Below are 57,671 nucleotides of genomic sequence, written 5' to 3' on the forward strand. Positions count from 1 at the left end.
AGATCGATTCATCTTCAATCACCTTTTCTTTAACCAGCTGACAACGGAATTGAACGAAACACTGACGTAGTAATTCTTGGACTTCATGGTGTACCCTAAAACGGTTGATCGTACGGTAGCTTGGTTCATACCCTTGCGCCAGCCACATCATCCGAACACTGTCTTTCAAAAGCTCCTCAATTTTTCTCCCAGAGAAGACAGATTGTGTATAGGCGCAAAGGATGATCTTCATCATCATTCTGGGATGATAGGCCGGACAGCCCGTTGTACGTAAAAATCCACTGAATGCCTCATCGGGGATGGCTTCTACCATATCATTCACGGCAAAAGCGATATCATTTTCCTGAAGTTTATAGGCTAAATCCATCGGCAAAATGATTTGATTCATGTTATAATCTTTATACATAAGGATACCTCCGATTCTGTTTTTGTGTGGATACTTTAACTTTATCAGAAGGTATCCTTTTTGTGTATACGTATAAACTAGACGGACTTATCCAAGTTGATTGTCAAAATCACGAGACGCCTGCGGGAAAAGCAAGAGCTGAAGATCCATCGGGGCGATTTTACCCCGATTAGCTGAAGCCTTGCCCGCGGCAAGCGAGTGTTTTTTGAAACAATCAACCCAAAATATAATATGAATAACTGAAAAAGAAGAAATGGCACTCACCGACGGTGAGTGCCACTCTTATTAACTGGGTTTTGTCCCAGCCCCATAGTTACTTACATAGTTTATTTAAAAAATAGAGTTGTAAAATGGTTAGAACGTATATAATAGAATTATAGATAAAAACGTTCGTTTGGTTTTGGGTGGAGCAGAACCTCGGTGTGAGGATAGTACTCCGCAGACACAATCGTTTCGAAGACCATTAAAGAGACAGCAATAACCCGTAAATATTATGGTAGAACTACTAATGTAGATACAATTAGTCGGAGGTGTTTTCTTGAAGGTAGAACAATTATAAATACAAATAGATTGGAGTGGATATGTTGGGTAAAACGGCGCCATTTAATATGAAAAACATATGGGTGAGAATTTTAGTTGTATTGATAATAGGTATCATTATATGGAACTTCATAACCTATCTTAGTGATATATTTATAGGGGAAGAATATATTCGATTTAATCACTTCTTAATTGCTGTACTTACTACTATATTAACCTTTATTCTCATACAAGTGGCACTTAAAATTGACAATATTCCGTGGCATCAACTCGGACAAGGAACTTTTAAAAAGAATATCATTTCTTTTTTTCTAGGTTTTTTTCTTTGGACGATTCCCGCATCTGTTGGTTTATTTATTTGTGTTATGCTTGGGTGGGTTGAAATCAAAGTTCATACAGATTTGAATGATCTATTACTGAGTATGTTGATTTTATTCATAACTGTATTGTTGATAGAAGCATTACCTGAAGAATTCATTTTTAGAGGATATATATATCGGTACTTAAATGTATTATTCCCTCATTGGGGCACAATACTTTTACAATCACTGCTGTTCTCATTATTTGCTTATTTTATAGGGGCAATGTATTCTGTAGAACAGCTTCAATTTATTCCTGGCTTTGCAATCATTTTAGGTGTGTTTAGGGCGATATCAGGAAGTGTGTGGACATCAATCGGATTTCATGCTGCAATTATGACTGCAACACAAATTTTAGGACCCATTCACGGACATTTTGATGTGAGCGAAATTTTCACACTGCGATTTGTTGCATTTATTTTACTACCAAGTGTTGTTGGAGCAACTGTATTGTCTTTCATTTATTACAACCACAATTGGCGTAAAACAGACCCATTGATGTAATTCTGTACAAACAAAAAGTTAATCAAAACAGGGGCAACTCTTAAAGTAACAGGTGCGTTAAGAGAAAACAAATCGGACCACAACATTTTAAATGTGTCTTAAATGTTGCGGTCCTTTTAATATCATAGGTTACACATATCTAACCAAAAGATAAAAATGAAAAAAATATGTTATGTCCTATAATTTATTTACCTTTTTTATTTAGGTCTTGAGAACATTAGCCACTCTACTTTTTTAAGTTAATCATCCATCGTTGATAAATCACCGGTAGGTTCATTTAATTCCCAAGCTTTTAAAACACGCCTCATAATTTTACCACTTCTCGTTTTCGGAAGTTTTTCTTTATATTCAATTTCTCGTGGAACAGCGTGTGCAGAAAGTTCTTTCTTTATAAAAGTTTTTATTTCTTCCTTTAATTCATCTGTATATTCATAACCATCTCGTAACGAAATAAATGCCTTAATAATGTGTCCTCTTATATCATCTGGCTTACCTATTACACCTGCTTCAGCAACAGCAGGATGTTCGACGAGCTTACTTTCAATTTCAAATGGACCGACTCTTTCACCTGAAGTCATGATGACATCATCATTACGCCCTTGGAACCAAAAGTAGCCGTCTTCATCTTTGTACGCTGTGTCACCAGAAACGTACCAACCAGAAATGGCGAAGTACTCATTGTACTTTGTTTCATTGTTCCAAATTTTCCTCATCATTGACGGCCAACCTTTTTTTATTGCTAAGTTCCCCATTTTATATGGTGGTAGTTCTTCACCATGTTCATTAATAATTGCAGCTTCAATTCCTGGTAACGGCTTTCCCATAGAACCGGGTTTAATAGACTCCGATAAATAATTACATATAAGCATAGCTCCCGTTTCAGTCATCCACCAAGTATCATGGATTCTATGATTAAATACTTCGACGCCCCAACGGACTACTTCTGGATTTAAAGGTTCGCCGACGCTTAATATATGACGTAGAGAGCTTAAATCATGATTTTCTATCGTTTCCTTCGGTGCAGCCATAAGCATACGGAAGGCTGTTGGTGCACTATACCAAACAGTTACTTTGTATTTATCGATCGTTGAATACCAGTCATCTGGTGAGAACCTTCCACCTCGGACAACATTCGTTACACCATTTAACCAAGGGCCAAAAATCCCATATGATGTTCCTGTTACCCAGCCAGGATCTGCAGTACACCAATAAACATCATCTTCTTTTAAATCGAGGACCCATTTTGCGGACTGATAATGTTGAAGCATTGCATTGTGAACATGGTAAACTCCTTTAGGCTTACCAGTTGAACCGGATGTGTAATGAAGGATTAATCCATCCTCTAAATCAACCCATTCTAACGCAGAATCATCAGCAGGTGCTATTTTTATTTCATCAAAATACGAGATAAACCTCTCATTATTAGGTATATCTTCACCAACAAGTATGATTCTTTCAAGTGAAGGTAATTGATCATACGGAACTCGCTGTAATAACTCAGGTGTTGTGACGAGAATCTTCGCTTCACTGTCTTCGATCCTGCTTTTAACTGCTTCTTTCATAAATGCTTCAAATAAAGGTCCAACAACAGCACCGACTTTAATAGCTCCTAATAACGCAACATATAATTCAGGGCTTCGCGGCATAAATATAAACACACGGTCACCTTTTTCTACGTTGCAATTTTTGAACATATGTGCGGATTTGTTTGATTGTTCTTTTAAATCATTAAACGTTAAAGTAACTTCACGAGACGAATCGGAATAAAGCAATGCTGGCTTGTTACCTTTTCCTTCATCTACATGCTTATCAATTGCTTCGTATGCCAGGTTTACTTTGCCAGTTTTGGACCATGAAAAATGGTTCTTTACTTCATCCCAGTTAAATTTTTTGCGAACGCTCTCATAATCATTTAAATTGAATGTTCCTTCATTTGGTTTTAATACTTTTTCCATGCCGACACCTCCGCATAAGAATATTACATAAATAAACTACGTCTATCATATACCCAAAATTCAGAAATTTCAATTTTAATATTATGTGTAATTGTATGGTTTTTCGGTGACAGTCTGCTAAATAAACGTTAAAATAATGATAATGTTTGATTAAAGGAGTAATAAACATGGATATTTTAACATGGATTATTGTCATTGTTATTGGCTTAATTTTATTAAAAGTAGTAGGTAAAATATTAAAGTTTGCGATAGGTATAGGCTTAGTCCTATTAATTTTATATGTTTTATCGTCTGTCTTAACGAACGGTACAATTTCTCTTTAGAATCGTTTTATGAGTAGTAAACGAGGGAATGTTATGGAAGAAAGCGTTGTATAAGGAGGAAAGAGAATGAAACATCGTACGGAAAAAGATACATTAGGAGAAGTGCAAGTACCAGCAGATAAATGGTGGGGAGCACAAACACAGCGGAGTCTTGATAATTTTAAAATCGGTAAAGAAAAGATGCCGTTAGAAGTTGTAGAAGCTTTTACAATATTGAAAGAAGCATGTGCTGTTGCGAATAAGAGATTAGGTAACCTCGAATCAGAAAAAAGTAAAATGATTGAACGAGTTTGTCAGGAGCTCAGAGAAGATGGTAAATATGAACATTTCCCTTTAGTCGTATGGCAAACTGGCAGTGGGACACAATCAAATATGAATATGAATGAAGTAGTAGCGTACCGTGCTAACGAATATTTCAAGGAACAAAATAGTGAAATCCGAATTCACCCGAACGATGACGTAAACAGATCACAAAGTTCAAACGATACGTTCCCAACATCAATGCACATTACAGCATTAAAAGAAGTACAGGATAGATTAATTCCTTCTTTACAAAGACTTAAAAAGGTCATTGATCAAAAACAAAAGGATTTTGATCATATAATTAAGATTGGCCGCACGCATTTACAAGACGCAACACCGTTAACATTAGGTCAAGAATTGAGCGGTTGGTCATATATGTTAGAACGAAGTGAGCAAATGATAAAAGAGTCTTCCGAACACCTGAAATATTTAGCGATTGGTGGTACTGCTGTCGGAACAGGAATAAATGCGCATTCAAAGTTTGGAGACTACACTGCAGAAGAAATAAGTCGAATTACCGGCATTACGTTTTACTCATCACCTAATAAATTCCATGCGCTAACAAGTCACGATGAAATTACTTATGCCCATGGTGCATTAAAGGCATTGGCAGCAGATTTAATGAAAATCGCAAATGATGTACGGTGGTTAGCTAGTGGTCCACGTTCAGGGATCGGTGAAATCACGATACCAGCTAATGAGCCCGGAAGTTCAATCATGCCCGGTAAAGTTAATCCGACTCAAAGCGAAGCATTGACAATGGCGGTTTCTCAAGTTTTTGGAAATGATGCGACAATTGGGTTTGCAGCAAGTCAAGGGAACTTTGAGCTGAACGTATTTAAACCAGTCATCATTTATAACTTTTTGCAGTCAGTACGCCTCTTAAGTGACGCAATGGACTCATTTAATAACAAGTGTATGACTGGAATTGAAGCAAACGAAGGGGTTATTTCTGAGCATGTGAAAAATTCCTTAATGCTCGTAACTGCTTTAAATCCTCATATCGGTTATGAAAAAGCTGCAGAAATTGCTAAAAAAGCTTATCGTGAAGATCGTACTTTGAAAGAAGCAGCTCTGCAATTAGGTTATTTAACAGAAGAAGAATTCGAGCAATATGTAAACCCAGAAAAGATGATCAAACCAAATGAATAAAGGATTGTCAGCGGCGTTGCTGCTCTGTCTAGATTGATAAGAAAAGAGATGTCTCATAAAAAGCTTTACAATGCGACATCTTTTTTTTTAGGTTATTACCACATAGAATTGTTGGTTTATTGACTGTTTGAAGAATTGAAATACGACGACTTAGCCCACAAAGGAATTTCGAATTTTGCAAAAAATATATTATAATTATCATTTAATAGTAACTAACAGTAAATGGGGGAGACAAATGAAGGTTTTTGATTTACATTGCGATGTACTATTGAGATTATGGGAAGATCGAACACGAGTTTTTAAAGATTCCTCATCACTAGAGGCTAATTTAAAAAGACTTATAGCTGGTAACGTTCGACTGCAATTATTTGCTGTATTTATTGAACCTGATCTTCCGTCTGATTTAAAGTTCCAGATAGCCCTGGAACAGATTGATTTATTCCATAAAGAAGTTGTTGAAAAACATGAAAATGTCATCAAAATTGTCAGTTGGGATGACATAAGAAACTTAAAAGAGAATGAAATCGGCGCTATGCTTACTCTTGAAGGGGCAGATTCTTTCGGAAATGATTTGATGAAATTACGAACATTATATCAATTAGGTGTCAAATCAATTGGGCTTACTTGGAACAATGCTAATTTATGTGCAGACGGTGCGGGAGAACCGAGAGGCGGGGGACTTACCAAACTAGGCTTTGAAGTTGTCAAACTGAATAATGAACAAAAAGTTTTAACGGATGTCTCCCACTTATCTCAAGCAGGATTTTGGGATGTCATCACTATTTCTGACTTTCCAATTGCAACACATTCAAATTCTATGACTATCTGTGAACACCGGAGAAATTTAACTGATGAACAAGCTGAAGCAATGTTTTCGAAAAACGGGCTCATTGGGGTTGTATTTAATCCGCCATTTATAAATGGTGGCGAAAGTGCATCTATCGATGAATTATTAAGGCATATTGATCATTTTTGTTCTTTAGGAGGAAAAAATCATCTAGCATTTGGATCCGATTTTGATGGTATTAGCTATTATGTACAAAACCTTGAACATTCGGGTAAATATGAGAACTTAATCGAAGAGCTATTAAAACGTTATAAGGAGGATGAGGTTAAAGGCTTTGCTTATAACAATTTTCTCCGCTTTATTCCATAATCAATAAAAGGAACTGCAGCTATTGTGAATCATTTATGTTTTTCTGTTTAACATACCAATATGAAATCATTGTGTCATAATTGAAGGGATGAAACGATCTATATTTGTTTTATTTGACTTTCATAATGAACGAAATGCAAAATGGACGTTGTAAAATGTATTAGCTATCAAGTATTGATAATAAAACTTCAAAGGGGAGGGATAGGAATGGATGATAACGAGCTTAAAAAGGCTACTTTTGCCGGGGGATGCTTTTGGTGTATGGTATCACCTTTCGATCAACAACCGGGCATTCACCAAGTGGTTTCAGGATATACTGGAGGAGATATTGAAAATCCAACATATGAACAAGTGTGTTCAAATAAAACAGGTCATCTAGAAGCTGTACAAATTACGTATGACCCAGCAGTTTTTTCATATGATCACTTACTGAATATATTTTGGTCGCAGATTGACCCTACCGATCCAGGTGGACAATTCCATGACCGTGGTGAGTCATATCAAACGGCTATATTCTATCATGATGAAGAGCAGAGGGAGAAAGCTTTGTTATCGAAGAAAGAGCTTGAAACGTGCGGGAAGTTTTCAAAACCGATCGTAACAGAAATTCGTAAAGCGAAACCATTTTATCCTGCAGAAGAATACCATCAAGATTACTATAAAAAAAATCCGCTTCATTATAAAATCTATCGTAAAGGAAGTGGCAGAGCAGATTTTATTACACAACATTGGGGTGACAAAAATGAATAAAAAAGAGTTAAAGGAAAAACTAACAGATATTCAATACAAAGTAACACAGGAAGATGGCACAGAAGCTCCTTTTAACAACGAATATTGGAAGCATTTTGAAGAGGGAATATATGTTGATATCGTTTCCGGGGAACCTTTATTTAGTTCTTTGGATAAATTTGATTCTAACTGTGGTTGGCCAAGCTTTTCAAAACCGGTAGATAAAGATCGTATCATAGAAAAATCGGATTTTTCTCATTTTATGGTAAGGACAGAAGTGAGAAGCAAAGAAGGGGATTCGCACCTTGGCCATGTATTTAATGATGGGCCAAAGCCTACCGGACATCGTTATTGCATTAATTCTGCTGCACTTCGCTTTATCCCGAAAGAGGACCTCGAAAAAGAGGGGTACGGGTCCTATAAGAAGCTTTTTGAAAATGATTAGTAGACTAAGCTGACAATTCATCTGCATGTATGAATGTCAGCTTATTTTTTTCTTATTGATGGTCAAAAGACTAGACGCCAGCCAAGCATTTTCACCATGAGCTTTCTTACGGATGGGGTGACTTCGGCATTCCAGCAGGACACGGAGATTTTAGCAGAAGATCTGATCTAGCGAGTTGCTTCGCCACGGACAGAACGTCCTAATGCCGGACATGCAATAGGACGAGGCGTTTTGGCCGGTTGACTCAGGTAGATATAAGCAATACTAGAAGAGATTGAAACAGAAAAAGCAAGAGGTGAAGATCAATCGGGGCACTTTCCCCCGATTAGCTGAAGTCTTGCCTACACAAAGAAGACACTAGGATGCAAAAGAAGTGAAGCACGAGTAGATGTCGCACTTGTGCTCTAGTGTGCAAGCGAGTGCATCTTGATAAATCAACCCTAATCTCTTAATATCAAAAGAATCCCTTTAATTGAGTGTTATATAGAATATCGGATCCGATTAATCGCTGCATAAATTTCTTGTTTTCTCGGCATCGCTAAATCACCAGGATGCTCATTTTTATGCGATGATAAAAAATCTATTCCATTGTTCATTAGATCTGCATAGGTACTCTCGACAACATCAGTAATCGAACATGCAGAACTAGAATGCTTTATCAATTGCTTTAGTATATTAGCAATTGCTCTCGTTTGGCTAGGGTCAATTAATTGTTCTACATATTGAAGATCAATGACGGTTTTACCTAAAACGATCGAATGTAATTCTTTCGCAATAACTTTTTCTTTACGATCTAACAGTGCTGTTATTTTTTCTTTTTGAAAAGAACGAATTTTTTTATGATAAAAAGAATTTTCTGTTTCTTTTTTTCTCCCACTATTAAATTGTTTAGCAATTTGTTTCGCTTCCATTGTCCGGTCATAAGGAACGTAAGTGTCCATCATCATAATATTATCAGCAACATCAAAATAATCTCCCGAACCTCCGATGACGAGGATCGTTGAAATCCCCTTTTCTTGAAATAACTGGTTAACATTATCTATAAATGGACGGATCGGTTCTTTGTCTTTATTTACAAGTTGTTGCATTCGTGCATCTCGAATCATAAAATTTGTTGCACTAGTGTCTTCGTCAATTAATAATAATGTAGATTTCATTTCAAGGGCTTCCATAATATTAGCTGCTTGTGATGTACTGCCGCTAGCGTTAGTAGAATGAAATGAAGTCGTACTTTTTGCAAACGGCAAATCTGAGATAAATGGTGAAATATCGACGTCATAAATCGATCTTCCATCCTCTGAACGAATTTTCATCGCCGTTTCTTCTGTAAGAACATACTCTCTACCATCATTTAATTCGTGATTATAAACTCCGCGTTCGATTGCATTTAATAATGTACTTTTCCCGTGGTATCCACCTCCAACAATCATCGTAATTCCTAATGGAACCCCCATCCCTGAAATTGATCTATTTTCGGATAAAGGTATAGTAATTTCATACTTTTTCGGTGATTGAAAAGGAATCATATTTGGACTTTTTAATGGCTTATTATTCACACCACTTTCTCGAGGAAGTATAGCCCCGTTAGCGATAAATGCCGTAAAGTTGTTTTTATGCAAGTATTCCCTGATTGCTCTTTGTTCATTTGCCAACACTAAATGCTTTTTTAATGTCCCTTTGTTATAGTTTGATAATGTATTTTCAATTATTGTAGGTAATATAGAGCATAGTAACTTTGCACATTCACGACCTAATACTTTCCTTCCTCTCGCAGGTAATCCGACAGTAAGGCGAAACTCTATCCCTTTATTCGTTAGTTTAACAGCGGTTCTTTCAATCATTTCTTGACCAGGAGCATCAATATAAATCAAACCACTCTTTCCACTTCCGTGAATGTTATGGTCGATTCTTATAATGTTCTTTTTGACTTCTTTCGCAAAAAAGTGAGTAAAAGCGATCTTTTCTTCTTTCGTTTTGTATGTATAGAGATGGAAATTTGTTTTATCAAATGGTACGAATATACGAATACGTGACGGAGAAGCGAATGGATCACCTTGAACATAATCAATGTATAGTGTGTAATCTATTCCTTCGTAGCTTCCTTGAATCGATTTTAATGCTTTATAACCTTTTCCATCCAATTGTTTACATTTTTTAACTAAGTTTTGCATGGATTTCGCCCCCTATAAGTGAACGTGTCCGATATTACAGCGTTTTTATACGAATAGCAACTGAGAAATTGGTAAGGCTATCAATGTAAAAATTTACTTAAGAGAAGGAGAATCATAAAAATGAAAAAATGGGTGTTCAGTATCCTTACAATCGCAATGTTATTTCTTACTATTTCTGGAGAAATTTCATCACAACAGCAAAGCGATACTAAGTTTCGAGCCTTAAATGCATCCCCGGATGTCCCAGCTATTGACATATACACTAATGATGATCTTATCTTAAATGAGTTAAACTTTAAAGAACTAAGCAGCTATCAGTCAACGTCTCCTGGAGAATATACAATTAAAGTATTTCCGGAAGGAGCCGATCCTAAAAATGAGGATCCGCTATTAGAAGAAGTTATAAAATTAAATAATGAAAAAGCTCATACAATCGTTGCAAGCGGGAAAAAAGATGATTTAAAGTTACAAGTATTTGGAGATGACCTTTCATCAAATGAAAATGCTAAAGTACGACTAGTACACCTAGCACCTGGAGCTCCATCAGTTGATATTATTGCAAATGATAAACCTATTTTTGAAGAAATATCGTATCGTGAGGGTAGTGAATATATAGAAGTACCAGCAGGAACATACAACGTTTCTGTACTTCCTTCAGGACAAGAAAAATCTGTTTTTGATATACCGAATGTTACTTTACATGAAGGAACAAATTATAGTGCTTTTGCTATAGGGATCCTTGATGGAGAACCAATGCTGGACATCCTTTTAACGATAGATGAATAATCATGATGGACGACATCCCCCTTTATAGAAATTCACAACGATAAACCCAAGCAATATAGGGGGATGTTATTTAGAAAAATATCTTTGAATTATTTTTGTAATCAAATTGTTATAAAAAACACCTTGTCTTCAAATTACTGTAGTGTTTATCATAAAAGTAAATATGTATTATTAGGTGATAAAATGAGCAAATTTCAGTATAAATACAGCTTTCTACTTAGTTCTCTATCGATTTTTTTTGCTCTCATGTTTATGAATATTCCTGTATTTGCGGATTCAGATGTCAATTTAAACTATGATAGCGATGCAGTGGTACTAATGGATGCACAGACGAATGAAATATTATATGAAAAAAATTCAACAAAACAAATGTACCCAGCAAGTATTACTAAAATACTAACTGCTATCATCGCTATAGAAACAGTTGATCTACAAGAAACAGTAAAAGTTAGTGAGGAAGCAATAAGAGCAATAGGCACGAGAGTTTATTTGCTTGAAGATGAAGAAATTACCGTTGAGCAATTGCTATACGGTTTAATGGTGAGCTCTGGTAATGATGCAGCTATTGCAATTGCTGAACATATCGATGGATCTGTTGAAGAATTCTCAGAACGAATGAATCGGTTTGCGAAATTACGAGTAGGCGTCCAAGATTCATCTTTCACAAACCCGCATGGCTTATTTGAAGAAGATCATTATACGACTGCGAATGATATGGCGTTAATAAGTTCATATGCAATGAAAAATGAAACTTTTCGTGATTTGGTTAGTACAGAGTATTTTGACTGGCTTGCCGAAGGATGGGAAACCCGGTTGTACAATCACCATCCTTTGCTAAGGCAAAATGACGAAGTAATAGGTATAAAGAATGGCTATGTGAGTAAAGCAGGCTATACTTTATCTACTGCAGCGAAGAATGATGAAACTGAATTAATTACAGTTACATTGAACGCTTCATCAAGGTATACTGCCCAGGAAGATACATTAGAATTATTAGAATTTGGCTTTGAGCATTTTGAAACACAAAAAATCTCCTTAGAAAATGAAGAACCAATAGTTGATTATGTCATGCCTAATAAAGTTCCTGTAACGACAAAAAAGGATGAAGAGTTATCATATGACATAGCAGAAAACGGAGTTATGACCGTTTTAGGAGAAGAGGATCGGGTAGTTTCAAAAATTAAATTTGACGAGCGTGAAAAACTTGAACTTCCATGGTTCCGGACAGATATTCATGTAGACCATCCGCTAGCAAACATGAATCAAAATGATCAGCCGTGGTACAAGTGGCTATTAGTAACTGGATTTTACTTCTTTTTAAGTTAACATTTTTATAAAATTGGGGCTTTTCTTTAAATACTCATTCCAGCTGGCGCAGACGGTAGTGAGATTTATTGAAAAGCCCTTTTTAGGTTCACTTATTCCCGTCGATAAAGTAATAAATTATTTATTAGCTTTTCAAATTCCTCTTCAGAGGTAAATAAATCAGGCGACCAATTCTTATGCACCCATTCAATAAGTTGTTCTGCATCATTAAATACTTCTCCAGATGTGTCTGATTTTCGAATCGTATAAACCCCATTATCATCATCAATCGTTACTTCACAAGGAATAGCACCATCTTTTGCCTGAATTAAATAATCCACACACAACCACCACCTATTTAAATGTTTATGCCAATAATTTCTCTAATTTTCCTTCGTTTATTCGTTACACGAAGATCTTTCATAGTTAGCGATTAAAAACTTTATATAATCCTGAATATAATTTTGATTGAGCCAAATAAAATGGTAAAATCACAACAAATATCTTTAAATGTTTTTTCATTTATTAAATGTGGTATTGGATGATAATTGGTAATGATTAAGTACGATTAGATAAGAATGCTCACTTTATGATGGAAACTTGAATGGAGAGGGGACGAAATCGTGTATGAAATGGGCCAAAGTCATTTTCAAAAACGTGTTTTTACTAGGCTCAATATTGTTTGCTTCCCTTCTAATTTTAATAGCTGTCTCCGTGTATATTTGGCAATCAACAGATGAAGGAAGACTACCTGCGAAAACTGCTGTTATCCTTCATGCTATAAATAACAATCTTGTCTCTTTAGATATTAATATACGTCCGCCGCAAATTGTTACCGGTGGTAGAGGAGGAGGAACTCCTTTACTTCGAGAAGATATATATATTCCTGTTCAAGGAGATGTCCAAATTCCTGTTCGAATATATCGTCCACAAGGTGATGGACCATTTCCGATCACAATGTATTATCATGGTGGCGCGTTTATGGAAGGGTATGGAAATATTGATACTCATGACAATATTATCCGATCTCTTGCAGCTAGGACTGAAAGTGTGGTCATTGCTGTCGGATATCGCTTAGCTCCTGAAAATATCTTTCCAACAGCAGTGGAAGATAGTTATACGTCTATTTTGTGGGCTGTGGACAATGCCGACACGTTTAATGGAGATGCCGATCGTATCAGTGTTGTAGGAGATAGTGCAGGGGGAAACATAGCAACGGTCATGACATTAATGGCACGAGATCGTGATGGACCTGAAATATCTTCCCAAGTTTTATTGTATCCACTTACTACTTTCAAAGATATTCCTTTAGAATCACGTGAAATATATGACAGCGGATATTATTTGTTATCAAGGCAAGTCATGTACCGAGCACGAGATACGTATGCACCAGATGAATTGATGTGGTCAAATCCATATACATCTCCGTTACATGCAGAGGATTTAAGTGACTTACCACCAACATTAATTATTACAGCTGAATTTGACCCATTAAGAGATGAAGGTGAAGCATATGCTGAAAGGTTAGCAGAATTTAATGTTGATGTGAGAGCAACTAGGTATCGTGGTGTTATGCACGGGTTTGTATCGTTTTATGAAGTGATGCAAAGCGGCCAATACGGGCTGCAAGAGGTGTCAAGCTTTTTAAGGCATGCAAACAATGACACATTACATGTAGCAACACCTTACCACTTGCAAGTGAGGCAATCACCGCAAGGCTTTGACCGCGTTCGTGATCAAACTGAAGCATTTGCAATTGCTGCATATTTACTTGGTAGAACAGGTTTAAACCTTCTAAATGAATAAAATGATCGAAGGAAGTTCCGCTTTCTAATTTTTAGATATCGAATGCGGAATTTCCCAACTTGATCATCATAAAAGGGGCGAGGCTAAAGTGAAGGACAGAAACAACGGTGTACCTATAGTAATAAAAGTATTCGCCATTTCAAAATTACTTTTTGTAATCGGTTATTTTAGTTATTTGCTTTATGTCGCATTTGCTTGGGGCTTTGGAGAACGAATCACGCTAGTATTCATTGCTGATAGTGTGTATTTATTATTAATCGTATCTGGAGTTGGAATGTTGTTAAAACAAAAGTGGTCTTGGTGGATGACTATGATCATTTTCATTAAACTCTTTATTGCTAAGCTATTGTCAATGGTTGCGGAAGTCGTAAATATTTTAACTGGAATGGTAGCAGAAACGATAACTGTTGAATTATTTCTAGGTGATTTTTTAATTTTAATTTTGTTTATTGCAATCATTACATTCCTCTCTTTACCAATGATCCGAGATATGTTTGAAATTAAGGAGAGCGGATCTAAAATTGCTTTAGTTACTGGAATCGGTGCGATTATTTTATATATTATTTACTTTACAATTATGTTGATTATGATTTCTGCATTATTGTAACTTATCAGATTTATTAAAACTACATACACATTTACGGTAATATTATTATGTAAACAATAAGGAACTAAAAAAGGATGAATGAAAATGACAAGTCAAATTAATGATCAAGTAAAAAATATTGAAATATCCGGTATTAGACAATTTTTTAATCGTGTTTCTGAATATCCGGAAGCGGTTCAATTAACGTTAGGACAGCCTGATTTCAAAACGCCTGAACATATTAAAGAAGCTGCTAAAAAAGCTATAGACGACAATGATACAGTATATACAAAGAATGCAGGATCTGACGATGTGAGAGAAGCTGCATCCAATTTTTTATTAAAAAAATACAATTTATCATATAATCCTTCAACAGAAATTATAACAACGATAGGTGCTTCACAAGCAATAGATATTACGATGAGAACGATCTTACGTCCTGGTAATGAGGTAATCATACCAGCACCTGTTTATCCAGCATATGCACCATTAGTCAAACTTTGCGGCGCAGTGCCGGTGTTAGTTGATACACGAGATACTAACTTTGTGATTACCCCTGAAAAAATCCGTCAAAATCAAAATGATAATACAAGAGCAATTATTTTACCTTATCCATCAAATCCGACCGGGACAGTATTAACGAAGGAAGCAGCACGATTATTAGCAGATTATTTAAGGAATGAAAACGTAACTGTCATTTCAGATGAGATTTATTCTGAATTAAATTATGACCAGGAACATGTATCAATTGCTCAATTTGAAGGTATGAAAGACAAAACAATTGTCATTAACGGATTATCTAAATCTCATAGTATGACTGGTTGGAGGATTGGTTTTGCTTTCGGACCGGAACCTATCATGAATCATATGATTAAAGTACATCAATATAACGTCAGCTGTGCTTCCTCGATCTCTCAATCTGCAGCCGTCCAAGCACTAACAGCAGGAATTGATGATGCTTTAGAGATGAAGAAAGTATATGAAAAAAGGAGAGACTTTATCGTCAATAAGTTAATGGAGATTGGTGTAGATACGGTCATTCCTTCTGGGGCATTTTATGTCTTTCCGAATATCATGAAATCGAATCTATCATCATTTGAATTTTCATTGAGGTTACTAAAAGAAGAGAAGTTGGCTGTTGTACCTGGAGATGCTTTCTCAGAGTATGGTGAAGGATACGTACGGCTATCCTATGCATATTCGATGAATGAATTAGAAGAAGCTATGAAACGATTCGAACATTTTTGGCAAAAATTTCCAAGTAATTAAAACGTATTTCGAAAGTGTAACAATGACCCTGCAGCATGAAGTGAAGCAATTGATTATAATGTTAGGAGGTTAGATGAATGTGTGGAAGGTTTACTTTGTATGCTGATCCTGAGTTTATTCAAGACGAGTTAGATATTGAAAACGAAGATTGGAAATCAAACTTGTCACCGAGTTACAACGTAGCACCAACACAACAAGTGTTAACAATTGTTAAAGGAAAAAAGAAATCACGAGCTGGCTTAATGAAGTGGGGTCTCATCCCTTTCTGGGCGAAGGATGCTTCAGTCGGATATAAGATGATAAATGCACGATGTGAAACGATATTTGAAAAGCCTTCTTATAAACATTTAGTTAATAAACGTCATTGTATCATTGTAGCAAATGGATTTTATGAGTGGAAGAAAGAGAACAATAAAAAGCAGCCTTATTACATTCAATCAGATTTGGAGCGTCCGTTACTGTTTGCCGGTCTATGGGATCGATATGTAAAGGGCGAGCAAACTTTTATTACGTGTACGATTATTACTAGACAAGCGAATGAAAAGATGGAAAAGTTACACCACCGAATGCCGGTTATTCTTCATGAGGGAAATTGGAAAAACTGGTTGCACCCTTCAGATCATTCGTTCGAGCAATTGAACCAAGCATTTTTTAATGAGGATGTATCCTTACATTACTTCCCTGTTTCGACAAAAGTGAATAAACCTATTAATAACAGCGTAGATTGTTTGAACCCACTATAAAGTAGAATAGGTCACACTCTGTTTGATATAGGTTTGTAGCGATAATATGCGTATACCTTACATTTTCAACTATAAAAACGATTAATTCTAAAAGTTTCGCCAAATTTTTTAGTAGAAAATTTAAAAAATAGTGAATTTCTTTTGAGTAATAATTCTTATAGTGATAAAATAACAGTGTAAGCGTTTTTAATATTTACATAGTCATTTTATAAAAATTTGCAAAGTTTGAACGAGAACAATGGAGGTTTCAGGTCATGGCAAAAAAAGGTGTTCGCTTAGACCAAGGATGGAGTCAATTTTACGGCCCTAACTTTGGTTACATGCTTGAAGTTTACGAAGATTATTTAGATGATCCTAGATTAGTAAACGAAGAGCTTCAACATTTCTTTGAAAAATGGGGTGCTCCTGAAGAGAAGGATGTACCACAACAGAATCGTGGGCCAGCAAGTGAGAAGGTTTCATCATCTCCCGAGCAATTTTACGCCGCAGCAAATGCAATCAAGCTCGCAGAATCTATCCGCAGAAACGGTCACTTATTAGCGAATATTTCTCCAGTCGAAGAAAGAGAAACGACCGATATTTTCAATCTTGAACAATATGACTTATCAGAAGAAGCATTAAAAGCAGTACCGGCAGAACTACTAAGCCCGGATTCTCCTGCTAACGTAAATAATGGACAAGAAGCAATTGACCATTTAAAAAAGGTTTATTCGAATACTTTAGCATTTGAATTTAATCAAGTTCAAGACATAAAAGAACGTAACTGGTTATACAAAATGGTAGAGTCCGGAGAATACCGTCCTCAATTTTCAAAAGAAAAGAAAAGAGAATTGTTAGAACAGTTAAATAAAGTTGAAGGTTTTGAAGGCTTTATTCATAAAACATTTAAAGGACAAAAAAGATTTTCAATCGAAGGATTAGACTCCATGGTACCGATGCTTGACGAAATTGTTCGCGAAGCAGTCGAAGACGGTACGCGAAACATCATGATCGGTATGGCACACCGAGGTCGACTAAATGTGCTTGCTCACGTATTAGGAAAACCATATGAAATCATTTTTTCTGAATTTCACGATGCTCCGAATAAAGATTTAGTCCCATCTGAAGGGTCTAAAGGAATTAACTATGGGTGGACTGGTGATGTAAAGTATCACTTAGGTGCTGACAGAGAAATTAAAGAAAGTACAGTCGAAGCAACGGTTACATTAGCCAACAACCCGAGTCATCTAGAATTTGTCAATCCAGTTGTCCAAGGTTTCGCAAGAGCAGCTCAAGATGACCGTTCAGAGCCAGGCTATCCAAAGCAAGATAAAAAGAAAGCAATGCCAATTCTTATCCATGGAGATGCAGCGTTTCCTGGGCAAGGGGTAGTTGCTGAAACATTGAATCTAAGTAAGATTAAAGGGTACTCAACAGGAGGGACTGTTCATCTTATCGCAAATAATATGATAGGATTCACAACGGTTAGTGGCGATTCTCGGTCAACGAACTATGCTAGTGACCTTGCAAAGGGATTTGACATTCCTGTTATCCACGTTAATGCAGATGATCCAGAAGCTTGTATTTCAGCAATGCACTTAGCATACGAGTACCGAAGAAACTTCAATAAAGATATTTTAATTGACCTGATTGGATACCGTCGCTATGGACATAATGAAATGGATGAACCATTAGCAACACAGCCAAGTTTGTATAAAAAAATTAAACAACATAAAACAGTTTTTGAACTATACAGTCAAAAGCTTGTTGAAGAAGGTCTTGTTAATGCCGAAGATGTGCCTTCAATGAAAGAATCATTTAATGAAAAATTAGAAAATCAGTTTGACCGCATTAAAGGTCAAGTAAGAGAAACAATTGATGAAGTAATGGCACCACCGCAATATGTTCAAGAAACGCTAGATAATGTAGATACGAAAATTGACCTTAAGTTATTAAAAAAGCTAAATGAAGAGCTTTTAGAATTTCCGGAAGGCTTCAATGTTTTTCCGAAGCTTGAGAAGATTTTAAAGAGACGTACTCATGCATTGGATGAAGGTGGTAAAGTCGATTGGGCTTTAGCAGAAACTCTTGCGTTAGCAAGTGTGATTAGCGAAGGTACGCCGATTCGACTAACAGGACAAGATACTCAAAGAGGGACATTTGCCCACCGTCATATCGTCTTACATGATTATGAAAACGATGAAACATATTCACCGTTACATTCGATGAAGTCTGCAAAAGCCTCTTTCGCCATTCACAACAGTCCGTTATCTGAAATGGCATGTGTCGGTTTCGAATATGGCTATAATGTTCATGCACCAGAGACGTTAACAATTTGGGAAGCCCAATTTGGTGACTTCTCAAACGGTGCCCAAGTTATGTTTGATCAATTTATTTCTGCTGGACATGCCAAGTGGGGCCAAAAATCAGGTCTAGTATTACTTTTGCCACATGGTTATGAAGGACAAGGTCCAGAACACTCTAGTGGTCGTGTTGAACGTTTCTTACAGTTGGCTGCTGAAAACAATTGGCATGTTGCTAATTTAACGAAGGCTAGTCAATACTTCCACATTTTAAGAAGGCAGGCTAACCTGTTAGGAAAAGATGAAGTTCGCCCACTAGTGATCATGACTCCGAAAAGTCTTTTGAGGAACGAAAAGGTTGCATCAAGCGCAACGGAACTATCTGAAGGTTCATTTAATCCAATTGTAGAACAAGCTGGACTAGGAAGCGATCATTCAAAAGTTGAACGAATTGTTTTCTGTACTGGAAAAATAGCAGTTGATCTTGAAGAGTCACTTAGTGCAATTGAGGATACAGAATGGCTCCATATAGCTCGTATAGAAGAACTATATCCATTCCCTAAAAAACAAGTTGTGAACTTGTTAGAGAAATATACGAATATCAAAGAAATCGTTTGGGTACAAGAAGAGCCGCAAAATATGGGAGCGTGGCATTATATACTGCCTCAACTTGAACAATTGGCAAATGGTCAAACAGAAGTAAAATATATTGGTAGACGTCGTCGATCCAGTACTGCGGAAGGTGACCCAAAAGCTCATAAAAAAGAACAGAAACGAATCATCCAAGAAGCTTTGAAACGTAATTTGAAGGGAGAGACTAACGAATGATCGAAGTAAAAGTACCTGAATTAGCAGAATCCGTTACAGAAGGAACAGTCGCAGAATGGTTAAAACAACCTGGTGACTACGTTGAAAAAGGTGAAGATATCCTTGAACTTGAAACAGATAAAGTGAATGTCGAAATTTCTGCAGAGGAATCAGGCGTTTTGAAAGAGACGCTAGCTGAATCTGGTGATACAGTTAAAGTCGGTGATGTGATTGCAAAGATTGATGCTAACGGTGAAGCTGGAGCTGGCGGAGAGGACCAGTCTGCCTCTACAGATGCTCCGAAAACAGAGGAACCAAAGCAAGAAGAGGTTAAAGAAGTTGAAGAAGCGAAAAGTAACAATGAAACTCCTTCCCGGCCAATTGCATCACCTGCAGCACGTAAGTTAGCTAGGGAAAAAGGGATCGACTTAAACGACATCTCTGCTCGAGATCCGTTAGGAAGAATCCGTCAAGAAGATATTGTTGAACATGAGCAAAAATCACAAGCTGTAAAATCACAACCGAAAGAAGAAAAGAAAGAAACACCAAACGATGATCCTGCTAAGCCAGTTGAAAGAATTCGTATGTCACGACGCCGCCAGACGATTGCGAAACGTCTCGTCGAAGCTCAGCAAACTGCAGCAATGCTTACTACATTCAACGAAGTAGATATGACAAATTTAATGGACTTACGTAAACGAAGAAAAGATAAGTTCTTAGACGATAATGGTGTTAAACTTGGATTTATGTCCTTCTTTACAAAAGCGGTTATTGGTGCATTAAAGAAATATCCGTATGTAAATGCTGAAATTCAAGGAGACGAGATCGTCCTTAAGAAATTTTACGATATCGGTGTTGCCGTTTCTACTGAAGAAGGGTTAGTCGTACCAGTAGTTCGAGACGCTGACCGTCTTGATTTCGCTGGTATCGAGAAAGAAATTGGTAATCTTGCAGATAAAGCTCACTCTAAAAAGCTCGGGTTAAATGATTTGCAGGGTGGTTCATTTACAATTACGAATGGTGGAGTATTTGGTTCTTTATGGTCTACACCAATTTTAAATGCACCTCAAGTTGGTATTCTTGGAATGCATACAATCCAATGGCGTCCGGTTGCAATTGATAAAGATAACTTTGAAAATCGCCCAATGATGTACATTGCTTTATCATATGATCACCGAATCATCGATGGTAAAGATGCTGTCGGATTCTTAGTGAAAGTAAAAGAATTAATTGAAGATCCAGAATCTCTATTATTAGAGGGGTAAAAGATATGCGGGGCTGGGACATAACTAGCCAAAAATAATGAAAAATGGTTCCAAACATCAATAACTGATGATTGGAACCATTTTTTGTTGGATTGTTTTTATTGTCTATGGATGAATGAGGTGTTCTAGCGGTGTACTTCCTCAAGTTCACCGCTATGAATGCAAACCCTAATTCATTTTTTACTTTCTCTTTGCCTCTCACGGACATTCGAGTGAAGCCCAAATTAGCCTTCAAAAATCCGAAGACCGTTGGATGGTAAGCTGGGTTGCCCGTTTCACGCAAAAAAACTGGCGAAGGCTTCATCAGGTATCTGTTCCACAAGATCATTACAGTGTAGGCAATATCCTTTTCCTGAAGCTTTACTTCTAAATCTAACGGCAAAATAACTTGATCCATGTTATAATATTTAAACATAAGGACACCCCCGGTTTAGTTATTGTGTGGTTACTTTAATTTTATCAGAAGGTGTCCTTTTTGTTTCAAAAAATTAGTTGATTGTAGCGAAAGGGGCGAGACGCCTTCGGGAAAAGCATTCGGCGAAGATCCCGCAGGGCGGTTTTCCCGAGGAAGCTGAGGCAATGCCCGAGGCAAGCGAGCATCCTGTAGCGAAAATCAACGACAAAGTTCAGCAGAGTATAAAAATAAAGAGAGGCACTCCACCCAAACATTGGGATGAGCGCCTCTCTATTTTTATTTACTGGGTTTTGTCCCAGCCTCTTTTTTAACATTAATTTTAATTGAATTGCTCGAATCGCTTATTGCGGAACTCTTGGCCACAAGTGCGACATCTGTTCGTACTGCACTTCGTCTGCATTCGTAGTGTTTCCTTCTCCGCAGCGCAAAAGCATATGAACCTCGTAACAAAGCGCTTTTTGAAGAAAAGATTTATGCTTGACAAGTTATGCTATTCTGCGTTACTTATACCGGTAATCAGTATTGCTTAATACTTGTGGTACAGAGTGCTGAAAAAATATAATGAAATACAAATGGGTGATAAATTTGGAAACTATCACAGAAATGCTGAAAGGGGTACTTGAGGGGTGTGTGCTTGAGATCATTAGCCGTGCCGAAACTTACGGCTATGAAATCACGCAGCAGCTGCGAGCACTAGGCTTTAGCGACATTGTAGAGGGAACAGTTTACACCATCACGATGCGACTCGAAAAAAATAAACTCGTGGATATTGGGAAAAAGTCATCCACGATGGGACCACCGCGCAAATTTTATCGGATTAATGAAGCTGGCCAACTAGAACTGGAAAGTTTCTGGGCAAAATGGAACTTTATCTCAAGTAAAATAAACGAATTAAAAGCAAAATAATGAAGAATAAACATGAGTATTTTCGCTAAAATCTTTGGATTTTTTAACGAAAAAAACATGGGGTGAAATGGAAAACTGCTCAAAAGCCTTACCTAAAGGCTACTACAACGCCTGCAAAGCGATGCAAAAATTTCTTAGGAACTCTGTCGGCGTGATGGATTGCCAAAAAACGATATTCGTCAATCACATCAGCGACCTTCTTGAAGAAGCATAAGCTGATCGTAAACGTGCTAAAGTATTTGCTGGCAACGACGTAGCCTTCTGTATACTCTCGTCATTGATGCAATATCGTGGATTAATAAGCAACGTCATAAACTCAACGATGCGATTAAATAATGAGAACTTTGCTGAACAGCTTAGTATATTTAAGGAGGAGACTACCAATGAACTTTTTAGAAAAAATAACCGGCAGCGATATGACTAAACAAATGAAAAGCTTTGAAGCACGAGCAAAAGTCTTGCCAGCTGAATATCAAACTGCTTGGGAGGAGATTATAAGTAATCTCTGGATTCACGGAGATTTCACCGGTCGTAATCTGATGCCAGTTCTTGACAGTGCTCGAACTGCTTGAAGTTACATCAGCAGATGGCCAGAGTGTCGAAGAAGTACTAGGAGATGATATCCAAGGCTTCTGTGCAGCTCTTGTTGGTGACGAAGGTGCAAAAACTTATAGAGATAAATGGCGTGACTAACTCAACAAGAACGTAGCAAGAAAATTAGGAGGACTGAAATGAGTATCAAAAAAATCATCGAAGGCAAGAAAGAATGGAGAACCCATGTTTCGCGTATCAAAGCGCCTCCACAAGATTATCAAATTGTCTATAAAGAGATCCAAAAATATCTCTTCAAAGTCGGTCCAGTTGAGCTAAACGAAGGTATCGGACTGCTCTCGGAAATTCTCAGCTTCTTTGAAGAAGGCGCAGCTGCTGGGAAAGGGGTGCTTGAAGTCACAGGAACAGACGTTGCTGCTTTCTGCGATGCGCTGATTGAAGATTCAAAAACTTACGCTGACCTCTATCAAGAATCGATCAATCAAAAAGTCGATAAGGCTAAGAAAAAATAGAAGGAACATAGTACTTGACAGCAAAATTCTATCGACTTTTGCCTAAGGACTGCGCTAACCTCGCAAACTTGAAAGTATCGTTCGAGTTCGAGTAGTCATGGAAATAAAAGAAAGAATCAAAGATGGAAACAATATTAAAATTGAACAAAAATTAGCGCCGCATTCCCCTTCAAATTCTCTGAATTAGTGAGGGGGAGGCGCTAAGGTTTTGCTTTCTTTGTTCCTCGATATATCTTATATCATTGGCTGCTTTACCAGTTTATAACACCATATAACTCCTACTCCAAAAATAATAAATTTCCTTCCTATTAAGTTTTTTATTTTATGTTCTTAATATGTTTGCTATAAGTGGTATATAAATGATTTAAACGTCTTTGATCTATGTCAAACTATGATGTAAAGGCTTTATCGATAAGTTTCTTTAAACGTTCAAAAAATAAATGGTTCTCACTCGTTCCGTCAATAAGCGCCACATAAATACTTTCATAATACCAACGTTGAAGATCTTTTTCTGATTTAAAATATTTCCAAATTTCGCCTGTTGAAAATTCATCAGACTGTATAATTGAAGTTAAATTGTGAATTTTGTCTGCACAAATGACATATTTTTGAGCAAGCGTAGCACCATTCAATTTATGAATCGTTTCTTGTTTGCGTTCAAGCCAAGGGAGGGTTTTATCTGATTCTGAAGCACCTTTGACTAGTTGAGAAACAAGTTTTCCGAAACGTTCTTCAATTGTTGAGAGCAGAGTGTCGGTATCTTCCCACACATCATGTAAGATAATTGCTGTGATGATATCTGTTTTTTCATCTTCTGTAAATGCTTCCTTCTCGACATAAGGTATCGCAAACAAAGCGGCAGTGTAAGGGTGTGTGATGTAAGGAACATTTTCAGTCTTTCGATTTTGGTGACGATGTGCATGAGTAGCAAATATAACAGCGTGGTGGAGCTTTTCAAAATTCACCGATTCACCTCTTTCATTATAACTAGCTTATTATGTGTATTTACTTTAGACAATTTAATCTAGATTTTTTTAATATGAATGTGTCTGCTTATCATCATATTCAGGTGAACTTCATAAATAATGAATCGATCGCTTATTAAACGGTCGTTTAAATTATATTTATTTTTAATCTTCCGTTGTCATTCATAGTTTTTAATCGTCTCCATTCATAGTTTATACTTCATCGTTATATACATGATGAAAAGCATACGATTATTTTTTCGTAGTGACACGGAGGGACATATGACTGACTTTCTTATATTAAGTGCATTTGCCTCAGCTTCAACAGGACTAGGGGCAGTTCCTGCACTCATTTTCCAAAAGGCTACACATAATTTCAGAGATATCCTATTAGCTTTTTGTGCAGGCGTGATGGTCTCAGTGTCTGCATTCGAATTAATTCCTCAAGCACTCATTTATTCTGATATTCTTCTTGTTACGATCGGTCTATTAACTGGAGTATTTATTTTAACCGTACTTGAACAGAATATCCCTCATATACACCTTGATCACGGCAAAGTGAAAGCAGATATTGACGAAAAGGCGTTATTAATCATTGCAGCAATCACCCTTCATAATTTGCCAGAAGGTCTTTCAGTAGGTGTTAGTTTTGCGAGTGGGGTTGAAAACCTTGGTCCAATGATTGCTTTAGCGATCGGTTTACAAAACTTGCCGGAAGGGTTTTTGGTTGCACTTTTTTTAATCCAGCAAAAGGTAAATAAAGTAATGACCTTTTTTATTGTACTATTAACCGGATTGGTTGAATATGTTTCTGCTATTGCAGGATTTGTTTTAACGAGCTATGTTTCATTAATGGTTCCTTTTGGACTAGCATTTGCAGCAGGGTCCATGCTTTACATTGTTTATAAAGAATTGATACCAGAAAGTCATGGTGACGGACATGCTTTTAGTGCAACTTATGCCTTTATTTTTGGCTTGATCGGGATGTTATGGGTTTCTAGCGTATTTTAGTTCTTCGTAAAAATTGAGTAACATTGATTAATCCATTTTATTTGCTTCATCTTCATGTTCGATTTCTGGTGGCTCCCACAATTCAACAGGATTACCTTCAGGATCTAACAGCCAGGCGAAAAGGCCATGCTCCGTTTTAACAGGACCAGAATAAATTGATATGCCTTCAAGTTCGAGGTCTTGAATAAGCTGATATAAATCATCAACCCGGTAATTTATCATAAAAGAGGCGTCACTTTTAATAAAGTACTTAGACGCTTCAGGAAAGGTTGCCCACATCGTATGTCCTGTTTTGTCGGGGTCGTTATAACTCCTCCATTCGAAGATCGCACTCCCGTCATGCATTTGATGAATATAAAAATGATTACGATACCAATCAGACAAATCTTTTGGATTTTTTGCTTTAAAGGAAATTCCGCCAATTCCCGTCACTCTTTTCATGCCTTTCCCCCCTCAAAACCGTCTTAATCAATTAAGGTTCTATAAAAAGTGAATAATTCCTGCGATTTTAGAGTGAATATTTTGAAAAATACATTAAAAGATTTAGATCTCTTCACATTATAAAAAGGAATTTATCAAAAAGGAGAGAACTATAAATTATACAGTGGAATTAGGTCCTTTTACTCAATCTTATTGTAATGACGAATCAAATAAAAGGAAGGGGATGGCTTAATTGTGATAAAAGTCATGAAAATACATAATATCAGACTAAAAACAATATTTGAAAGGGAGGAACACAGTGAATCATTTACTATATTTATCAATCATAACAGCTATCGGTCTTTACGTGATAAGTGAACTTATACTCTGGAAGGTTCCTCATATTCGTTTTATCAAATATTTACCAAGTTTATTAGGGATTATTTCTAGTGTCATTGTGGCTATAGTGAGCTTTCAGAATATCCTTAGTTTTGTCGATTACATTGAGTATCTTATATTTTCGATTGTTTTATTTTGTCTTTCTGGAATAGGTGGAGTTGTCATTTCCATGAGAAAGTCATTTTATAAAGTTGAAGGACAAAAAAGAAGTGGCTCTCACAATTCTTAATCTAGCTAAAAAATGTGTTTGTTTCAAAAGTCCTTATAAATGAGATAAAATGAGCTGGAATACAACATCTCCCAGCTCGTTTTATCTAGCTAATTAATATGTCATTTAAATATCATCGTGTACTTGAAATAACGATAGTCGGCGACTCTAGCGCCTAGCTTTTTTTCACGAACTTTCACAAAGATGTGGTAACCTCTGCATTCCTGCAGGAAGCGACGGTATATTATTAAACAATAGATCTAGCAATTCAAAATATAGTATCTTCTATATAAAAATCAGGCATAGTTTTTCGACGACAGGTAGCTCCACATCAACGTCTTCTGCCAAACTTCCTCCGCGAATTATTCTGTAATTACCAAATGTGTCTTCATCGTATAAGTGCTAGTACGTAGTCATTTAATTAAGCTAACATTGTCTTCTCCAAATCTAGAATTAATATTATTAGACACAACAATTAAGACATTTAGTTTAATTCTTCATTAATATAAGAGAACGTCTAATACCATCCCATCCAAAGGCACATTCTTTCAATTCTTTTCCTGCAATGGTTGTTTCCTTTTCATACACTTCAACACCACATAGATGTTTGAAAAAAGAAGTTGATTCGTGACCTTTAAACGTCCACAAAGCGATCGAGGAATGATGAATGGAAGCTAAATATTGAGTCACACTTTCAAATAGCTTCCTCCCAAGTCCTTCTCCCTGCACTTCAGGGTGGACAAAGATGCCATATATTTCTCCAGTATATTTAATGCGTAACCGTGGGTCTCTCATCGTACCCGCTAGGGCAAAGCCAACAATTTCATCTTGATGATTTACTGCAACAAATGTTCTCGTTCCGCCACTTGTTGATTTTGGGAGATCTTTTTGCCACCTTTTTTCCCGATCGCTGTATGTAAACTTCTTTAATATAGTAGAAGGTAAAATTCCTTGGTATGCCGTGTGTGTACAATCAACATGAACATGGGCAATCCCTTTCCAGTCATCCGTAGTCGCTTGTCTTATGATCATATTTTCTCCTTTCATCCTGCATTCATTCTCTATATAAGCTTATCAGTTTACAAAAACGATTTCACCATTTATTCCCTTATACATGCTTTCTTACCTAGAATTCTTCCAGTAAAAGTTCATTGAATGTTTACACGAGAAAAGGATATCTTCATCATTATCACGAAATAGAAAATAAGTATTTATTAAAGAGGTGCAGTGATGAAAGACATTGAACAGAAGATCGGAACCATTTTTTCTAAATGGCAAGAGGGCGTATGTCCAGGTGGTCAAGTGGTTGTCAGGCAAGGCAACGATCTAATTTATAAGAAAAACTTTGGCTACGCTAGCATTGAGTATCGTATACCGATAACAGATAAAACAGTTTTTCATGTTGCTGTCAGAAGCCATATTAAATGACGGTTCTTTCGGAAACGTCACTGTCGTTGACTAACTTCCTTCGGAACCGCCATTTCGTTTTCCTTCTTTTAACCGCCACTTTTTTGTCAGCTATAAAAAATCCCCGTCTTTAAGACGAGGGAGATAATTATAATAATAATTTCATTTCTATATGCTCTCTATGCTTTTAAATTGCTTTGATTAACTCTTTGTTTTGCTTCTTTAATTCTTCATTTTCTTTTTCTATTTGTTTAAGCAGTTCCATCTTGTCATCCATGCTCATGCTTTTTATGGTAATGGTACTTAATTTGGTCTCCATTAAATTAACCCTTTCCGAAGTCAAATTGTTTATTTAATATCTCTGGTCAGCGATTACTCTTTCTACGGTATCTTCGTCAACTAACTTATCTTTTCTCGCAACGCAATCTAATAAACACTCTGTACATAAACGATTTGTTAATCGTAAAATTCCTTTTGTGTACGTATAAATATTCTTCATGGCAGCTTCCGTAAATATTTGTCTTTCTTCGCCTGCAACTTTCAAATGATGCTCTATATATTCTTTCATTTCATCATACGTTAATCCTACTAAATGAAAACGAGTTGTAATTCGTTGAGAAATAGCTTCTAGACTTCGAAGGCGTATTTTATCACGTAATTCTGGTTGCCCCACTAAAATAAGTGCTAAAGGGGATAATGAGTCAATTTCAAAGTTTGTTAAGAAACGAATTTCTTGCAACATTGTAGGCGATAAAAGGTGTGCTTCATCGATCACTACAATCGGTGTTTTTTCCTTGTTTTGATATAAGTCTAGTAGAGCGGCTTTGAATTGTCTTTTCAGATCACTTGCTAAAAACATTGGTTCAATCCCAACTTGCACAAGCATCTCTCGGTAAAAATCCCTTGGTTTTAAAGATGAATCTGATAAATAAAGAAAAACATGTTCACTTGATACAAGACGGTCATGCAAAGCCCGTAGGGCGGTTGTTTTTCCTGCACCAACTTCTCCTGTGATAAGGCCGAATTCTCTTTGGTTAATCATGAATTCGAGTCTTGCTTGCATTTCTTCGAACTGTTCGGATTGGAATAAATCATGCGTTAATATTTGTTTTTGAAAAGGGGTTTTTTCCCACCCAAAATAAGCTGCTATCATTTGTCTTCACCTCTTATAATGGAACTGTAACTTAAGCGTCCCAATTGCTCTTTCTTTTTCTTTTCATGCTCAGGAAGGATGAGTTCTAAAAAGTTATATTGTGTTTTTATTTCTTCTTGTGTTTCTTCTTCCATAATGAACCGTCTATCAATTGTTCGATGAACTTCCAAAGCGTTTGCCATACCAAAGCTTTTTCCATCGTGCCACACTTCAAGATGATTTAAATCGATTGGGTCGTATCGAACAATAATTTCACTGCCACTAAGCACAGAATCTACTTCATATTTATTATTTTGAAAGGATATACACCCTGTCTTATCTACCTTTCTCTTTTCCTCCCATAAGAATGCTTGCTTCATTTCTTCTAATGTGGGAAAAACGAGTGGATGATCATTTTCTTCAAAACGCTCTCTAGGTGTTTGCTTTGTTTCTCCATGTTTGCGTTCATGATAGAACGTACCTAACCAAATTTGAAAATAATGATTTAGTTCCTCAATGGTTTGTATTTTTCCAGATTCGATTAAGTCATAAGCTTCAACTTTAAAAGAGGTATCGACAAACTGGAAAAAGCGCTCTAATTTCCCACGTCCTTCAGGACGTCCAGGTTTAGAGTGGGAAAGTTTAATCCCTAACTTTGCACATGCAAGTTTTAAAATATCCGATCGATATACTGCTCCGTTATCGACGTAAATTTGTTCAGGCTTCCCTTGAGAAATCATTGCTTTTTGTAAACAGTCTTCTAATTGTGGTCCTCGTTCCTGAAAGTAAAATTCGCCATGGACGATGGACCTTGAATAGTCATCCATGAATGCAATGAGTTTCGCAGTGAGTCTACGCTCTGGTTTATTAGGATCTGGAAGATAAAGTGTATGTTGAACATCCCCTTGCCAACATGCATTTCGATAAGGGAACTCAAAACGACGATAACTCCCCGACTTTGATCCTCTTAATTTCTTTCTCGTAATATTTAGCTTTCTTAATTGTTTCGATAACGTACTCTCTGATATTTCTCCTTGTTTAATAACACCTGCTAACTCTAGAATACGAATGATTTGCTCGACAGAGCGTTCAGGCTTTTCCTTTTTCAATCTAATCGCTTTCGTTAATACTTCTTCTCCAATCACTCTTGATGTACATGTTGCACGTTTACTAGGTTTTAGTGCTTCGAAGCCTCCTTGACGATAAAGTTGAAGATAACGTTCGAGTGTTCGTTTGCTAATGGTTTGCTCTTCTCCATATGCATTGATGTGCTTTTGATTGGATATAGATCTTAGATGTTGTGATAATTCTCCTTTTTCCAAGGTTCTGGTTACAACGTTTGATATTAAACCAAACCGAAATAGTGCGATGTTTGTTCTCAGTTGTTCGTCCATCTCCTGCCTCCTTTAAATAAAATGTCTTTTCTATTTTCTTATAAAGGGGCTCAATTGAAGAGGGGACAAGTTCTGTGGGATTTCACGACCCTTATTGGAACTTTATGGTTATTATTAGCCGTATTTTAGGCGAATACAAAATGGCATTGATGATGTCGGTGAAAGACTTCCTGAAGGAAATTCCATTGCGAGGCATTTATTCTTGTATAAGCAAATTTATCCATGGGAGAAAACCGTAGAAGGGGTAAGGATTCGAAGGATGAACTTTTTTCCAAACGGTTAAGATGAGTTGAATAAGAGTCTCCGCCACATTCGGGTGACGGACCTTTGATCCAACATTGAAGGCAGGATACACCCTTAATAACATTTTTAACATTTGCTGGGTGAGACGTTGAAGTTGTTTATTACATTGTCGTTTCCAACGTTTCAAGGTTCCCTTTGGTATAAGATAAGGGTAGCCACGTGTTATCTTTAGATTAGCACTTTGATACGTTTCTCTTTTATGAAAAATCCTCAAAAAGAAACTCTCATAGATCAATGTGTAATGAGCTCGATATGGTATTAAAAAGTCAGGGAGAATAGAGATTGTTTGTCTACAAGTTTGATTCGAGCATCTCCAGCGATAAATCCGAAGGATATAACTCTTTGACTTTGTAAGGACTGTTCTTTTGTAATAACCATGTTTATGAAGGTTACTTCCACATAATGGGCATGGTTCATTATAGACGGGTGGTACTTCATGGTAATTCCTCAAGTACCCCTTGATAGATTTAGAGATATGTTTTATGATAATCATGGTTTTTGAAAATGTTTTTGCCTCAAAGAGACGGTCATCTCTTTGGGGCTTTTATTTTGCCTTTCTTCCGTAATGGATATTTTTCTCAAAAATCCATTGTCACATATAATCTACCTCATGTAACGTCAATATTAATTCCTAAAATGTCAAAATCCGCCGTCATTGGAAATGGCGGCGGACATGTTGCTTCCGTATCAAAGCAGATAACCGTTATGTGTATCCTATTACTCCAAGAAGACGGGAAGTTACACATTGAAGATGATGTGAGAAAATACGTAAATGAATACATAAACTTTGAAGAGTCTGTGACGATACGGCAATTGATGAACAACGTAAGCGGGATCAGAGATCAATGGGAACTGTTAGACTTATGTGGTGTAAGAATTGTAGATACTATCACACAACGAGACGTTCTATCGTTGATTAGCAGACAAGAACACCTAAATTTTCAGCCCCAGTCCGAAATGCTTTACAGCAACTCTAATTTTACATTGCTTGCAGAGATTGTTGAACGGATATCAGATAAAACATTAAATGAATTTGCTACAGAAAGAATCTTTAAACCGTTAGGAATGGATAGCACATTTTTTAAAGAAAATTATTGGAAGGTTATTCCAAGAAGGGCGAATTCCTATTATGATGATGGATCAGGACATTTTGTGTACAGTGTTCTGAACTATGGTACATACGGTGCGACATCTCTTAACACAACAGCTGCAGATTTTCTAAAATGGTTCGAGAACTTTAAACAACCAGTAATCTGCAGTCATGAAACAGTAGACTTGATGTCTGAAACCAGGAAATTAATGGACGGAACAGAAAACAGCTATGCTGGCGGTCTATTTGTCGGAGAATATAAAGGACATCGCTATATCCAGCATGGTGGGGCAGATGCGGCTTACAGAAGTGCAACTATGAGATTTCCAGATGATGATATAGATATAATCATCTTTTCAAATACGCAAAACATATTGATGAAAGATGCAGTACTAGCTGTGGCAGACGCTGTCTTCAAATATGAAGAAAATAAAAGAGGTGAAGAGCAGCCAATAGAGTATCGTGATGAAAATAATATAGAAGGTGTTGAAGGCTACTATCTTCTTTCATCAGATTCCATGTTCATGACCTTTCATATATCGAATATTGGTGGTATCCCCTATATGAAGAACTCCTATGGAGAGGCACCTTTAGTCCATATATCTGGTAACCATTTTAAAGTTGAGCAGTTAAACCTAGATTTATATTTAGGTAAAAATAGTGTGGTTAAAACAAAAGGTAATCTTATCCCTCTGAAAAAACTGAAGCCGTTTCAGCCAACTGAAAGTTCGATTTATAAAGGAAAATACGAAAGCAGGGAGCTCGATACATCGTATCATGTCATTGAAAAAGAGGGTAGTTTACACCTCTCACACTCTAGAAATGGAGATCAGGCACTTTATCAAATAGGTGATCATAAGTTTGTTATTAATGTCTTCTTTCCTTATATCGTAGAATTTCTCATAAAAGGTGGTGAGGTCGAGGGGATTACATTTATTGGTAGCAGGATTAAAAATGTTAAGGCTGTAAAAGTAACCAAATAGTAAATACGGAAAAGTTCACACGCTTCAAAAAACTATAAAATAAATCAGTACATTAGCTATTATAAGTTTATTCACGTTTCATTATTTTTAATATTCAATTTATTTAATGAGTGAATTAAGAGAAAAGGATCATATGGATCAATTTGGCTTTGCTAATGTAACAAGATACCCAGGTGGAGACTTTCATGATATCGCAAGAAATGCATATGGAATAGCTGGGGCTGGAAGTCTGTTGATTGAAATCCGAGGTCAAACAGATACAGAAGTAGGCCAGGCATCAAGAGGCATGCTAGTCAAACAAGCAGAGGAACAAGATATAAGTGTTATTCGATCAACAGTTGATGGCGTCTTTATGAGAAAGATGTAACGGCTGATGAGTTACCAGCTGATAGAGAAAGATACAGTAGTAAAGAGAAGTTGCGCCTAAGTAAAGAGAAGTTGCGTCTAAGTAAAGAGAAGTTGCGCCTAAAACCAGTCCCCGTTGCAAACGAAGAAGATAAGGAAGAAGAATCTGGAGAAAATAATGGTGTAGAGGAAAAAGAAGGGGTAGAAAATGAATATCGTCTGAAAAAATAGTTTTAAATGAGAAAATATTTCGAGGGTATGTCTAGAAAGGTTATCACACCTTTTGGATGTACTCTTTCTTTTTTCTGTTTGTTGTACGAATCACCTATTTCCTTTAGGTAACGGAAAATGATTATATTTAAATGTAATCGATCTAGTTATATACTTGACTTGTATATTCACAAAATGATTCATAAAATTCAAGAAAAATATTATAACATAATGGGGGGGGGAGAAAGTTGATACGATTTGGAATAATAGGAACAAATTGGATAACAGAACAGTTTATTGATGCTGCTCGTCAACAAACTGACTTTGACCTGTCTGCAGTATACTCAAGAACAAAAGAAAAAGCAGAACAATTCGCTCATAAATACCACGTGAACGATACGTTTACATCTCTAGAAGCTATGGCCGCTAGCGACCATATAGATGCTGTCTATATTGCGAGTCCCAATTCATGTCACGCTGAACAAGCATGCCTTTTCATGAATCATGGAAAGCATGTTCTAGTTGAAAAACCAATGGCATCAAATGCAAATGAGGTACAGAAGATGATTGATACAGCCAAAAAGAACGATGTATTATTAATGGAAGCTGTCAAATCAACCTTTGTCCCAAACTTTAAAATCATAGGAAAACATATGCATAAATTAGGACCAATTCGGAGATTCGTATCTTCTTATTGTCAATATTCGTCTCGTTACGAGGCATTTAAAAAGGGAAACACATTAAATGCCTTTGATCCTACCTATTCAAATGGATCTTTAATGGATATCGGTGTTTACTGTATTTATCCATCAGTCGTGTTTTTTGGACAACCAAATGAAGTAAAAGCTACTGGGTATTTATTGTCTTCTGGGGTAGATGGAGAAGGAAGCCTGCTATTAAAGTATGACGAAATGGAATCGGTTATTTTCCATTCTAAAATAACAGACTCTTCGCTTCCGTCTGAAATCCAAGGAGAATATGGAACAATGATTATCGATAAACTCAATCCGCCAGAACGTGTAGAAATTCAATATCGTGACGGTTCGAATGAAGTATTCCAGGAACAACAACTTAAAAACTCTATGTACTATGAAGTGGATGAGTTTATACATTTAATAAAAAACAACAGAGTAGAGTCGAACGTTAATTCGTATGATAAATCACTCATTACATCAGAAATAATGGAAGAAGCAAGGAAACAAATCGGCCTTGAATATCCAGCTGATCGTAAATGATAACTCATTTAAATGAATGTCATGAAAGTCTTAAACATGAGTTAATTTTAGTTCTTCCGAAGCCTTTTCTGTAAACCAGGCTAGTTTTTCTCGCAGGCGAACGACTTCACCTACGATAATAATTGCAGGGGACTTAAAATTTGCTGCTTCCACTTTTTCAACAATATTACCGAGATCTCCAATGATTGTTTCCTGTTGTTCCATTGTTCCCCAGCGAACGAGTGCAACAGGAGTATGGATAGAACGTCCATGGAATGTTAACTGCTGCTGGATCATATTAAGATTACCGACACCCATATAAAAAACGAGTGTATCAATAGAGGTAGCGAGTTTTTCCCATTGAATTTGTTTTTCTACTTGATCTGCTCGCTTGTGTCCAGTGATAAATGCACAAGAGGAGCTGAAATCACGGTGAGTTAACGGAATTCCAGCATAAGTTGCTGCACCGATACCTGAGGTGATCCCTGGTACAATTTCGAAGGGAACATCGTGTTCTGCACAATGCTCTGCTTCTTCACCAACTCTGCCAAAAATACTAGGATCGCCTCCTTTAAGGCGAACAACGATCTCACCATTATAGGCATACTCAACGAGAATGTTATTGATGTCCTCCTGCGGAATCATATGACGATCAGGCATTTTTCCACAGTAAATCAGTTTTGCCTTCCGATCAGCATAGCGAAGTAATTCTTTGTTCACAAGACGATCGTACACAATGACATTCGCCTTCATAATCGCTTTCATTCCTTTTATCGTTAATAACTCCGGGTCTCCAGGGCCTGCACCTACGAGAATTACTTTTCCTATGTTCATCGGATTGCTCCTTTCATTTTATACTTAACATTGCAATTCAGCCTGCGAGCGATTCTACCGTTGTTTAGTGAGCTACCACCTTATCACTAAACTGAAACTTTTGAGAAAGGTCTAGGATATTTCGTGAAAAGTTGCGCCATTTATTTAAATGTCTTGCACCTTTGCCAGCTCTCAATTGCTCTAAAGTAAACGTAATTCCCTGATCGATTGAAGTAGCATAACCGTATAAAAAATACCTGACAGCAGTGTTAAAAATCACTTGGTTTCGGTAGTAGTCTAAGTTTTCAGAAGTGTTACCTTCTAAAATAGCAGTGATCAATTTTGTTTGCCTCTCAGCTGTTATGACTTCTTTGGAAGGATCTTTCCTGCAAAACAGACCATAATCGTCTGGATTTAAATCGAAAGGTTTTACCTCATTTGCTGTCACTTCATAAACGAAACTCTTTCTATGGATTGGAAGGTCTTCAGATCCTTCAGCTCCTTGCACAATGTAAGCTTTTTGAAAGCCTAACCGTCTTAAGATTGCGACATTTGTATTTAATACTGTTTTGTGAAAAATTCCTAGATTAATGCCTTGTGAATCTGCTAAATTTAATAGTTTCTCGGCGATGTTAATAAAGGATCGGACTTCGATCTCTTCTCGAACAGTTCGGATTCTTGCGAGCGGGGGACAGAGGTATTCTGTCCAAGCAAAGCCAATATTGTTTTTTTCAATGGACTGTGCAATTTGACTTGCCGTTAATTGAACAGGAATACCCATACTTTGAAAAATATCTTTTAAGGAAGTACCGTATTTTGGCGGCAATGTATCACTTCCGTGTAAATAGACGGGGATTCCTTTTTCTGCTAGTAACATTGAGACTGGAATCGTTGCTGCAAACGTTTTTCTCCCATCATATGGACCGGAAAAGTCAATTAATCTACTAGAAATTTCTTGAGGTAAATGAATCTTTGATGCTGACTCTCGAAATGAATGAACAAATGCGGCAACTTCATCAGGTGATTCAGTTTTCAACCTCTCAGCAATTAAGAAAGCAGCAATTTGAACATCTGAAGCATCACCGTTTATTACAGACTGAGAAGCAAGGGTAGCTTCTTCATACGTCAGATCCTTTGCTCGTTTTTTACCTTTTGCGATTTCTTTAATCCACTGTTTCAAAAGCGTTCCCTCCTTGACCTTGATGTACGAACTCTCTTTCTATTAACGGGGTGATCTTTACAGCACACACTTTAAACTGAGGCATTTTGCAAAATGGATCTAGTACTGGGTCAGTGATACGGTTTATTGACTGGGAATCTCCCCAATGAAACGGAGCAAAAATTGTATCCCGACGAATTTTTCTACTAAATTTACTTCTAATCAGCATGCTTCCTCGCTTCGATTGAAGCTGAAACAAGGCCCCATCTTCAATCCCATAGTCAGCAGCTGTATCAGGATGTATTTCGAGCAGTGGTTCCTTGACCCGTTTAATTAAATCAGGACTTCTTCGCGTTTGCGTTCCGGATAAATAGTGATCCATAATTCGGCCCGTTGTTAAATATAAAGGGAATTTTGTTGATGCGGACTCTAGTAAATATGGTTTCTTTATCGGATAAAACAAGGCTTTCCCATCTTCATGGCCGAAGGAACTATCGAATAATCGTGAAGTGCCAGGATGCCTTTCTTCCGGGCATGGCCAAAAAACACCTTCTTCGTTCAGCCGGTCATATGTAATTCCGAAATAATCTGCTTTTCCTCCCTTGCTAGCTAAACGTAGTTCGTTAAATATATCTTCAGAAGACTCATAATCAAAAGCTTCTCCATAACCGAGTTCTTCCGCTAATTCACTTAAAATTTCCCAATCGTGTCTTACATGACTAAGTGCTTTGCGCTCTGCTTTTCGTAATACGACACGCCCTTCCAAGTTTGTCATTGTTCCTTCATCCTCTAGATAAGAAGAGGAGGGGAGGATTAAATCTGCCATTCTAGCAGTTTCAGATACAAACATATCAGCCACGACGAGGAATTTAAGCTTATTTAATGCCTTTTCTACAAAAATAGCGTTAGGATTAGAGACAACAGGATTAGATGCCATCACAAATAATCCGGTTATCTCCTCCTGTTCAATTTTCTCCATCATTTCATAGGCAGAAACTCCTTTTCTAGGTAATTCTGATTCTTCAACTCCCCAAACTTTTGCAATATATTTTCGGTCCTCATCATTTTCTATAGAACGATAACCAGGAAGTTGGTCAGCTTTTTGACCGTGTTCTCGACCCCCTTGGCCGTTTCCTTGACCAGTAATAGCTCCGTACCCAGATGCATATCTTCCTATTTTTCCAGTTGCTAAAACGAGATTGATAAACTGACGAACATTTTCATATCCATGTGCATGCTGCTCCACACCTCGTGCAGTGAATAACATCCCTGTTTCTGCCTGTCCGTATTTTCGTGCAGCTTCATAAATGTGTTCTACAGGTACACCAGCTAAGCGAGCTGTTTCTTCTAGATTCATGTTCTTAGCTAAATCCTCAAGGTCCTTAAAACCATTCGTTCGATTATCAATGAATTCTTTGTCTGCATATCCTTCATCTAAAATGACTTTTAGTATGCCATTAGCTACATATGCGTCCATTCCTGGCTGTACTTGAAGGTGTAAATCTGCAAGTTTTGCTGTTGCCGTTTCTCGAGGATCAATGACGATAATAAAAGCACCATTCTTTTTCGCTTGTCTAAAATAAGGGAGAATCGTCGGTTGACATTCAGCGATATTCGTTCCAACTAAAATAATGCATTTCGTATCAGGTATTTCTGAAAGGCTATTCGTAAGTCCTCGATCAATACCGAACCCATCATTCATTGCAGTCGCTGCAGCACTCATACAAAAACGGCCATTATAATCGATATGTTTTGTTTTCAAAGCCACTCGAGCAAATTTCCCAAGCAAATAAGCTTCCTCATTCGTAAGTGAACCACCGCCGTAGACACCTATCGTATCTTTACCAATTTCTTTTTGAAGGTTTCTAAATTTATCAGCAATATATTCTAAGGCAAGCTCCCAAGGAATTCTCACAAATTCCCCGTCAATTTTAATTAAGGGATGGGTCACACGCTCACCATGAAACACGTGTTGGTGAGCGTTTGCTCCTTTTATACACAGACGACCTTGCGAAGTCGGATCTTGTTTATTAGGCTTTGTTTTAAATCGTTTCCGGGTTACGACTGTTTCTTCGATTAAATCTAGAGAGCACTGAACGCTACAGTAAGGACACTGTGTTCGCATTACCTTTTCTGTACCTTTACCTAGCTGTTTCGATCTGAAATAGTCTAAAAAATCACTCAATTTAACTCAGCCTTTCTTAGGGAAGTAGTTGCATGACTAAATTCGTATAAAAACAGTGTCGTCAATCACTTTTATTTCAAAGGTTTGTACACATCCGTCATCAGGCTTCTGTACAAGGCCATTATCAAGATCGATTTTCCAATCGTGAAGAGGGCAAAAGACAAACTCTCCGCTAACTAGCCCTTGAGAAAGTGGACCTTCTTTATGTGGACATTTATTTTCAACTGCTTTTACTTTCCCGTTTGTTAAACGGAACAGGGCAATTTCTCGTCCTCTAACATTCACTTCTTTTCCGACTTGAATGGGAAGGTCATGTATTTTGGCAACCTCAATCAATGTTCGCTCCATTGTTTTACTCATTTATATCTTGCTCCTTCCTTTTTAAGGTACTTCGGTAACATCGATATTTGAAAAAAGATTCTCCTTTGTACTCGTATTTTCAATCATTTCTTTCCAAGGATCTTTAGGTAATGCATTTAACGCAATTTCCATACGATCCACAAGAACACTTTTCATTTCTGAATCTTCGATTACGACTGATTTTATGTGATCAAGTCCAACTCGCTCAATCCAGTGGGACGTACGCTCTAAATAACGTGCATCTTCACGATAGAACTGTAAATATGCAGCGACAGTTTCAAGCACTTCATCCATCGTTTCTACTTTACATAGAAGATCTCCTTTACGGAGTTCGGTGCCACCGTTTCCACCTACATACACTTCCCAAGAACCTTCCACACCAACAATCCCAACATCTTTTATCCCTGATTCAGCACAGTTTCTCGGACATGCAGATACACCCATTTTTACTTTATGTGGAGTATTTAAACGTTCAAATTTTTTCTCAAGAGCGATTCCCATCCCAATAGCATCTTGAGTACCGAAGCGGCAGAAATTTTCACCGACGCATGTTTTAACGGTTCGGATTGCTTTACCATACGCATACCCTGAAGGCATATCTAAATCCTTCCAAACATTAGGAAGATCGTCTTTTTTAATGCCTAATAAGTCAATCCGCTGCCCACCTGTCAGTTTCACTAGTGGTACTTCATATTTATCAGCTACATCGGCAATTTTTCGTAAGTCTTTTGCGTTTGTCACACCACCATACATCCTCGGAACAACAGAATACGTCCCGTCGTTTTGAATGTTTGCATGCATTCTTTCGTTTACGAATCGAGATTCCCGTTCATCTTCGTAGTCGGTAGGATGAATCATTCCAAGGTAGTAGTTAATTGCTGGGCGGCATTTGGAGCAGCCTTCATCAGACTTCCAACCTAATACATTCATGACTTCTTTTGTCATCGTTAAGCCTTTTGCTTTGATTTCCTCAACGACTTCATCATGAGATAAGTCGGTACAAGCACAAATCGTTTCCTTTTCGTTCACATGCTGGAAGTCATTCCCAAGAGTATGCTCGAGTAAATCCCCAACTAACCCTTTACAAGTCCCACATGATCGGGAAGCATTCGTACAGTTCTTTACTTCTTCAATGGAGGTTAACCCTTCATTCTGAATCGCTGTAACAATATCTCCTTTAGAAACACCGTTACAGCCACAAATGATTTCACTATTCGCCATTTCTGCGACAAGGCTTCCAGACTTTTCTGTTTGAGAATCAAGGATACGAACTTCACTTAAATTGGAAATATTTTCTTTGTTGTTGATCATATTAAGTAATCTGGATCCTTCGGTTGTATCACCGAAAAGAACAGCACCAACGACTTTGTCACCTCGCACAACGATTTTTTTGTAAACTCCTTTGAATTCGTCTTGAACACGAATCGCTTTATTGGTTGGATGATCCATAAAGTCACCTGCAGAAAATACATCGACACCGCTAACTTTTAACTTCGTAGAGAGCACTGACCCCTGATAGCCATTTTCAAGGTTTTGATTACAAATCTTTTTAGCTAACACTTTACCTTGCTCATAAAGAGGGGCAACGAGACCGTATACCATTTCCCGGTGTTCCGCACACTCTCCAAGAGCATAAATATTAGGCGCACTTGTTTCCATATAGTCATTTACAATAATTCCACGGTTTGTTTCGATACCGCTCGCTTTGGCTACATCAACATTTGGCTTAATCCCAACTGCCATGACGACAAGGTCGGCATTAACGACCTTTCCATTTTTAAAAACAACTTTTTCTACTCGAGTTTCTCCAAGGATCGCTTCTGTTTGATGATTCATGAGGAAGTTCATTCCTTGCTTTTCTAATTCCTGTTTTAACAATGTCGATGCTGTAGGGTCCAACTGTCTTTCCATTAAATAATCAATTATATGAACTACATCTACTTCCATTCCGAGGTTCAATAAACCTCTGGCTGCTTCTAACCCGAGTAAACCACCGCCAATAACAACGGCACGTTTATATTTGTTAGAAGCATGAATCATTTCTTCACAGTCTTCAATATTTCGAAAGGCTATTACACCTTCTTTATCAGCTCCTGGTAAGGGGAGCATGAATGGGTGAGAGCCTGTTGCTAAAATAAGGTCATCGTATTGTACTGTACGACCTTTATCTGTATGGACGATTTGCTTTTTCTTATCGATATTTTCTACTGTTTCACTAGTAAACAGAGAGATGTTATTTTTTTCATACCATTCATAGGAATTTAGTACAATATCATTCACTGTCGTGTCTCCCTGTAAAACAGAAGAGAGCATGATCCGGTTATAGTTTGGATGAGGTTCTGATCCAAATACGGTAATTTCAAAGCGGTCGGGATTAAGTTTTAAAATTTCTTCGAGGCATCGTATACCAGCCATACCATTACCAACGAATACTAATTTTCTTTTTGACATAAGGCGTAACCCTCCAATGAAAAATTATTTCTTACGTAAATAATCAATTTGAATGTTATTTGTTAACGGCAACTTTTTTTACAGCTAAATCTAATTCAGAAGAGTCCAATGAATTTTCTTTATCAACGGAAGATTCATAGTAATCAACAGCAAAGGAATTTTCAGGTTCTTCTAACCAAAAGAAACAAATAATGAAGCTGACAAATGCACCACCGGCTAAAATAAAGAAAAACTGCTGTGAAGTAACGAGCGTATATAAAGTTAAATAAATGGTAGAACCGACATTTCCATAAGCACCTGCCATTCCAGCAACTTGTCCGGTTATTCGCTTTTTAATCATCGGAATAATCGCAAACGTAGCACCTTCAGCCCCTTGGACAAAGACCGAAGTAACGACTGTAAGAATGACAGCTAACATCAATGGCCATCCAGAATCGATAAAGCCCATTGCTAACAATCCTAATGTAATACCAACCATGTAAATAAGCATGACGTTTTTTCTGTTCCCCATTCGATCTGATAACATACCACCAAGAGGTCTTGCTACTAAATTAATAAAGGCAAAAGAAGCTGCAATCATACCTGCTGAGGTGGCACTTAATGAGAAGGTAAGCTGAAAAAACATCGGGAGCATCGATACAATGGCTAATTCAGCCCCAAAGTTAGCAAAATAAGTGCTATTTAGTGCAGCCACGTTTTTAAATTTATATTGATCATCCTCGGGTACACCTTTTCGTAAGATAGGAACGTTCACTTGTAATATTTTATAGATTTGATAAATCATCACGATTATGACGATTGTATAAATCATGTAAAGTGTAGTTGAGGAAATGAACCCCATTCCTTCTAGCCGCCATGCTAATATCGCTAGAGCCCCGCCTAATGGAAGTGTCCATAAAATAAGTTGAACTAAATCTTTCCAACTACTAACCTCCATAGCTCCAGATTTTTTAGGAACAACGAATTCTTTTGATTCGGGTGTATCTCTTACTGCCAAATAATAGATTATGCCGTAAACGAAACAGCATAACCCCGTTAGAGCAACAGCATATCTCCAGCCATCATCTCCACCGAACATCGATAATGCAAACCAAGGTAATAGCATAGCTCCAGCGGCAGAACCGAAATTTCCCCATCCTCCGTATATGCCTTCCGCAAAACCAACATCCTTAGGAGGGAACCATTCTGAAACCATCCGTATTCCGATAACAAAGCTTGCACCGATACTACTTAGTAACAGTCTGGATATCATTAATTGTGTCCATGAGTCACCAAATGCGAATATGAAAGTTGGAATGGACATTAATATCAATAGGCCGGAGTAGACAACTCTTGGACCGTATCGGTCAATTAACATACCGATTACAATTCTTGCAGGGATGGTTAAGGCAACATTTATAATTCCTAATGCTGCGATGTGTTCATTTGTCAACCAATCACTCGATTCAAGCATTGTTGTCGCTAACGGAGCCATATTAAACCAAGTGAAGAAGGAGACAAAAAATGCAATCCACGTTAAATGCAAAACTTTCATTCGTTCATTTTTAAATTTAAAAATGTCCATTACTTTCATTTTCCAAAATCCTCCTTACTGAGTATTTTGTTTGTTTTTTATTTTCAGAAAATAACAAAGGGGAATAAGTTGGTGTAAATTATGGCATATTCTTTAAATTTAAAAAGGGGTTTTGATAGATAACCTCACATCACCGCAGTAAAGGAGAAAAGGGATAAAAATGAGGGAAACCTAACACGAAAGCAATGTAAGCGCTATTAAAAATACAAAAAAAATTATATTTTTTTTGAACTTTAGTTGAATGAATATCATAAATATAGGCCTTTATGGGCCAAGGGTTTAAAGACATGAAAAAAGGAGTACCTCCCCAAATGTCGAATTTAGTAAAAATCCACGAGATTCCTGTGGGAAAGCAACAGCTTTCTCTTGTACGACGAGTATCCGCAGGAGCAGAAGATCCCTCAGGGAGATTTTCCTGAGGAAGCTGAAGCGTTGCCTACGGAAAGCGAGTTGTAATTTTAAAATCAACGCTAAACACACCAAATTTCAAAAAGGGCACAGAGCAAATTCTGTACTTTTAGCATTAAAAATGTTGAATTATGAAACTGGCTCACTTACGAAAATAAAGAGTTTTTACAACTTGGCCAACAAATGTTTGAGTTATCCCTGTTTTTTAATAGCATTTGCGGCTTAACCCTTTAAATGTTAGGTTATATAATTAATACAATATTTAATTGCATATCAAAAGGAGTCTCGTTCATCTATGCCAACGAAGCTATTAATTAAAATTGTCGTTTTTCTACTGATCATTCTCTTTCTTTTTTGGTTGAATCATTCGTTTTTGAATTTGCATCCCGACCAAATTCAAAAAACGGTACTATCATTTGGCTTTTGGGCTCCACTCGTGTTTATTGTTATGTTTGCAGTTCGACCGTTTGTCCTCTTTCCTGCATCCATTTTAGCAATCGCTGGAGGATTGTCATTCGGTCCGCTTATTGGTCCTGTCGTAACGTACATCGGCTCATTGTCAGGAGCTTCCTTGTCCTTTCTTTTCGTACGAAAATTAGGCCACTCATTTATTCAAAAAGAGTGGCAAGGGAAAGGGACACACCTTCAAGAACGGATCGAAGACAATGGTTTTTTCTACGTGCTAGCATTACGGATTATACCTGTCATTAATTTTGATTTTGTCAGCTACTTATCTGGGCTATCAAGAATTTCTTTTCGAAAATATATTGGTGCGACAATGGTAGGGATCATTCCAGGAACTTTAGCATTTAATTTTTTAGGAGCGACATTTGTTGAATTAAATGTAATAATGGTTTTTGTCACTAGCATGTTGTTTTTAATTGCTTTTTCAGTACCTGTCATCATTCGTAAAAGACTTGAAAAGAAAAACATTCGCGTTGATTTACTTCCAGATGAAGAACTTTGATTTTGTGGGGAGTTATTAGTGGGACAGAAGCAATCGATTTACGGCTGGTCCCAACTTATTTCTTGTTGGAATACGAAGTGTTTACCAAAAAAGCAAAAAGAGGGGCGAATGCCCCAAAAACTCCCGCAAAATTGCGATAGAAAAACGTAAATTTATTCGCATTTGGCTCAATCTTTGTGGCAACAATGTTCTATTAAATAAGAAATGTCTTTCACCGGTGAGGACCACTCTTATTAAATGGATTTTGTCCCAGCCTATGTTTATTTTTTCAGTTTAAATAGTTGAAATCCAATAATCATGAACGAAATAATAACAAAATAAAGAACCGTCACCCACATCCATTCAAATCCTTCGATAAAAGGAATGAGACTAACAGCAACGATGTTAACTAGACTCATTGGTGCGAACATAGACCATGTAAGCGAAGCAAGAAACGTAAAGAATACACCTAAATTTACCATAAGTATAAGTGTTGCAGCGATGAAATATGGATATTCGTATATACTGTTGTCTATAGTGAAGAACAAGATGCTAATCGCAAGTAGAAATAAAAAGAAAATGACGAGATAATCCTTCACGACTAATTCGCCTTTCTCTCAGTAAGCAGAATTTCAGGTTCGGTTACCTTTGATTTTTTTAATTCTCTGTAACGACTGTAAGTAAACATGATAAGCGCGATCCATATGAGTGAAAACGAAACGATATGAGTCACAGTAAATGGCTCTTTAAATAAGACAACACCAATGATAAGCATGATTGTCGGTGCAATATATTGTAAGAAACCAATTAGAGATAGCGGAATTCGCCGTGCACCGGCACTAAACAAAAGTAACGGTACAGCGGTTACGGCACCAGCACCTAACAATAAAACAATGGATAATGGTTCATGGACATACAATACAGATGAGCTTGCACCGTGCTGCAAAAATAAAAACAATACAGCAATAGGCAATACGAGAAGTGATTCGAAAGCAACACCTGTCATCGTACCGATCGCAGCGACCTTTTTCATTAATCCGTATAATCCAAAACTAACCGCTAAGCCGAGTGACACAAACGGAAAAACCCCAGCTGATATTGTCAGTAACATGACAGCAGTTAATGCAAGGATAACAGAAACTGTTTGCAATCTTGTTAATTTTTCTTTTAAAAAGATTACTCCTAATAAAACACTGATGAGCGGATTAATATAGTAACCTAGACTCGCTTGAACTACTTGATCGTTTGCAACTGCCCATATGTAAACATACCAGTTTGTCGCGATAAATAAAGAAGCTAAAATGATCGCAGTGAGTAACCTTTTATTTTTGAACATCAATTTCACTTCAGTCATACAGGACCGATGTTTTCGTGATAGCACAATCATGATGCTCATGAAAACGAACGACCAAATAATCCGATGGGCAAGTACTTCTTCTGATGGAATATGATCAATAAGCTTCCAATATAAAGGAAGCAGCCCCCACAAAAAATAAGCAGAGCTCCCTGATATAATTCCCCATTTTATGTCTGATTCTGTTTTATGATTCATAGGGAGCACTCCTAACTGTTTAAGTCGTAACATCCTTATAGATCGATTCATAATCAAAGTTCTGTTAAAACGTTTTAAAGACTCAGCTGATATATTGTTTTTCTTATGAATCAACGATTTAAAATGAATTTTTAAAATACTTCCAATTTGTTCATTTTACTATTATTAACATATCACAATGTTTTGGAAAATTGTTTAAAAAATACTTGCGTTATTATTAGCCTGGATCCGTGATGAAATAAATTGTACTTTGTAAGAACCTTAATAATCTTTCGATTTAACATAATTGGATAATGAATCGAATCCGTTACTAGTGGACGCTTTCACCCCAAAGCACAAGTGGGACATCTACTCATGCAGCACTTCGTTTGCATTCGTAGTGTTTTCTTTGCCGCGGGCAGATGGATGGCATATCAACATCTATTATCACGGATTCAGGATTAGCATAGTTAACGACCGTCATTTGTATTTGGTACATTTTGGTGCGTGAAAGTTGATCACAATAAGATGAAACGCATAAAGCCTAAAATTATGCTGAGAAAACAATGGAACACTCAGCTTCAGCTATTTAATGAATGAAGAACAATAAAACAATTACCTTTATAAAACTGAGAATTTACTTTAAAATAGAAGTACGAACATATGATTGCAATTATCATATTGAAGAGGTGACATGATGTCAATAACATTTTATATAGGCCGATCAGGTTCTGGTAAGACAAAGTCGTTCCAGCAAGAAATTATACATACATTACAATCTGCACCAACGGGGGATCCGATCATTTATTTAGTCCCCGATCAAATGACCTTTCAATCTGAAATGAATTTTATTCAATCTATCCCTGGAATGACACGAGCACAAGTTTTTAGTTTTTCTAGGCTTGCACTAAGAATTCTACAAGAAACAGGCGGAATTTCCCGGCATCACATTCAAAAAACTGGATTAAATATGCTTATTCGAAAAATCGTCGAGCAGCAAAAAAATCATTTTTCAGTATTTAAACGAGCAACAGAAACAAATGGGTTTATTGATGAATTAGAGCAAATGATGACTGAATTAAAGCGGTATGATGTGAGTAGTGAAACGCTTGAACAATATGAAGCGCAGTTACAAGACAAGCAAGAAAAAAGTCCTCAAGAAGCTGTGCTATTAAATAAACTGCACGATGTAAAGCTCGTTTTTAATGAGCTAGAAAAAGAACTAGCTAATCAGTATCTCTGTTCGGAAGACTATTTAGCATTACTTGCTAAACAAATACCGAAGTCCGCTTATTTACACAATGCTAATATTTACATTGACGGATTTCATAGTTTCACACCATTAGAGCTTAATGTCATTCAAGAACTATTTAAGCAATCAGAACATGTGAAGGTTGCTGTAACTCTTGATCGACATTATGAAACAGATGAATTGATTCATGAATTAGACCTTTTTCATGAAACTGGGAATACGTATCAGCAGCTGTTATTCGTGGCAAAAGAGGCAGGCTTACACATCAATGATCCTGTCATTTTTTCAGAGACAAAAAGATTTCGTTCAAAAGCGTTAAAGCATTTAGAGAAATTCGGAGAAGTTCGTCCACCGGTAGCTTGCGATGAAAATGACGGGATTGAAATGATTGCAGCTGTCCATAAGAGAGCAGAAGTCGAAGGAGTAGCCAGAGAGATATTAAACTTAGTTAGAAATAAAGGCTACAAATTTAGTGATATAACTCTTTTACTACGTAATATTGGTAGTTATGCAGACCTCATTGAAACAGTAAGCAGAGACTATGCGATACCGATTTTTATGGATCAAAAACGCTCGATGTTGAACCATCCAGTCATTGAACTAATTCGCTCAGCTTTGGACATCATTGATGGAAACTGGCGTTATGAAGCGGTGTTTCGTAGCTTTAAAACAGACTTATTATTTCCGCTAAATGAAAACACCTTTGAGATGAGAGAGAAGGTTGACAAGCTGGAAAACTATGTTTTATCGTACGGCATTCAAGGCGCTAAATGGTATCAAAATGAATTTTGGTCATACCAGCGTGTTCGGACAACAGCAGAAGGTGACAGAAAACAGAATCAATATGAACAGCAATTTGAAAGAGAAATTAATGATTTAAAAAATGTGCTAACAGCTCCCATTGTACAGCTACAAAATCGAATAAAAAAAGCAAAAACGACGCGTGACAAGTGTTACGTCATCTACCATTTTTTAGAAGAGTGCAAAGTTCCACAAAAACTAGAATGGCTGCGAGATCAAGCAATAACGAATCATGACCTTGATCGTGCAAGAGAGCATGACCAAGTATGGAATGCTGTCATTGAGCTTTTAGACGAAATGGTTGAATTAACAGGTGATGAAGAGACATCATTCTCATTGTTCCGGAAGATGATCGAAACAGGGGTAGAAAGTATGCAATTTTCGATCATACCACCAGCATTAGACCAAGTGATTGTTGCTGATATGGAGCATTCGAGGTTAAGTGACATAAAAGTCGCTTTTATACTTGGAGTAAACGAAGGGGTTCTACCAGCTAAATCGACAGAAGGTGGAATTGTATCAGAAGAAGAAAGAGAGTTATTAAGTAATCAAGGCTTAACATTAGCTCCTGGCAGCACAAAGCAATTATTAAATGAATCATTTCTCATCTACATGTCACAGTCAACTCCATCAGACCGACTTTATTTCACTTATCCGTTAGCAGACGAAGAAGGGCGCAGTATGCAGCCTTCCATTTTATTAAATAGAATGAGAGATACGTTCCCATTAATTGAGGAAAAGTTATGGTTTAATGAACCAGTTGAAGTGTCTTATAGTGACCAACCAAGCTTTGTTCAAAATCCAGCTGTTACACTGTCGTATTTAACTTACCAGCTCCAAGCTTGGAAAAAGGGGTATGAAATTGCCGATTTCTGGTGGGATGTATACAATTGGTTTGTTCAACATCCAACGTGGAGAAAAAAAGCAAAGTACGTTTTAAAAAGCTTATTTTACGAAAATAAACCAGCTCCTCTTTCAAAAGAAACGAGCCAACGGATTTACGGTGATGAAATAAAAACTAGCGTATCAAGAATTGAAAAGTTTCAATCATGTCCATTCTCACAATTTGCAAGCTACGGTTTGTCCTTAAAAGAACGTGAAACATATAAATTGGAAGCACCGGATGTGGGGACTTTATTTCATGCAGCACTCAAAGAAATGGCCGACCACTTAAAAAATGAAGGTAGAGATTTTGCACAATTAACGAAAGATGAGTGCAAGGTTCTTTCAAAACAAATCATTGATCAACTTGCTCCAAAAATTCAGCGAGAAATTTTACTCAGTTCGAACCGTTATTCATATATTAAGCAAAAGTTAGAGGAAGTCGTTGCAAGAGCTTCGTCTATTTTAGCCGAGCAATCAAAGTCGTCCGGTTTTTCACCGATTGGACTAGAGGTCGGTTTTGGTCCAAAAGAAGATCTACCACCGTTATCTTTTACATTAGACAATGGAGTGAAAATGGAATTGGTCGGCCGTATTGATAGAGTGGACAAGTCTGAAACCGATCACGGATTAATGCTTCGAATTATTGATTATAAGTCAAGTCAAAAAGACATTAATCTATTAGACGTATATTACGGTCTTGCTATTCAAATGTTAATATATTTAGATGTCGTATTATCTCATTCGAATCAATGGCTCGGAAAACAAGCTTCTCCTGCTGGAGTACTCTATTTCCATGTCCACAATCCGCTTATTAAATCCAATAAGCCACTAACGATAGAACAGATTGAGGATGAAATTTTCAAGCAATTTAAAATGAAAGGACTGCTACAGGCAAACCCTGAAATTATAAAACAAATGGATACGACATTAGAAAAAGGGCATTCAAATATCGTTCCTGCTGGATTAAAACAAGATGGGAGTTTATACTCAAATTCTTCTGTCATCTCTGATGCAGATTATGAAGTCGTACGAAAGTATTTGCGTAAACAAATCGAGCATGTCGGTAAATCGCTAACCGAAGGGAATATCGATATTACACCAGTAAAAAATAAACAGCAAACCGCTTGTACGTTCTGTCCTTACGGCTCATTCTGCCAATTTGATCCAACGCTTGAAACGAACGATTATCATACGTTAAACAAGATAAAAGATGAAGATATTTTACAAAAAATGAACGAAGAAGGGGGAGATTTGGATGAAGGTAAATCCTAAACCTCATGACGTCACTTGGACTGATGACCAATGGAAAGCGATTGATGCTAGAGGAAACAATATATTAGTTGCTGCAGCTGCAGGAAGTGGAAAAACAGCTGTGTTAGTTGAACGGATTATTCGATCGATCGTTGATCATCAAGTTGACGTAGATCGTTTATTAATTGTTACGTTCACCAATGCGGCGGCAGCAGAGATGAGAACACGTATTGGTGAGGCGATCGAAAAAGAGTTAATGAAGGATCCAGCTTCCCTGCATCTTCGCAGACAATTAACGTTATTAAACCGAGCGAATATTTCTACACTTCACTCATTTTGTATGAAAGTGATAAAAAAGTATTATTTTGAAGTAGAAGTAGACCCAAACTTCCGCCTTTTAGATGAAACGGAAGGCGAGCTAATTCGTGAAGAAGTGATCGATGACCTTTTTGAAGAGGAGTACGGGAAAGAAAACAACCAAGAATTCTACGATGTCGTTGACAGATATACAAATGATCGAAGTGATGATGCGCTAAGAGGACTAATTCGCAAATTATATGACTTTTCTCGCTCGCACCCATATCCAGACAAATGGTTAGACGATCTCATACATGCATATGAAATGGACAAAGTTGAAATGATGGAAGACTTAATTTGGACGAAAGAGCTTTTCAATGATATCCATCAACAGTTAGCTGGAGTAGAATCATGGCTTAAGAAAGGAATGGAACTAACGAAACAGCCAGCTGGTCCATATAAGTACGCAGAAAACTTCGAGGATGATTTAAAGCTGATCTATTCATTAAGAAAGTGTACAACTTGGACTTCTCTGTATAAAGCATTTGAGCGAATGAAATTCGGGAAGCTAAAGTCAATTACAAAAAAAGATGCAGTCGATGAACAATTAAAAGAGCGTGCAAAAAAATATCGTGAAACAGTTAAAAAAGTTGTGGAAGGAATTCAAAAAGACTACTTTTCAAAAGACCCTGAAACCTTTATGAAAGAACTAAAAGAAATGGCACCGACAGTCGCTAAAACTGTTAGCTTAGTGAAGAAATTTGCCGCACGTTACATGGAGGCGAAAAAAGAAAAAGCCGTCCTAGATTTTAATGACCTTGAGCACTTATGTTTGAAGGTTCTTCAGCAGAGTGAACATGATGAGTTAACACCATCAAAAGCAGCATTGGAATATAAAGACCATTTCGCCGAAGTGTTAACTGACGAATACCAAGATACGAATCTCGTACAGGAAACGATTTTATATTTATTAGCTAAAGAGAACAACCGATTTATGGTAGGTGATGTCAAACAAAGTATTTACCGCTTTCGCTTAGCTGAACCATATTTGTTCCTTCATAAATATAAAACATATGTCAAAGACGGAGACGGTGAAGGCTGGAGAATTGATTTGTCAAAAAATTTTCGAAGTAGAAGTGAAATATTAGACGCAACAAACTTTATCTTTCGTCAAATTATGGATGAAAGTGTTGGGGAAATTCCTTATGATAATGACGCAGAGTTACATTTAGGCAATCTCGATTATCCAGAACAAGGCGGACTAGAGGCTGAGTTAGCGGTCATTAATAAAGGAGATCCGCTAGAAGTAAAAGACCCGCAAGATCAAGCACAACTATTAGAAGAGGACTTGGAAACGTCTCAGCTTGAAACGAGATATATTATTAAACAAATAAAAAAGCTTATAAAAGAACAACATTTAGTTTACGACAAAGACATGAAAGCTCAGCGCCCGGTCACATATCGTGACATTGTTATTTTAATGAGATCGATGCCTTGGGCTTCAACGATGATGGATGAATGTAAACAGGAGGGAATACCTGTTTATGCGGACCTTTCGACAGGCTATTTTAGTGCGATTGAAGTACAAATAATCATGTCTTTATTAAAGGTCATTGATAATCCTTATCAAGATATTCCACTTGCCTCTGTTCTACGTTCACCGATCGTCGGCTTAAATGAACAAGAGCTTGCACATATACGAATAATGAATAAAGAGGGGACTTATTACGAGGCATTAAAATCAACTGCAGAAGAATCTCCAGATACAACATTAAAAGAAAAGGCTGAATCGTTCATGACGAAATTGGCAAATTGGCGAACGAATGCACGTTCTGGATCACTTGCCGAACTAATTTGGAAGATTTATCGGGCTACCGGTTATTTTGATTATGTAGGTGGAATGCCTGGGGGAAAGCAGAGACAAGCAAATTTACGTGCCTTATATGATCGTGCTCGTTCCTATGAATCAACCTCTTTCCGCGGTTTATTTCGGTTTCTACGTTTTATTGATCGAATGCAAGAGCGTGGCGATGACCTTGGTACTGCAAGAGCATTAGGGGAAAAGGAAGATGTCGTACGTATTATGACGATTCATAAAAGTAAAGGCTTGGAATTTCCAGTCGTATTTGTCGCTGGCATGAATAAGAAGTTTAATATGCAAGATATGAATGCCTCCTATTTGCTTCATAAAGAATTAGGGTTTGGTTCTAAATATATTGATCCAAAGTTACGTATTTCTTATCCAAGCATCCCACAGCTTGCAATAAAAAAGCGGATGCATATGGAAAGTTTAGCTGAAGAAATGAGAGTTCTTTATGTAGCTTTAACACGTGCTAAGGAAAAGCTTTATATGATTGGAACTGTTCAAAACGCAGAAAAGTCATTAGAAAATTGGATGGACTTGCTGGCTGAAGAAGACTGGCTTCTTCCAACGATGGAAAGACAACGAAGCAGCAAATTTTTGGACTGGGTTGGTCCTGCGGTTCTAAGACACCGTTCTTCTAGTTCATATCACGGAAGCGACACGGAGTTAAATATGAATGAAGTAACAACTGATCAATCAAAATGGTCGATGGAAATAATTGAAAAAAATACTTTACTAACATACGAGGAAGAAAAGGAAGAAGAGCAGAATGGAAAGATGAATTCTCTATCTGAATTCCAACTTGTCCCGACATCAGGGAATAACGCATGGGTTGATCAAAAACTCAGTTGGCAATATGAGTGGTTACAATCTACAATGCACCGTTCTAAACAGACAGTCAGTGAAATGAAACGTGAGTTAGAAGATAACTATAGTGAGCAAATGTTCGGTGTGACGAAAACATTTCAATCTGCTTATGCAGATAGACCACAATTTTTGCAAGAAAAGGGGTTAAGTGCGACCGAACTAGGAACTGTGATGCATACCGTCATGCAGCATATTCCTTTAAACGAACAACCTACACGAGAAACGGTCGATCGATTATTAATCAATATGTATGAAAAAGAGTTATTAACGAAAGGACAAATAGAGGCGATTGAGGAGAATCAAATCGTTGAATTTTTTCAAAGTGAGCTCGGTTTAAAACTATTAAATGCAAATTGGATTGAGAGAGAAATTCCTTTTAGTTATGGTCTTCCAGCATCAGCTGCATATCCATCTTGGAATGCTGATCAAAATAAAGCTGAAGAATCTGTTCTTCTTCAAGGCGTGATTGATTGTGTATTTGAAGATTCAGAAGGAAAGTTAATATTAATCGATTACAAAACTGACACGATTAACGGGAAATATCAAAGTTTTGAAGACGCAAGGGCAGTTTTACTGGCTCGCTACCAATTGCAGCTTTCGATATATTCTAAAGCGTTACAAGAAATATGGAATAAGACAATGGATGAATGCTTGCTTTACTTTTTCGATGGCGGCCATGTTTTAAGAGTGAAAGAAGGTGTGTAATGATGAGATTGCTTCATACAGCAGATTGGCATATCGGGCGAACCCTCGAAGGGAGGGATCGCCTTTTCGAACATGAGCAATTCTTTGATGAATTGCAAGAGATCGTTGAAAGTGAAAAAGTAGATGCAATCCTTATGGCAGGTGATGTGTTTGATTCTGTGAACCCGCCTGCAAAAGCGGAAGAGCTGTTTTATGAAAGTGTTGCAAGACTTACTGATAATGGTAAAAGGCCGATTATGATCATCGCAGGAAATCACGATCATCCAGATCGCCTTCAAGCAGCAAGGACTCTCGTAAAAAACCAAAGTGTTCATATTTTAGGCTACCCTCGTACACAATCAGTAAAAATTAGACCGAATAATAGTGATTACTTATTAAATATCGCAGCACTTCCGTACCCTTCAGAGTCTAGATTAAAAGACAGGTTTGTAGAAGAATCGGATGAACTAGCAATTAGAGAAGCGTATGACGATCGAATTCAATATATCTTTTCACAACTGACAAAATATTTCTCCGAAAATGATATTAACGTTGCAATGAGCCATCTGTTTGTTGCAGGAGGCAGCGCGACCGAATCAGAAAGGCCAATTGAAGTAGGCGGTGCTTATACAATTCGGGCAACAAACCTCCCATCCGAAGTTCAATACACGGCACTCGGTCACTTACATCGACCGCAATATATAAAGAGGTCTCCATCATTAGCGCGTTACTCTGGTTCTCCACTTGCATTTAGTTTTTCAGAAGCAGGATACGCCAAGTCAGTAACGATTGTTGATGTTGAACCAGGCGAAAAGGCAATTGACAGTGAAATTTTCTTGTCTGCTGGAAAACCATTAGTTCGTTGGAAAGCAACTGAAGGGATGAAGCAAGTATTCCAGTGGATGGACGAAAAACGTGATGCTAATGCTTGGATCGAGTTGGACGTATATATGGATCATACACCTACAATGGAAGAAATTCATAAAATGAAAAAAAATTACCCAGGTATTGTAACGATCCGTCCGATTTTTCCTGAATCTGCTATAGAGGAGAGGGAACTAGCGCAAAAGCAAGTCCCGATTGATGAAATGTTTCAACGTTTTTATAAGCGTCAAACAGGTGGAGCAGCTCCTGAAGATGATATCGTTCAATTATTTTTGGAACTCGTAAATGAGGAAGGGGGCTCTCACTCATGAAGCCAATTTCTTTATCGGTCAAAGGTTTACATAGTTTTCGAGAAAAACAAACGGTAGATTTTGACGCGTTATGTCAAGGTGGTGTATTTGGGATATTTGGCCCAACAGGAAGCGGGAAGTCTTCATTACTCGACGCGATGACATTAGCATTATATGGAAAGGTCGAACGAGCCCCCAACAACACACAAGGTATTATTAATCATGCAGAGGATGTATTAAACGTATCGTTTCAATTTCAATTGGGCGGAAAAACTGACGGAAAAACATATAAAGTTGAGAGGATGTTTAAGCGTACCGGTGATGTAAATATCCGTTCAGCGACAGCAAGGTTAATAGATTTAACAAGGGAACCCGTCGTTCTTGCAGATAAAACAGGGGAAGTGAATCAAGGGATCGAAAACTTATTAGGGTTATCAATCGATGACTTCACGAGAGCGGTCGTCTTACCACAAGGGAAATTCTCTGAATTTTTATCACTGAAAGGCGCTGACCGCAGACAAATGCTGCAAAGACTCTTTCATTTAGAAAAGTATGGTGATGAACTAAACAAGAAGTTAAAAGAACGCATGAACAAAACAGTACATGAGATCGATTTAATTGAAAAAGAGCAATTAGGTCTCGGTGATTGTTCTAAAGAAGCTGTCGAACAGGCAGAAAAGCAGCTTGAAGAAACAAAAGAGCTTATTAAAACATCCACGTTAAAAATAAAAAATACCGAGTTCCAATATGAAAAAGAAAAGAATATCCGCAAATGGATGGATGAAAAAGCAGCGCATGAAAACGAATTAAGTATTCATTTACAAAAACTAGACGAGATGGAAAACCTAAAAAAAATGATCGTATATGCAAAAGAAGCTTCCTTATTAGCTCCTTATGTAAAAGAGCTTGAAGAAAGTGATCATTCATACAATGAATGGCTAATCACCTTCGAGAAACTTTCAAAACGTCTTATGGATATGAAGAAAATTGCCTCAAAAGCAGCAGAAATTTTTGAAAGGGCAAAAAAAGAAAAAAGCGAAGAAGAATCACCATTACAAATTAAATTAAATGACTTTACTCGTATGAAAAATGAACGTCAACAAATTGAGGATGAAGAAAAACAAATTCATTCATTAACGAATGAGCTAGCACAAATAGATCAATCTCTCAATGACATTAATGAACAGAAAAGAAGAGCGAATCAGGATTTACAAACGTATGAAGAGGCAAAACAAACTCTCGAAGCTGAACTTACAAATATCGAAGTTTCTTCTAAATGGAAAAGCTATGTTTATGAAGCTTATGAACAGAAACAAAAGATCGATCATGCGTATCAGCTGATGAAGGAAAAGAAAGAATCAGTCGAATCAATTCATTCACAAATAAAACAGTTAAACGAACAAATTGAAAACGGCCAAAATGACTTGGAATCAAAAAAGCAATCGCTTCAACACCGCTTTTCTCAATTAATTTATTGGTACAATCACTTTTCTGAAAAAATTCGTGATCTCCATGACTTTAAACGATATTTACAGAGTATCAATAACGAGCAAAAACAGAAAAAATTCGATGAATTAGCAGCTGTTTTAAGAGAAGAATTGCAAGAAAATAAACCGTGTCTCGTTTGCGGTTCAATAGAGCATAACTTAAACAATATTAAGCATACCGATCAACATTTGAATAAAAATAGTTTAGATCATCCATTGGATGACATGTTCGATCAAATCAATGAAAGAGAACGGATATTAGATAAAGAGAAATGGTCATTAGAGCAGCAAGCCTCTTTACTAAGTAACCTTATAAAAACATATGATGAAAATCAATTAATTGAAGAAGAAAAAAACAATTCCAGTTCATTTTCACTAAAAGGGGAGAACTGGACGTCTGAGTGGAAATCATTTAATCATAAACTTGAAAAAGAAATGGAAACGGTCAATAAACTATATGAAGCATTGCAAAAGGAAAAAGCTATATTGGAGAAGCAGCAAGATCAGCTAACTGGACTGCAACGTGACCTTTCCACTTTAGAAAAACGCCTAAAGGAAGAGGCTACATTATACGAAAATCGTCAAAAAAATTATGGTTCAATATATCGCCAGTGGCAAGAGAAGTATTCTGATTTAAACATCGATGAATTGGTAACGACAATCAATGATGTAAAAGAAAACGAGGAGCAAGTTGAAACATTACGTAAGCGAATTGAAAAGAGTAAACCACATATAAATAATAAAAAGATAGAAATTGAGAGGTTACAAGAATCGAGTCAAGAGTATGCACTTAAACGGTCCTCTTTATTAGCACAAGTAGAAGAGAAACGTAAATGGTGTTCTGAGAAGAAAGCACAGCTACAGGAACAATTAAATGGTGAAGATATTGAAGCGAATATTCGTAAAGTAGAACAGAAGTTAAAGCAACTAACTGAAACTTTTACACAAGCGGAAAAAGAGTCAGCAGCTGCCGATCAGCAATTAAAAGAAGCAGAACATGAAGAAACGATCACAAAACAATCGATGATTGAGGCAAAACAGCGGTTGGAACGAGCGAAAGAGCAGTGGGAAAATCAAGTTCATAAAACGTCAATAGACTCTGTAAGTCAAGCAAAATCTCTTGCAAAAACGGAAAGAGAGATACAAGCAATGGAATCGGAGTTGACATCATTTGAACAGAAAAAACGAGAGCTTGAATATGAAATTAAACGGAAAACAGAATGGCTAAATGGTGAAGAGGTTTCTGAAGAGTTATTCCGTGAAACAGAAAACCTGTTAATAAAGCTAAAAAAAGAGCTTGATGAACTACACTCGAAAAAAGGCG

46 protein-coding genes and 2 pseudogenes (1 of these 48 cut by a window edge) are annotated in these 57,671 nt (G+C 37.1%); 29 read left to right on the forward strand and 19 right to left on the reverse strand.

From position 1 onward, the window contains the following. A partial coding sequence (locus tag CD001_RS16390; RefSeq protein ID WP_142303665.1) for a transposase occupies positions 1–406 on the reverse strand: 406 nt, incomplete at its 3' end. A 581-nt stretch (positions 407–987) separates the two neighbouring features. On the opposite strand from CD001_RS16390, the gene CD001_RS16395 reads away from it, so the two are divergent. Beyond that, entirely contained in the window at positions 988–1,809 is an 822-nt protein-coding gene (locus CD001_RS16395) for a CPBP family glutamic-type intramembrane protease (protein ID WP_096188720.1), read from the forward strand. A 239-nt stretch (positions 1,810–2,048) separates the two neighbouring features. On the opposite strand, the gene acsA is transcribed toward CD001_RS16395, so the two are convergent. After that, complete coding sequence (gene acsA / locus CD001_RS16400; RefSeq protein ID WP_096188721.1) at positions 2,049–3,764, reverse strand: acetate--CoA ligase; 1,716 nt, start codon at positions 3,762–3,764, stop codon at positions 2,049–2,051. 167 nt (positions 3,765–3,931) lie between these two features. Here acsA and CD001_RS26495 point away from each other — a divergent pair, with 167 nt between their 5' ends. The 5 genes from CD001_RS26495 to msrB all read left to right on the forward strand — a co-directional run bounded on the left by CD001_RS26495 (position 3,932) and on the right by msrB (position 7,872). Next, positions 3,932–4,087: a hypothetical protein gene (locus tag CD001_RS26495; RefSeq protein ID WP_179298785.1), complete on the forward strand. Its 156-nt coding sequence runs from the start codon at positions 3,932–3,934 to the stop codon at positions 4,085–4,087. A gap of 66 nt (positions 4,088–4,153) precedes the next feature. Continuing rightward, complete coding sequence (fumC, locus tag CD001_RS16405) at positions 4,154–5,542, forward strand: class II fumarate hydratase (protein ID WP_096188722.1); 1,389 nt, start codon at positions 4,154–4,156, stop codon at positions 5,540–5,542. Positions 5,543–5,777: 235 nt separating this feature from the next. Beyond that, positions 5,778–6,698 (forward strand): dipeptidase, encoded by a 921-nt coding sequence (locus CD001_RS16410; protein WP_096188723.1) that lies wholly within the window; start codon positions 5,778–5,780, stop codon positions 6,696–6,698. Between the two features lie 207 nt (positions 6,699–6,905). Continuing rightward, positions 6,906–7,448, forward strand: a complete 543-nt coding sequence (gene msrA / locus CD001_RS16415) for a peptide-methionine (S)-S-oxide reductase MsrA (protein ID WP_096188724.1) — start codon at positions 6,906–6,908, stop codon at positions 7,446–7,448. After that, on the forward strand, positions 7,441–7,872 hold the full coding sequence (msrB, locus tag CD001_RS16420; RefSeq protein ID WP_096188725.1) for a peptide-methionine (R)-S-oxide reductase MsrB: 432 nt from the start codon (positions 7,441–7,443) through the stop codon (positions 7,870–7,872). Before msrA ends, msrB begins: the two co-directional genes overlap by 8 nt. Before the next feature lie 479 nt (positions 7,873–8,351). On the opposite strand, the gene CD001_RS16425 is transcribed toward msrB, so the two are convergent. Continuing rightward, positions 8,352–10,043, reverse strand: coding sequence for an ABC-ATPase domain-containing protein (locus CD001_RS16425; protein WP_096188726.1), 1,692 nt, complete (start codon positions 10,041–10,043; stop codon positions 8,352–8,354). A gap of 120 nt (positions 10,044–10,163) precedes the next feature. Here CD001_RS16425 and CD001_RS16430 point away from each other — a divergent pair, with 120 nt between their 5' ends. After that, entirely contained in the window at positions 10,164–10,829 is a 666-nt protein-coding gene (locus CD001_RS16430) for a DUF4397 domain-containing protein (RefSeq protein ID WP_096188727.1), read from the forward strand. Positions 10,830–11,012: 183 nt separating this feature from the next. Further along, a complete protein-coding gene (locus CD001_RS16435; RefSeq protein WP_179298786.1) occupies positions 11,013–12,155 on the forward strand; it encodes a D-alanyl-D-alanine carboxypeptidase family protein in 1,143 nt (380 codons plus the stop codon). 92 nt (positions 12,156–12,247) lie between these two features. On the opposite strand, the gene CD001_RS16440 is transcribed toward CD001_RS16435, so the two are convergent. After that, positions 12,248–12,475: a hypothetical protein gene (locus CD001_RS16440; protein WP_096188729.1), complete on the reverse strand. Its 228-nt coding sequence runs from the start codon at positions 12,473–12,475 to the stop codon at positions 12,248–12,250. Positions 12,476–12,761: 286 nt separating this feature from the next. Here CD001_RS16440 and CD001_RS16445 point away from each other — a divergent pair, with 286 nt between their 5' ends. The 6 genes from CD001_RS16445 (at position 12,762) to odhB (ending at position 20,892) form a co-directional block, all read left to right on the forward strand. Next, entirely contained in the window at positions 12,762–13,940 is a 1,179-nt protein-coding gene (locus tag CD001_RS16445) for an alpha/beta hydrolase (protein WP_096188730.1), read from the forward strand. Between the two features lie 88 nt (positions 13,941–14,028). After that, the gene (locus CD001_RS16450) at positions 14,029–14,547 is read left to right on the forward strand and encodes a hypothetical protein (protein ID WP_096188731.1); all 519 of its coding nucleotides are present in this window, start codon (positions 14,029–14,031) and stop codon (positions 14,545–14,547) included. An 84-nt stretch (positions 14,548–14,631) separates the two neighbouring features. Then, complete coding sequence (locus CD001_RS16455) at positions 14,632–15,795, forward strand: aminotransferase A (protein ID WP_096188732.1); 1,164 nt, start codon at positions 14,632–14,634, stop codon at positions 15,793–15,795. Positions 15,796–15,872: 77 nt separating this feature from the next. Next, positions 15,873–16,538, forward strand: a complete 666-nt coding sequence (locus tag CD001_RS16460) for an SOS response-associated peptidase (protein ID WP_096188733.1) — start codon at positions 15,873–15,875, stop codon at positions 16,536–16,538. A gap of 254 nt (positions 16,539–16,792) precedes the next feature. Next, positions 16,793–19,648 (forward strand): 2-oxoglutarate dehydrogenase E1 component, encoded by a 2,856-nt coding sequence (locus CD001_RS16465; protein WP_096188734.1) that lies wholly within the window; start codon positions 16,793–16,795, stop codon positions 19,646–19,648. Further along, on the forward strand, positions 19,645–20,892 hold the full coding sequence (gene odhB, locus CD001_RS16470; protein WP_096188735.1) for a 2-oxoglutarate dehydrogenase complex dihydrolipoyllysine-residue succinyltransferase: 1,248 nt from the start codon (positions 19,645–19,647) through the stop codon (positions 20,890–20,892). The genes CD001_RS16465 and odhB overlap by 4 nt, the downstream gene beginning before the upstream one ends. Here the strand turns inward: odhB and CD001_RS26945 are convergent. After that, positions 20,807–21,307, reverse strand: a pseudogene (locus CD001_RS26945) (hypothetical protein). The gene odhB and the pseudogene CD001_RS26945 overlap by 86 nt on opposite strands. A gap of 585 nt (positions 21,308–21,892) precedes the next feature. Between CD001_RS26945 and CD001_RS16485 the strand changes: the two are divergent. The 3 genes and pseudogenes from CD001_RS16485 (at position 21,893) to CD001_RS16495 (ending at position 23,277) form a co-directional block, all read left to right on the forward strand. Then, positions 21,893–22,213, forward strand: a complete 321-nt coding sequence (locus CD001_RS16485; RefSeq protein ID WP_096188738.1) for a PadR family transcriptional regulator — start codon at positions 21,893–21,895, stop codon at positions 22,211–22,213. A 383-nt stretch (positions 22,214–22,596) separates the two neighbouring features. After that, positions 22,597–22,906, forward strand: a pseudogene (locus CD001_RS16490) (DUF1048 domain-containing protein). 38 nt (positions 22,907–22,944) lie between these two features. After that, a complete protein-coding gene (locus tag CD001_RS16495; protein ID WP_096188739.1) occupies positions 22,945–23,277 on the forward strand; it encodes a DUF1048 domain-containing protein in 333 nt (110 codons plus the stop codon). Between the two features lie 389 nt (positions 23,278–23,666). On the opposite strand, the gene CD001_RS16500 is transcribed toward CD001_RS16495, so the two are convergent. Continuing rightward, positions 23,667–24,242, reverse strand: a complete 576-nt coding sequence (locus CD001_RS16500) for an HD domain-containing protein (protein WP_096188740.1) — start codon at positions 24,240–24,242, stop codon at positions 23,667–23,669. A 282-nt stretch (positions 24,243–24,524) separates the two neighbouring features. Here CD001_RS16500 and CD001_RS16505 point away from each other — a divergent pair, with 282 nt between their 5' ends. Further along, positions 24,525–25,253, forward strand: a complete 729-nt coding sequence (locus CD001_RS16505; RefSeq protein WP_096188741.1) for a ZIP family metal transporter — start codon at positions 24,525–24,527, stop codon at positions 25,251–25,253. Positions 25,254–25,280: 27 nt separating this feature from the next. Here the strand turns inward: CD001_RS16505 and CD001_RS16510 are convergent, their stop codons facing one another. Next, positions 25,281–25,694 (reverse strand): VOC family protein, encoded by a 414-nt coding sequence (locus tag CD001_RS16510; RefSeq protein WP_096188742.1) that lies wholly within the window; start codon positions 25,692–25,694, stop codon positions 25,281–25,283. Between the two features lie 298 nt (positions 25,695–25,992). Here CD001_RS16510 and CD001_RS16515 point away from each other — a divergent pair, with 298 nt between their 5' ends. Next, the gene (locus tag CD001_RS16515) at positions 25,993–26,301 is read left to right on the forward strand and encodes a hypothetical protein (protein ID WP_096188743.1); all 309 of its coding nucleotides are present in this window, start codon (positions 25,993–25,995) and stop codon (positions 26,299–26,301) included. A 468-nt stretch (positions 26,302–26,769) separates the two neighbouring features. Here CD001_RS16515 and CD001_RS16520 read toward each other — a convergent pair whose 3' ends face one another. Continuing rightward, positions 26,770–27,312, reverse strand: a complete 543-nt coding sequence (locus CD001_RS16520) for a GNAT family N-acetyltransferase (protein ID WP_179298787.1) — start codon at positions 27,310–27,312, stop codon at positions 26,770–26,772. Between the two features lie 198 nt (positions 27,313–27,510). Here CD001_RS16520 and CD001_RS16525 point away from each other — a divergent pair, with 198 nt between their 5' ends. Then, a complete protein-coding gene (locus tag CD001_RS16525) occupies positions 27,511–27,708 on the forward strand; it encodes a serine hydrolase (RefSeq protein ID WP_096188745.1) in 198 nt (65 codons plus the stop codon). 331 nt (positions 27,709–28,039) lie between these two features. On the opposite strand, the gene CD001_RS16530 is transcribed toward CD001_RS16525, so the two are convergent. The 3 genes from CD001_RS16530 to CD001_RS27350 form a co-directional block, all read right to left on the reverse strand. Continuing rightward, the gene (locus CD001_RS16530) at positions 28,040–28,840 is read right to left on the reverse strand and encodes an ExeA family protein (RefSeq protein WP_096186330.1); all 801 of its coding nucleotides are present in this window, start codon (positions 28,838–28,840) and stop codon (positions 28,040–28,042) included. Next, positions 28,837–30,213, reverse strand: a complete 1,377-nt coding sequence (locus CD001_RS16535; protein WP_096186329.1) for a DDE-type integrase/transposase/recombinase — start codon at positions 30,211–30,213, stop codon at positions 28,837–28,839. The genes CD001_RS16530 and CD001_RS16535 overlap by 4 nt, the downstream gene beginning before the upstream one ends. Positions 30,214–30,409: 196 nt before the next feature. After that, complete coding sequence (locus CD001_RS27350; protein ID WP_407081092.1) at positions 30,410–31,009, reverse strand: DUF6431 domain-containing protein; 600 nt, start codon at positions 31,007–31,009, stop codon at positions 30,410–30,412. 56 nt (positions 31,010–31,065) lie between these two features. Here CD001_RS27350 and CD001_RS16545 point away from each other — a divergent pair, with 56 nt between their 5' ends. The 4 genes from CD001_RS16545 to CD001_RS16555 all read left to right on the forward strand — a co-directional run bounded on the left by CD001_RS16545 (position 31,066) and on the right by CD001_RS16555 (position 34,379). Next, positions 31,066–32,589, forward strand: coding sequence for a serine hydrolase domain-containing protein (locus CD001_RS16545; RefSeq protein ID WP_179298788.1), 1,524 nt, complete (start codon positions 31,066–31,068; stop codon positions 32,587–32,589). Positions 32,590–32,722: 133 nt separating this feature from the next. Then, positions 32,723–32,956 carry a hypothetical protein gene (locus CD001_RS16550; protein ID WP_096188747.1) on the forward strand — a complete coding sequence of 78 codons (234 nt, stop codon included), beginning with the start codon at positions 32,723–32,725 and terminating at the stop codon, positions 32,954–32,956. A 50-nt stretch (positions 32,957–33,006) separates the two neighbouring features. After that, positions 33,007–33,165: a hypothetical protein gene (locus CD001_RS26500; protein ID WP_179298789.1), complete on the forward strand. Its 159-nt coding sequence runs from the start codon at positions 33,007–33,009 to the stop codon at positions 33,163–33,165. Between the two features lie 230 nt (positions 33,166–33,395). After that, on the forward strand, positions 33,396–34,379 hold the full coding sequence (locus CD001_RS16555; protein WP_306454111.1) for a Gfo/Idh/MocA family protein: 984 nt from the start codon (positions 33,396–33,398) through the stop codon (positions 34,377–34,379). Between the two features lie 30 nt (positions 34,380–34,409). On the opposite strand, the gene cobA is transcribed toward CD001_RS16555, so the two are convergent. From cobA to CD001_RS16585, 6 genes are all read right to left on the reverse strand, one after another. Beyond that, on the reverse strand, positions 34,410–35,192 hold the full coding sequence (gene cobA, locus CD001_RS16560) for a uroporphyrinogen-III C-methyltransferase (protein ID WP_096188749.1): 783 nt from the start codon (positions 35,190–35,192) through the stop codon (positions 34,410–34,412). A 64-nt stretch (positions 35,193–35,256) separates the two neighbouring features. After that, positions 35,257–36,351, reverse strand: a complete 1,095-nt coding sequence (locus tag CD001_RS16565; RefSeq protein WP_096188750.1) for an anthranilate phosphoribosyltransferase — start codon at positions 36,349–36,351, stop codon at positions 35,257–35,259. Continuing rightward, positions 36,335–38,515 carry an assimilatory nitrate reductase catalytic subunit NasC gene (nasC, locus tag CD001_RS16570; protein WP_455423362.1) on the reverse strand — a complete coding sequence of 727 codons (2,181 nt, stop codon included), beginning with the start codon at positions 38,513–38,515 and terminating at the stop codon, positions 36,335–36,337. Before nasC ends, CD001_RS16565 begins: the two co-directional genes overlap by 17 nt. Positions 38,516–38,551: 36 nt before the next feature. Next, positions 38,552–38,875: a nitrite reductase small subunit NirD gene (gene nirD, locus CD001_RS16575; RefSeq protein WP_096188751.1), complete on the reverse strand. Its 324-nt coding sequence runs from the start codon at positions 38,873–38,875 to the stop codon at positions 38,552–38,554. A 21-nt stretch (positions 38,876–38,896) separates the two neighbouring features. Beyond that, positions 38,897–41,326 (reverse strand): nitrite reductase large subunit NirB, encoded by a 2,430-nt coding sequence (gene nirB, locus CD001_RS16580; RefSeq protein WP_096188752.1) that lies wholly within the window; start codon positions 41,324–41,326, stop codon positions 38,897–38,899. A gap of 55 nt (positions 41,327–41,381) precedes the next feature. Further along, positions 41,382–42,899 carry a NarK family nitrate/nitrite MFS transporter gene (locus tag CD001_RS16585; RefSeq protein ID WP_096188753.1) on the reverse strand — a complete coding sequence of 506 codons (1,518 nt, stop codon included), beginning with the start codon at positions 42,897–42,899 and terminating at the stop codon, positions 41,382–41,384. A 703-nt stretch (positions 42,900–43,602) separates the two neighbouring features. On the opposite strand from CD001_RS16585, the gene CD001_RS16590 reads away from it, so the two are divergent. Further along, positions 43,603–44,274: a TVP38/TMEM64 family protein gene (locus CD001_RS16590; RefSeq protein ID WP_096188754.1), complete on the forward strand. Its 672-nt coding sequence runs from the start codon at positions 43,603–43,605 to the stop codon at positions 44,272–44,274. A 260-nt stretch (positions 44,275–44,534) separates the two neighbouring features. Here the strand turns inward: CD001_RS16590 and CD001_RS16595 are convergent, their stop codons facing one another. Further along, a complete protein-coding gene (locus tag CD001_RS16595; RefSeq protein WP_096188755.1) occupies positions 44,535–44,852 on the reverse strand; it encodes a hypothetical protein in 318 nt (105 codons plus the stop codon). A gap of 2 nt (positions 44,853–44,854) precedes the next feature. After that, positions 44,855–45,805, reverse strand: a complete 951-nt coding sequence (rarD, locus tag CD001_RS16600; RefSeq protein WP_096188756.1) for an EamA family transporter RarD — start codon at positions 45,803–45,805, stop codon at positions 44,855–44,857. 673 nt (positions 45,806–46,478) lie between these two features. Between rarD and addB the strand changes: the two genes are divergently transcribed. The 4 genes in view from addB to CD001_RS16620 are tightly spaced (at most 2 nt apart) and all read left to right on the forward strand, a layout consistent with a single transcriptional unit that may run on beyond the window. Then, a complete protein-coding gene (gene addB, locus CD001_RS16605; RefSeq protein ID WP_306454076.1) occupies positions 46,479–49,994 on the forward strand; it encodes a helicase-exonuclease AddAB subunit AddB in 3,516 nt (1,171 codons plus the stop codon). Beyond that, entirely contained in the window at positions 49,978–53,706 is a 3,729-nt protein-coding gene (gene addA, locus CD001_RS16610; protein WP_096188758.1) for a helicase-exonuclease AddAB subunit AddA, read from the forward strand. The genes addB and addA overlap by 17 nt, the downstream gene beginning before the upstream one ends. 2 nt (positions 53,707–53,708) lie before the next feature. After that, positions 53,709–54,881 (forward strand): exonuclease SbcCD subunit D, encoded by a 1,173-nt coding sequence (locus tag CD001_RS16615; protein ID WP_096190651.1) that lies wholly within the window; start codon positions 53,709–53,711, stop codon positions 54,879–54,881. After that, positions 54,878–57,671 carry the 5' portion of an AAA family ATPase gene (locus tag CD001_RS16620; RefSeq protein WP_096188759.1) on the forward strand. The gene runs 596 nt beyond the window's last position, so only the first 2,794 of its 3,390 coding nucleotides appear in the window; its start codon is at positions 54,878–54,880; the stop codon falls past the right edge of the window. Before CD001_RS16615 ends, CD001_RS16620 begins: the two co-directional genes overlap by 4 nt.

This window comes from Evansella halocellulosilytica, from assembly GCF_002335745.1.
Taxonomy (GTDB): Bacteria; Bacillota; Bacilli; order Bacillales; family Salisediminibacteriaceae; genus Bacillus_CA; species Bacillus_CA halocellulosilytica.

Bases quoted from the DNA above. Each gene is read 5' to 3' on its own strand.
- CD001_RS16395 (WP_096188720.1), top strand. From the start codon at position 988: ATGTTGGGTAAAACGGCGCCATTTAATATGAAAAACATATGGGTGAGA.
- acsA (WP_096188721.1), bottom strand. From the start codon at position 3,764: ATGGAAAAAGTATTAAAACCAAATGAAGGAACATTCAATTTAAATGAT.
- CD001_RS26495 (WP_179298785.1), top strand. From the start codon at position 3,932: ATGGATATTTTAACATGGATTATTGTCATTGTTATTGGCTTAATTTTA.
- fumC (WP_096188722.1), top strand. From the start codon at position 4,154: ATGAAACATCGTACGGAAAAAGATACATTAGGAGAAGTGCAAGTACCA.
- CD001_RS16410 (WP_096188723.1), top strand. From the start codon at position 5,778: ATGAAGGTTTTTGATTTACATTGCGATGTACTATTGAGATTATGGGAA.
- msrA (WP_096188724.1), top strand. From the start codon at position 6,906: ATGGATGATAACGAGCTTAAAAAGGCTACTTTTGCCGGGGGATGCTTT.
- msrB (WP_096188725.1), top strand. From the start codon at position 7,441: ATGAATAAAAAAGAGTTAAAGGAAAAACTAACAGATATTCAATACAAA.
- CD001_RS16425 (WP_096188726.1), bottom strand. From the start codon at position 10,043: ATGCAAAACTTAGTTAAAAAATGTAAACAATTGGATGGAAAAGGTTAT.
- CD001_RS16430 (WP_096188727.1), top strand. From the start codon at position 10,164: ATGAAAAAATGGGTGTTCAGTATCCTTACAATCGCAATGTTATTTCTT.
- CD001_RS16435 (WP_179298786.1), top strand. From the start codon at position 11,013: ATGAGCAAATTTCAGTATAAATACAGCTTTCTACTTAGTTCTCTATCG.
- CD001_RS16445 (WP_096188730.1), top strand. From the start codon at position 12,762: ATGAAATGGGCCAAAGTCATTTTCAAAAACGTGTTTTTACTAGGCTCA.
- CD001_RS16455 (WP_096188732.1), top strand. From the start codon at position 14,632: ATGACAAGTCAAATTAATGATCAAGTAAAAAATATTGAAATATCCGGT.
- CD001_RS16460 (WP_096188733.1), top strand. From the start codon at position 15,873: ATGTGTGGAAGGTTTACTTTGTATGCTGATCCTGAGTTTATTCAAGAC.
- CD001_RS16465 (WP_096188734.1), top strand. From the start codon at position 16,793: ATGGCAAAAAAAGGTGTTCGCTTAGACCAAGGATGGAGTCAATTTTAC.
- odhB (WP_096188735.1), top strand. From the start codon at position 19,645: ATGATCGAAGTAAAAGTACCTGAATTAGCAGAATCCGTTACAGAAGGA.
- CD001_RS16495 (WP_096188739.1), top strand. From the start codon at position 22,945: ATGAGTATCAAAAAAATCATCGAAGGCAAGAAAGAATGGAGAACCCAT.
- CD001_RS16505 (WP_096188741.1), top strand. From the start codon at position 24,525: ATGACTGACTTTCTTATATTAAGTGCATTTGCCTCAGCTTCAACAGGA.
- CD001_RS16510 (WP_096188742.1), bottom strand. From the start codon at position 25,694: ATGAAAAGAGTGACGGGAATTGGCGGAATTTCCTTTAAAGCAAAAAAT.
- CD001_RS16520 (WP_179298787.1), bottom strand. From the start codon at position 27,312: ATGATCATAAGACAAGCGACTACGGATGACTGGAAAGGGATTGCCCAT.
- CD001_RS16525 (WP_096188745.1), top strand. From the start codon at position 27,511: ATGAAAGACATTGAACAGAAGATCGGAACCATTTTTTCTAAATGGCAA.
- CD001_RS16530 (WP_096186330.1), bottom strand. From the start codon at position 28,840: ATGATAGCAGCTTATTTTGGGTGGGAAAAAACCCCTTTTCAAAAACAA.
- CD001_RS16535 (WP_096186329.1), bottom strand. From the start codon at position 30,213: ATGGACGAACAACTGAGAACAAACATCGCACTATTTCGGTTTGGTTTA.
- CD001_RS27350 (WP_407081092.1), bottom strand. From the start codon at position 31,009: ATGATTATCATAAAACATATCTCTAAATCTATCAAGGGGTACTTGAGG.
- CD001_RS16550 (WP_096188747.1), top strand. From the start codon at position 32,723: ATGGATCAATTTGGCTTTGCTAATGTAACAAGATACCCAGGTGGAGAC.
- cobA (WP_096188749.1), bottom strand. From the start codon at position 35,192: ATGAACATAGGAAAAGTAATTCTCGTAGGTGCAGGCCCTGGAGACCCG.
- nirD (WP_096188751.1), bottom strand. From the start codon at position 38,875: ATGAGTAAAACAATGGAGCGAACATTGATTGAGGTTGCCAAAATACAT.
- nirB (WP_096188752.1), bottom strand. From the start codon at position 41,326: ATGTCAAAAAGAAAATTAGTATTCGTTGGTAATGGTATGGCTGGTATA.
- CD001_RS16585 (WP_096188753.1), bottom strand. From the start codon at position 42,899: ATGAAAGTAATGGACATTTTTAAATTTAAAAATGAACGAATGAAAGTT.
- CD001_RS16590 (WP_096188754.1), top strand. From the start codon at position 43,603: ATGCCAACGAAGCTATTAATTAAAATTGTCGTTTTTCTACTGATCATT.
- rarD (WP_096188756.1), bottom strand. From the start codon at position 45,805: ATGAATCATAAAACAGAATCAGACATAAAATGGGGAATTATATCAGGG.
- addB (WP_306454076.1), top strand. From the start codon at position 46,479: ATGATGTCAATAACATTTTATATAGGCCGATCAGGTTCTGGTAAGACA.
- addA (WP_096188758.1), top strand. From the start codon at position 49,978: ATGAAGGTAAATCCTAAACCTCATGACGTCACTTGGACTGATGACCAA.
- CD001_RS16615 (WP_096190651.1), top strand. From the start codon at position 53,709: ATGAGATTGCTTCATACAGCAGATTGGCATATCGGGCGAACCCTCGAA.